The organism is Moorena bouillonii PNG, assembly GCF_001942495.1.
GTDB lineage: Bacteria > Cyanobacteriota > Cyanobacteriia > Cyanobacteriales > Coleofasciculaceae > Moorena > Moorena bouillonii.
The window spans coordinates 8,100,405-8,144,083 of record NZ_MKZS01000001.1; the positions used below are offsets into that span (position 1 = coordinate 8,100,405).

Here is a 43,679-nt window from a genome sequence, read left to right on the forward strand (position 1 = left end):
CGCCTTTGGCGACGCTTGGCCGTAGGCCACGCCAAAGGCGAACGCGAACAAACCACTCGCGCTTTGCATGGCTGACAGGTGTGGACCCTTGCTTGGGCACACAGAACCCAAACCATCAGCAACTGCATCCAGAGGCGCGCACCTTGAGGTGCGACCCTAGGGCGCGAGGGATTGCTCGCGCCCTAGAAGGCGCGCACTAAGAGCGAATTTAATTCGACGACTGTAAGCGCACCTAACAAAAGTGTTATGGGTAGGTTTTTTGCTAAGGATGGAAAGGATGCTTTTATTACAGGTAATGAAGCGGAGTAATGACGCGGTAATGATATAATTATGAATTATATAGCCACAATATAAACGCGCTTCAGCTAATTAATAACAGCTAAAAGTATCATAAATAACGATTAAGGACTAACGACTAAGGCATTACTTTCAATCCTCCACGACATATCAGTTGTCCAGTGGTCAGGGTAAGTTCTTGAAGCTCCACCTCTGGTCCTAAATTTATTAGAAACCCATCTAAACTAATAGGGGGGGCATCAGGGTCTATCTGAACTTGCAAGGGGTTCAGTTCCAGTTGGTTGGGGGTAGCTAGTTGGATACCAGCACGAATTACTATCAGCTTGGTAACAACATCAGGATTAGTATAAATGCCTCTTAATGTCAGCTGTCCTATATTGAGATTAATCTTTTGCCAGCGTATTTGTGGCGTTATTGGGTCGTTACCGGGTTTAATGATATCATCTGATTTAAGGAATGTATATAATAACTCCGTCAAAGCGTTAGATAACAAGGGTGCTTCAAGAGATGATTGCAGGTCTGGTTCTAGGAGTAATAGCTGACCCACTACGGGAACTGGTTCTAAAAGACGTACGGGTTTACGCTTAATTATCTGACCCAGGTTGAGTCTAATATTACTGCCTTCGAGCTGAATTTGGCTTAGATGCAGTCCTTGATAAACTGCTTGGTTGGCAGTAAGGGCAACCTGAGGAATGTAACCAGTCAGGATTTGGCGATCGCATCCCACAATGTTTAGTTGCAATGTAGCAACTTCCTCTACTTGCGATCGCAGCCACAGCCGTAGCGCTGGGGAAATAACTTTGCTGATAATCTGGCTTGGCTTTTGCTTCGAGCTTTTCGGAGTTTTAACCAAAAGAACACCTTCTTGTACTATTTGTACATAGTATTTTGAAGTCGTTGTCTAATGGAAATCAACTCCTGGGCACACTATAAGCATAAGGCAAACTAAATTCAGCATCACCATAGTCCAGAAGACAAAGCTCAAGCCAAATGTTGGGTCATGGAGGAAAGAGTACAAAAAATTCTTTCACAGTGGGGTATTGCGTCACGGCGTCGAGCCGAGAAGATGATAGCCGCAGGACAAGTGCGCCTAAATGGTACGACTGTACATTTGGGGCAGAAAGCTGATCCAGAAACAGATGTAATCGAAGTGGATGGCAAACCGATAAACCCCTATCACCGACCTCAATCTATCTACCTTTTACTGAACAAGCCTGCTGGAGTAGTTTCCACTTGCCGAGATTCCCAGAATCGTCCGACAGTAATTGACTTATTACCGGATAAACTAACCAAGGGTCAGGGGATTCATCCTGTAGGAAGGCTGGATGCGGATTCTACAGGTGCATTACTACTGACCAATGATGGTGAGCTAACATTTCGCCTGACCCATCCTAGTCATCACATACCTAAGACGTATCAGGTTTGGGTACGGGGTAATCCCCCAGAATCGGTACTGCAAACTTGGCGTGAAGGTGTTAATCTGCTGGGTAAAAAAACGTTACCCGCTCAAGTCCGTGTACTTAAGCGTAAGGGTCAATCCACACTTTTGGAGGTAGTCTTAACGGAAGGTAGAAACCGACAGATCCGTCGTGTTGCTCAACTGCTAAGCTATCCAGTGATTCATCTACATCGTACTGCTATTGGCCCGATTAAATTAAATCTACCAGGAGAGCCAATTCTTCCTTGTGGTGACTACCGTGCCTTGAATGATGTAGAGGTGAGTTTTCTTACCAGTAAATCCACCATTGTTCAGTAAAAATGCCAGCAGATGTCGAGGAGTACCGTGTATGAATGAAAACAAAGTCCCGTTGCAGCAACAACAACAGAAGAAGCTGGAAGAAATGGGTTCATACCTGTGTCAGTTACGCACTCAACAGTGTAAAACCATCCAGGAAATTGCCGCTTGCACCCGAATTAATGCACGATTTTTGAGGGCAATAGAGCAAGGCAAGCTAGACCAATTACCAGAACCTGTGTATGTTCAAGGGTTTATCAAGCACTTTGGGGATGCACTAGGCTTAAATGGAGACGAGTTTGCCAAGGCTTTTCCCACTGGGGTAACTGTAAAAAGGTCAAAACTTTCCTGGGGTAACAGTAGGGTTCCTCAACTGCGACCGTTTCATCTTTATTTGTTCTACATTTGCTTGGTTATTGGTTCAGTGAGTGGCTTATCTGTCCTAATCAACCCTTATAAGCCACAAATAACTGATAAGGAACCAAACTCGTCTCCAGCTCAATCGTTACCGACACCCGGTAATTTAGATCAAACTAACTCGCAAGCGCAGTTAGCCTTAACCAAGATACCGTCGGGTCCAAATAAGCCAGTTCAGGTGGATATCACTCTCAAAGGTAGATCTTGGCTTCTGATCGTGGCAGATGGCAAGAAAAAATATGAAGGCATCCTAGAAGAAGGAGCGCACCAGACTTGGGTTGCTAACGAAAAACTATTTGTTAAAGCTGGCGATGCTGGGAATGTAATCGTTGAGTTCAATAACCAACAGGCAAAGCAGATGGGGGCTCCTGGTGCAGTACAAGCATTAACTTTTGCTGCTAAACCTAGACCCTCTCTTCAGTAGTCAAGCTTTCTATGGGAAAAGCATTAAATTCATCAATCTTAAACATTAAAAAAGCAGATAATTGGGGGCAACAACCTATAAATGTTACTAAAAAAATAACAACTTACTTATAGCATTTAAAATTCAAAATAGATGCATGAAAACCAATGCTGATTTACCAGAAAACGCTCACAAGTGTAGGCTCTCTTTCCTAATGTCACCTGTTACCTTGGTTAATCAATTAAATTTGAAGATATCAAATTCAAATGCTATAGCAACGACTTAACTTATATAAAGTCCAGTTAATCCCTTGTATAGAATAGAATTGTTTAGGATTGTGAGTTTAGGATTGTTAACTAATAATTAACATTTTTGTCAAAATATAAACAACCAATAATGAACTTAATAGGATTAATTGTTAAAACTATTCCAATACAATATAACTAGGCTTGCTAGTCATAACTGGGAGCACGATCGTAAGTGTGAGTGAGGATTTTGAGGCGATTAGCTAATTCTTCACTCAACGCATTCGGTCGATAGCGCCATTGCCAGTTACCTTCCACGGTACTGGGAAAGTTCATTCGAGCATCTGTGTCCAGACCTAAAATATCTTGCACAGGAATAATCGCTTGGTTGGCAATACTACTGAGCGCTAATCGGATTAAATCCCAATGGATGCCTTCTTGGCTGACTGATCCGGAGTAATTCATTATAATCTGCTTATCTTCAGCAGAGAGTTTTTTAAACCAACCCACTGTTGTGTCATTATCATGGGTACCGGTGTAAACCACACAGTTGTGGACATAGTTAAAGGGTAAGTAAGGGTTACTTGATCCCCCACTAAAGGCAAACTGTAAAATTCTCATACCAGGAAACTGGAAGCGTGAGCGTAATGCTTCTACTTCTGGAGTGATGATCCCTAAATCTTCGGCAATAATTGGCAAATTGCCCAACTTGTCTTGGAGTACTTCAAAAAATTCTTTTCCTGGTGCCTTAACCCATTCTCCAGTGATGGCAGTTGTTTCTCCTTGCTTGACTTGCCAGTAGGCCTCAAATCCCCGGAAATGGTCAATCCGCACAATGTCTACATACTCCAAGATAGTTTGGAAGCGTTGTATCCACCATTGGAAGTTATCTGCCTGTAACTGTTCCCAGTTGTAAACTGGATTACCCCACAACTGACCTGTGGCACTGAAATAGTCCGGAGGCACCCCAGCCATGAGTGTGGGTTCGCCAGTTTCGTGATCAATGGCAAAGATTTCCCGATGAGCCCAGACATCAGCACTATCGTGAGCCACATAAATTGGAATATCACCAATAATCTGGATCTGGTGATGGTTGGCGTACTGTTTGAGAGCTGACCACTGGCAGAAAAACTCAAACTGTAGGTATTTGTAGAAATAAATTTCATGCTGCAATTTCTGCCGCCAATACTCAACTGCTTTGGGTTGAGCCATAGCAATGTCTCGTTCCCAAGTATGCCAGCTACTCTGGTCAAACGCATCATGAACAGCCATAAATAAAGCATAGTCTTCCAACCAGCTGGCTTTTGCTTGACAAAATTCTGTAAATTTCTGGTGCTGTTGGGGTGAGGCGTTGGCACGGAAGCGATCGCAAGCTTGGTACAACAGGGGCATCTTGGTTTGAATTACCTGATCATAATCCACTGAGTCGAGGGGAAACTCTGGCAGATTGGCAAAGTCTTCATCCTTGAGCAGTCCCTGCTTTTGCAATTGTTCTGGGCTAATGAGTAGGGGATTGCCTGCCATGGCTGAGTAAGAACCATAGGGAGAGTTCCCATACCCAATCGGACCAAGGGGCAAGATTTGCCAGTATTGTTGGGCGCTTTCTGCCAAAAAGTCAATGAATTGATAAGCCTGTAAACCTAAGTCACCAATACCAAAGGGACTGGGTAGGGATGTCGGATGGAGCAAAAGACCACTAGATCTCGGAAAAGGCATAAAAAAGCAATCAACAATAATAGTAAGTAAGCCTTACCAAAAAAATTTGGGTTTAAAGCCCCGTCCTTTTAGGACGGCTTTAAGCTATAATTTATGGTAGCGGTAAAGCGCATATATAAAAAGCGTAGTCGGTCTAGCGGACAGCTTCTGATCCGGAACCCTGGTAGCAAAAATCCTAAATCTTGTACAAATTTGGAAGCTGTAATAAGAGAATTTAAAAATCTCTGCCGGTGCGCTTTGTGTAGGCGAATTAAATTTCCCACGGGTCGCACCGGTTGAAACGCCGCCGGGCAGACTGTGTATGCTTTCTGAGGGCAAGTTCATTTTTGCCAAAAGGTTGACATTACTTACGCGCTAGAGTATTAGTAAAATATGGGTACAGGCTGAAAATCCGTTCGCGTAGCGTGGCCTTTGGCCTTGGCGCAACCGGGAGAGAGACCCGCCACTGCATGACCTGAAAGTAGTAATGCTCGGAGGGTAGGGAAAGTCCTCCTTAAAAACCCAATCGTTAATTAGCAGTTAACGTGTGAACCTAGCAGAACACGACTTGAGATAGAAAACGGTACGGCGGGGCACGCCGGAACCAGGTGAATAGGGAAGAAACGGACTATGCACATGCACTTTCCTGCAAGTAGCCAAACGCTATCGCGAGAATTGCCCGCTGGGTCTACTGTGAACTAAACTGAATTCTTGGTCTTGACGGGTCTTTGGTTTAGATATTGCCTACTTTTTGGCGGCGTCAAAGATTAGGACACAGTGGTTTAAGGCAGCTCGTTGATCTAGGAATCGCCGTTCTTTCAAGACGGTGAGTGTCAAGGAGAGCAAGGGATACCAGAATCTTGGCGTTCCAGACTAGTTAAACGGGAGCTGATTGAGTCCACAGCTGACCAAATATTTGCCCTGGCTCAACGCGCTTAAATTATATCAATTAAGTATATCAAGCAAGTCAGTTATATCAATAGTTATAGCGTTTCAAACACTTATAAAGTACATTCCATTTGCTTCCCCCCTCCCACCCTTCCGCCAGCAGTAGGGTGGATTCCGACTCCCGACTCCCGACTCCCGACTCCCGACTCCCTAAAATCTTCAAAGGCCAAAGTCCCTCACCCAGAAGCCAACGGACTTGATATTAAATAGAATAGACCTGACCATCAATTAATAATCGGGTAATTCCTTTAGCTTGCAAATAAGAAGAGGTCTTCTGAAGCATCTGAGCATCAGGAACCTTGATGACTCGCTCAGAACGATTAGAAAAACGCCGTGCTACCCTATGGTTTTCAAATACTGGCAAGGTTGTCTCTTGAACTTCTTCGTCAGGAATTTGTCCGAGGTCGCTAAACTCATTCAGAGGGCGAGCAATTAACTCCGCCGCTCGGCTGACTACCAAATAGCAGGTTTTAGGAAGAGAAGCTTCCGAGAGGGGCAAAATTTCAATGTAAGAACCGCTTTTAGCCACAGAGGTTCTGATGGATTCGTGAATCTCAGGATCTGGCAAGTCATCGTCCCAATCTTCATCTAGGTCATCTAGGTCATCTAGATCATCTAGGTCATCTAGATCATCCAAATCCTCCAAATCCTCTAAATCATCATCTTGATCCAAATCCCCTAAATCTTCGTCCAACAACTCGGTGAATCTCCTAGTTGCTAGTCCCTTATGCTCAGGTAATAATTGATCTTGGTGATCAACAGACTTATCTTCCTCTGAACCTGATGTGGTAATATCAAGTTGTAATTGGGTATGTTGCTCCTCTTCCTCCACTGGTGGTTGAGCAGCCACAGAGGAACGCTTACGCCGCCGACGTCCATCAGTAGAGGTTGAAGTGAATAAATCACTGACAGATTCTGCTAATGGTTCATTTTTGAGTACAACTAGTGATGATTTAGTGGCTGTTTCTACCACAGGCTTAGCGGTTTTGACAGTAGAAGAGGAGACATTTTCAGCAGTACGATTAGAGCGCTTTTGTTGAATTAGAGCCTCGTATTCTGCCTCCAACAAGTTGCTCTTAAGGATACGGCTAATGGTGGAGTTACTAACTCCATAACGGTCAGCCAGCGTTGAGGTTGTCTCTGCTGTCTGTCGATATAGTTCTAGGATGTCCTGTTTATCGACATCAGATAGTTTTCTTGGACTCATGCTACTTTTTCAGCTCGCCTGCGTGAACCACGACGGGAACGGCTCGATATTTGATATTCCAGGGCAGCCCCTATTGCAAACAATACACCACTGAATACAAAAAAGACTTCTGGTAAACCGCCACTTTGGTAGTTCGGTCTAGTCTCAGCATACTTAAACCACATATCTGCAATGTACAGGCAAAATGTTGCAGCGGCAATCATTTGCCAGGATTGGGAAAAACGTCCACCCCAAAACGCTAACAGTAGGGATGAGGCAATAATCAGCAGAATTACATCGCAACCAATGTAGAGGGTGGTCAATTGGTTTGAATAGGCACTCAGTGACTTGTCAAGTTCAATCGCCCACCTTGGAGAATTATGAACGGTACTCTGATTAGCCTCAGATTTGGTTATTTCATCAGATGGCTCTGCCGAGATGACCATAGCATTATTTTCCAAGACCCGCAGTGGTGTGGTCGAGTCAGAAATAGAATAGGCAATTGTCACATCACCAGATTCAGGAGTGCTTGATTCGAGGGAAGGGGCAAGTAAGAGCAAAGCAGCTAAGGCCATCCCCACTATGGCAATCGCTATAATCGTTAACCCTTGCCAAAGTTCTAAGTTTAAGCGCCTGGGAATAACTGCTAAAAACATACCTACCCCAAGACATACGTAAGAGGATAAGTAAAACACATCTGCTAGTGATACATCAGGGTTAAGGTGAAAATACAGCTCCCACACACCGAATATCAAGCCACCAATCAAATAGAACAGATTCCCCAAACCGAGTCCTAGCCAGACATTTCGTCCACTGGCAATCTGAGGGCTACGCCAATTTCTGAAACAGAGAATACTTGCTACTAGGAAGGGTATACATTCTAAAAAGTAGGTACTAATCACGTACCAAAATGGACTCTCTTGCCCAGGGGATGTAATACCAAACAGCAAGAAAAATAATAGGGAAATAATCGCCCAAGCAATACCACCATAGATGATGGTATTGCTGCTGAGGGGAGATAGATTACCTGATGACCGTTCTGCAGAGCTGCTCATAGGAATTTCACACTTATCACTGACTGGCACAATAAGACTATGGTTAGCCAGATAACATATTAATGATTCTAATCGCTTATTTTTAATTGTAGATTATTGCCATATGTAGATTATTGCCATAGTTGACCAAGATCAGAGTTGTTAAGCCAGTTGATAAACTGAGTTTGCTCCTGAGCTGGCATATCCTGCAAGATATCGCTAACCCCCTGAGCAAAGTTGGTATTGCCAAAATAGCCTTTACCTAAGCGATAGAGTTCTTGCAACAGGGTGATCATATGATGTTCTTCCCAGATTGGAAAATCAGAGTTGGTAAGGGGGTCGATTTTGAGCAATTGTTGTACAGCTTGGGTCGATTCAACCTGGGGAAAGTTTGAATTTATCAAGATCTTGGCGATATCCTTCTGGAACAACCCAGCTTGTCTAGCTCCTAAGAAGTCTTCCACATCCATATACACCGTCTGTAGTAGCAAAATACAGGCTTGAATGTAGGATACCCTAGTGCCCCTAGAGCTTGGTTCAGTGCCTAATTGCTCCAGACGGATTTTTCCCCAAACGCTGTAGCGCTCAGGTTCTTCCAACAATACACAAGCTTTTCCCCGATGATCGGTGAGGTCTCGCCAGAAAGCTATGGCTTCCTCTTCCTGAGTGGCACCAAATACACTGAGCAGGCGAAAGGTTTGCCCCTGGTAATTGAGAATCGGGATTTGCTGCTCCCTCTGTGGGTGCTGAATACTAGAGATTTCAACATCCTGCCTTTTCAAAATAAACATGATACTGGCACATGACTCCTGACCCTGTCAGGGGGTGCTGTTGACGAAGTATTCTAACCCCCTAGTACTCTGTCAATTTAGTTTTGAGGGTTAGGGCAAGGTGGCAAGGTGGCACGCTGGCAAGGTGGCACGGTGTTAAGTCATACCTAATGCTTAGTAAAAGCATCCGGGAAAGTATAGTTTACCCCTCAATTCAATTTTGACAGAGTACTAGTCACTATCTCCTGATCAGAATCCTTGTGACAGAGTCTGACTAAGTTCTGATCAGTGACACTGACTATGTACCTACCTTAACTCGGGTTCGAGCTAAGTGCCTTGAGTCTTACCGCTAATTGAGACAAGCAATCGATAATTGTGGTGGCTATCCACTTAAGCTGAAGCCTATGGTGAGATCGGTAACGGTAAACGGGGAACGGGCAACGATTAACAAGCAATGCTTTCTGTTACCGGAGCCATTGTTCCTTGATCCGAAGTTCTCTGTTGCTCCTTGACCTTGACTGTCCCGTTTTAAATTGGTATAATTAAATCTTATGCTTAATGGTTTTCCGAGACAGGAATGAATACCCACAAAGCGCCTTGATAGGACTAGGTATTAGGCACACAGAGACTACTACCCGATCACGAGCCAAGCAAAAACAGTTTTTTCTGATGTATGATATAGCTATGCCCTCGTAGCTCAGTGGATAGAGCTAGGGATTTCTAATCCCTCGGCCGTAGGTTCAAATCCTACCGAGGGCGCTTCTTGATAATTGGTGATTAGTCAAAAGTCAATACCATCTGGCTTAATCGGGCTCACAAAATACACAGGACTAAGGATTAATGACTAATGTCTAAATGTAAAGTCTAAATGTAGATGTAAATGTAAAGTGATGTTGCGCTCCTCTTAAAAATTATTGAGAAATCCCCCAAACCTGGATGAGACGCATATGCTTATAAAAATAAAGAAATGTGTCAATAGATGCCATGGATAACTTACAACGATATCGCATTGTATGCACCCTAAGCTTTGGTGACATTTATGGACAAATTATGGTTTGGTTAATCGTAATTTTCCTGAGTCTCGCCTCAGCCTTAGCTCTTTGGAGTGCTGACCGCCAAATTTACGCTCTGGCAACTGTCGGGCTGATTTTGGTACTATCTCTGCCCTTCCTGCTCTTTGCCTTCGTGACTACATTGTTAAATCATATTGAAATTGCTCAGATGGAAGAGGAGGAAACCACATCAACAGCGGTCGGCAGAGGGCCTAGACAGAAACCTATTGGGGCGACCGGTTGAAGAGAATCCGAACCATCCCCGGCTTTTTCCGCAACCCGGGGAAGGGGAGTTGAGAGCCTCCGTCCTTAAGGAGGGGCGCTTCATACTTTTTCCGCAATCCTAGAGGGTAAATGCCTAGAGGCTAGAACCTAGAGCCTAAAATAGGAATTGGGATTCCATAATACGACCGAGATGCTAGAACACGATGTCATTATTGTCGGTGGGGGATTAGCTGGATGTCGCGCTGCTTTAGAGATTAAACGCTCTGAGCCTAAGCTCGATGTCGCCCTTGTCGCTAAAACTCACCCAATTCGTTCTCATTCGGTGGCTGCCCAAGGGGGTATGGCAGCTACTCTGAAGAATGTTGATGCTGAGGATAGCTGGGAAGCCCATGCCTTCGACACGGTTAAAGGGTCTGACTACTTGGCAGACCAGGATGCAGTCGAAATCCTCACCAAAGAGGCTCCAAAGGTGGTCATTGAGCTGGAACACATGGGGGTGCTGTTTTCGCGCTTACCGGATGGTCGGATTGCTCAGAGGGCTTTTGGAGGGCATTCCCATCGCCGCACTTGCTACGCGGCAGATAAGACGGGTCACGCCATTTTGCATGAACTGGTTAACAATCTCCGCCATAACGGTGTCAAACTCTACGATGAGTGGTACGTTATGGAGCTGATTTTGGAAGAGGGTCAGGCAAAAGGGCTGGTGATGTTCCAGCTCCTAGACACGAAGGTGGAAGTAGTACGGGCAAAAGCGGTCATGTTTGCTACCGGGGGTTATGGACGGGTATTTAATACGACCTCCAATGACTTTGCCTCCACTGGGGATGGTCTGGGAATGTCAGCTCTGGCTGGGGTGCCTTTGGAAGATATGGAGTTTGTACAGTTTCATCCTACGGGCTTGTATCCGGTGGGAGTTTTGATTTCTGAGGCGGTACGAGGGGAAGGGGCTTATCTGATTAACTCAGAAGGCGATCGCTTTATGAGGGACTACGCCCCCAAACAAATGGAACTGGCACCCCGGGATATTACTTCAAGAGCGATTACCCTAGAACTCAGAGCTGGTCGTGGCATTCATCCTGATGGCAGTGCAGGTGGACCTTTTGTTTACCTTGACCTGCGCCACATGGGCAAAGAAAAGATTATGAGTCGGATTCCGTTCTGCTGGGAAGAAGCCCATCGATTGGTTGGTATTGACGCAGTACATCAACCAATGCCAGTACGACCAACTGCCCACTATTCCATGGGGGGAATCCCTGTCAACACCGATGGACAAGTTCATAGTGGTAAAGATGGGTTAATTGATGGGTTCTTTGCCGCTGGGGAATCAGCCTGTATCTCTGTTCATGGGGCAAATCGCCTCGGGAGTAATTCCCTGTTGGAATGTGTGGTTTATGGCAAAAGAACTGGTGCTGCGATCGCAAAATACGTCCAAGACCGGAAGTTACCAGACATTGACGAGCAATCCTACCTCAATGCAGCCCAGGCAAAAATCAAAGCCCTTGTGGAAAAATCTGGCACCTTACGGCTTAACCAGTTGCGTCAAGCTTTCCAAGACTGTATGACCCAATTCTGTGGCGTTTTCCGTAACCAAGCGTCCATGGAGGAAGGATTAAACCAACTGGAAGAATTCAAACAACAGTACCAGCAAATTTATTTGGATGACAAAGGCAACTGCTGGAACACTGAAATTATCGAAGCCTTGGAACTGCGCAATTTAATGATAGTCGGAGAAATTATTCTTACCTCTGCTCTGAACCGACGAGAAAGCCGGGGTGCCCATAGCCGGGAGGATTATCCCCAACGGGATGATCCCAATTTTCTCAAACACACCCTAGCGTTTTACTCATCTGCAGGTATTGACCTGCAATATAAACCGGTCAGCATTACCTTGTTTGAACCGAAAGAGCGGAAGTATTGATTACTAGTCCGAGACTGCCTCAGTGGTCGAGTCATGAGTAAGTGACGCTCCTACTCTGTGTTGGTTACTCATGACTAATCACGCTTTGGCCAATGACTAATTTTCTGGAGTTTCTGGAGTTTCTGGAGTTTCTGGAGTTTCGGCTGCCAACTGTTTGACTTGGTCTTTGTACTTGGCTGGTGCTAGGGATTCAGCCTGGTCAAACAGGGGTTTAGCCTTTTCAGTGTTACCCTGTTCTTTAAAAATCATGGCTTTAGCTAGCACTGGTCTCCAGTCATCTTGGCTGCCTTTGATCGCCTGGTCATATATAGCTGTGGCTTCGTCATAACGCTTCTGATTCGCGTAAACTTGACCTAACAACAACTGCACAGAAATGACATCAATGCTCCCAGGTTTAATCTCATTGACTTGCTGGGAACTTTTTAAGGTGTCTTGCAGCAAACCGATGGCTGCTTCTGGGCGGTTTTCCTGGGTTAGCAAACTAACTAACCCTTGCAGAGCATTCATATCCCCAGGCTTAGCGTTTAGTATGTCCCGATAGGCTTGAGCTGCTCCTTCGCGATCGCCAATTTGTTGTTTTACCTGAGCCAGCAAGACTCCATAATCTGTCTGGTCTGTATTGAGTTTGGCTAACTTTTCTAGGGGTTCAATGGTGCCTTTGATGTCTCTGAGCTGCAGCCGTATCTCCAGCAGACCTCTCAAAGCCGTTAAATTTTCTGGTTCTCGCTGCAAGACTAGTTCATAACCCTTGGCTTGAGCTTCTAGTTCTGCTTGCTGCTGGGCAGAAATATTTGGTGTAGCTGTAGGTGTTGCCCCAACAGAGGCGGGATTATCCTTGAAAATATTCCCTAGCAAAGGAATCATCGAAATACCGATAAACGCTAGCACAGCTAGTACTAGCACTATTTTGATCCACAGACTGCGCTTTTGAGACACAAAACTTTCTTTAACTCTATTCCCATTTTGATACTCCCCGGCCTGAAGGGACGAGGATTCTTTAGCGGAGGTACCCTTTTGGGGCATTGCTCGTAGCAACTACCAACATGGGGTTGATAGTCCACTTGGCGGTACCAATTGCCTCTACTCTCTCCGGCACATGGCCATTGAGTCTACTTTTTTTGAAGTAATTTGATTCGCTCTCGAAAAAGACTTGTGCGTGGCATTGGGCTGGAGTTGGAGTCTTTTGACCGAGTACCCATTTCGAGTATCTCCCATTTAACCAAAGCGTCCCACTGCTGGGAGTTTCACCCTTCCTTTCCGGGTCATCGCGTCTTCTATTATTCTAACACAAAGCCGTCGAACGAAGGACGGGGTTTGGGACCCATTTTCTTTGATGAAACGATTTGGGGAGTTTAAAGTCTCCTCCCATCAATCCCATCTATCTAAATAAGCTAGCATTAAAGCTCATTTAAATCGGCTATAAACCGCTCAGATTAAAGATTCCATAAACTTTGCGGATCTAAGCTTTATCTCACTGCATTCTGTACAGTGGGTAGACTAGTACCAAGTGCGCTCACCCTCCAGTTTTTTGGTGGCAACAGTCCAGAAGAATTTTTTCTGGAAAGGACACCGGAAAGCTGGAACATGTTGACAAGACAATGCTGCCAATGTCAGTCAAAACCACCCATGGGAATGTGTCTCCGCCGCTAGGAGGTTATATGAATTCGTCTGTGAATGGGCTTCCCGACTCAGCTGAGTCGTCTCGAATCCAACCACCGGAAGTATCCAGTGTGCAAAACCAGCCCCCAGAAACACCAACTGGTGGCTCTCAAGATACCACCAAATCAGATCCCTTAGCTGAATCTAATGGGACAGTAACTACTCAGGTCTCAAGTCAGGTCTCAAGTCAGGTCTCAAGACAGCACCCAATTCCTGCCCCCAGTGAACCTAGGCAATACCGCGCCATCGGTCTGGTCAATGGCAAATATATGCCTTCCGCAGAGCAGTTGACCAGGGGAACACTTGTAGCGGCAGATGGAACCTTGATTGATGCGGTGTTACTCGGTCGGGTCATGAGTTTGGTTAAGAATCACTTAGATCTCAATCAGCCCCACCTCTGGGTTGTCTATCCCCGCATCAGGCAAGCAGACGATAACTTACATGTCCAAATTGTTGGCGTCTGGGAACCAGAAACTCTCGAACCCACAGCTGAAGCTGAAACAACTGACTCCGGAGTTGCTCAGTCCGAAGCAGAAGTCGAGACATCAAATGACTGCTCAGAAGCTGAGGTGGAACCGATTCCTAAGGATGGCTATTTTTCCATTCGTGGCGAGGTGATCTACCATTCGCGGGAGAATGAACAAGTCGTTGTTAAAATTAGGCAATTACCTCGTAAAGAGTCAGATAAGCCTAAGTTTTTCAAGTTAAAGCTTAAGGGTTGCCTGGGAGAAAGGGTCGTTGGTCATTTTTGGGATTTACATGCACAGCTGCAAGCCAATACCCTGGTAATCCAGGAAGGAAATGATATTGGTTTTCTCAACAAAAAAGGACCAAAGAGGAAACCATTTAATAAAAATAAGAAACGTTTTGGTCCTAAAAAGAGTTACCCGAAGCCACGCCCTGCTCGTAAAAAGGATGGCGCGGCTACAGCCACAGCACCCAAACCCCAAACACCAAGACCGAAACCGATCAAGCGTATTGACAAGGGTAGTCAGGGTGATCCCTCTGGGAATTCTGCTTGATGGGAAGTGGAGAATTGCTCGAAGCGTGAGCTACCACGCTTTACTTTGAAGAATATGGGGGGATGGGGGAATGGGGACGGACATGGAATATCCCCTACTCCCCTACTCCAGTATCTATTCTCCTGGCAGACTCAGAGGGACTCGCAGGAGTTTATTCAATTTTAATTTAATTGATTTTTTGCTTGGCGAGATGGTAGGATTAACAGTCAACGGTCAACCGTTAACGGTCAACAGTCAACAATAATTGACAGTTTATTATTAAAGTTTTTTAAACAAAGGCTGTCTTAATTTAAAGTTTTAATTAAGGGCTCTACTTGACTAGATTATAAGGAATAATTAACTTCATAACTACGGATGAATTCGGGGAATAAAGACTAGTACATTATTGTTCCGAAGTTCCGAAGTTATGAAGTTATGAAGTTACCTTTAAATTAATTTGATGTCCTAAGGATTCTGATCAAATCTATAACTATAAATTATAGATTTGATGAAGGATACGCTAACTAATAGCGTTATTGAATCCTATGGCGAGATAAATTCCATGGATAGGTAAATTTATAAAAATGTTTGATTGATGTCCATGAGCTACCTAATTAAGGTAGTCTTTTTTGGTGAGATCCTACGCTATCTATGACTATTTTTCTTACCCTGAGCGTTGTTGTACTAGCTTTAATCAGTTTCATTAGGGAATGGATGCCAGTGGATATCACTGCGATCGCAGTGATGGTGTTACTGATGCTTCTAAAGCTAGTCACCCCAGAACAGGGAATCTCCGGTTTTGGCAACCCTGCCACGATCACTGTGATGGCTATGTTTATCCTCAGTGCTGGGATTGCCCGAACTGGGGCGCTTCAAATCGTGAATGACCTACTGCTGAAGTGGGGAGGCAAGGAGTCAACCCAGCAAATATTTACCATGGGAATGATTGCTGGTCCGATAACGGGCTTCATCAACAATACTGCTGTGGTAGCTGTACTACTTCCCATTGTAGAAGATTGGTGCCGCAAGCAAAGTATTTCCCCTTCTAGGCTTTTGATGCCCTTATCCTTTGTCACTATCTTAGGGGGCATGATCACTACCATTGGCACCTCCACTAATGTCTTGGCCAGTGGGTTGTCTAAACAGTTGGGCTATGGTGATTTCAGCTTGTTTGAATTCACCCGATTGGGGCTAATTACATTCACCATAGGATTGGCATATTTGGCTCTAGTGGCACCCCGACTTTTGCCCAACCGTAAAGTAGCCAGCAATGGTATTGTCACTCAAGACTATAATCTCAAAGAGTATGTCAGTGAAATTGTAATTACACCAGATTCCAGCCTAGTTGGGCAAACCCTACGTGCTAGTGAAATCCAGCGGAAGTTTGATTTGGACGTTTTGGAACTGATTCGCAATGGTAGCCGTTTTCCCCAACCGCTGGCAGATAAAGTATTACGACCAGGGGATATTTTGATTGTGAGGTCTGGTCGGGAGTGTCTGCTGAGAGTCAAAGATCAACGAGGGATAGAAATCTTAGCTGATGTCCAATTTGGACAGCAACCCTTGGAAACCGGTCTTACCTCTGGGGAGGAGGGGATTGCTGAGGTGTTGATCCTGGCTAACTCTAATTTAATAGGCTCAACCTTAAAGGATATGAGGTTTCGGCAACGCTATAACAGTACGGTTTTGGCAATTCGACGGGGACAGGAACTGGTCAGAGAAAGACTTGGAGGAGTTTACTTGCACTTTGGTGATGTGCTGTTGGTACAAGGTCCGAGGCAAAGTTTGTTGGGATTGCAAACTAGTCGAGATTTGTTGGTGATTGGACAGCGAGATTTAGAAACCCTACGGCGAGAGAAAGCAGGGATTGCGATCGCAATTAGTGTCGGGGTAGTCTTAGCAGCTGCCTTTAATGTGCTACCGATTATGGTGAGTGCCTTGTTGGGAGTAGTCTTGATGGTGATCACTGGTTGTCTCAAGCCTGGGGAACTATACGGAACAGTACGCTGGGATATTATTTTCCTGCTGGCTGGGTTAATTCCTTTGGGGATAGCGATGAAGCAGTCAGGCACAACTGAATGGTTAGCCGAAAATCTAGTGGCACTAGGGGGTAATCTGCCTGGTTATTGGTTGTTAACACTGTTCTATGTGGTTACTGTCCTGATCACAGAGGTGCTGTCTAATAATGCTTCGGTAGTGTTGCTATTGCCGATTGCTGTGGAGGTAGCTAAGAGTTTGAGTCTGAATCCTTTAGCGTTTATGTTTACGGTGATGTTTGCCGCATCCAATAGTTTCATGACTCCGATTGGGTATCAGACCAATACTATGGTTTATGGGCCAGGGGGTTACAGGTTTTTGGATTTTGCTAGGGTGGGTGCCCCATTAAGTTTGTTGATGGCGTTGATTATTCCGCCACTGGTGATTGCCCTGTATGGGTTGTCTTGAGTTTTACCGCTATAAATAGGGTGCTCTTTATTCCCTCCTCACTCGCACTTTGCATCAAGACACGGTTATTTTTTTAACTGAATAATATCCAATTTAAAGGTGCAACAGCTTAGAGCTTTTTTCTGAACCAATGAATTTAATTACTTTGCTAAACTATCCCGATTTAATAGATAATTTGTGAATAACTGAACAGATAATTATTCTCAGGGATAACTCTAGATTTAACCTAGATTCAACTTTTAAATATAACCTGTATTTCTGCTCCCTGCTCCCTGCTCCCTGCTCCCTGCTCCCTGCTCCCTGCTCCCTGAAACCCGAAAATTTGTACCTCACCCAATTGATAACTGCTAGAAAAGTGAGGAGATAGTTTTGAAACGGACTAAAGGATCAGATCAGAGATTACCCAGGGTGGTTTATACTCCTGAGAGTCAGATGAGGCATCCGCTTCAATTATTTCAAAAGATGGGGCGAGACTTGCTGGCTTCTAGGGAACTAGCTTGGCGACTTCTGGTGCGGGATATCAGTGCCCAATACCGGCAGTCATTTCTGGGAATTGTCTGGGCTTTTATACCACCAATTGTAACAGCTGTTGGCTTTACTATGGCTAAGAGTAACGGGGTGATTAATGTTGGTAGCACAGATTTACCCTATCCAGCTTATGTGATGTTTAGCATGACCCTGTGGCAGACTTTTGTGGAAACACTGAATGGTCCTGTCCAAGCCGTGACCCAGGCCAAGGCAATGTTGGCTAAAATTAATTTCCCCCGTGAAGCGATTATTCTTAGCAAACTCGGTCAAGTATTTTTTAACTTTGGTATCAAGCTGATTCTGATTTTTGGTTTGTTTATCTGGTTCAAGATGCCAGTAAGTTGGAGCGTGATTATAGCACCAGTTGCTTTGATTAATCTTGTATTTTTTGGAACATTTATTGGCTTGTTATTAGCCCCGATGGGAGCCTTGTATAAAGATTTTTATATGGGTCTTACTTTGGCAACTGGATTTTGGTTATTTCTGACTCCAGTTGTCTATCCAGTTCCTAGTGAGGGGGTATTTGGCGCTATTGTGAAATTCAATCCAGTCACTCCTTTGCTGGTGACAACACGAGAGTTGGCAACCACAGGTGTGATCTCCGATCCCCTGGGATTTTGGGTGGCGAGTGGAATTGCTGTGGTGGGATTGCTACTAGCTTGGATTTTCTATCGTCTCTCCATGCCTTTTGTAGTTGAGAGGATGAGTTCTTAATGATGATTAGTACCACTGAGCAAGACCTTGAGGACAAATCCCAGGATAGTGAAATCATTCTCTCGGTTAATGGGGTTTCTAAAAAGTTTTGTCGGGACTTGAAGCGGTCTTTATTATATGGGGTTCATGATATTGGCACTGAGTTATTAGGATTGCGGCAGAAGGATGATAAGCTGCGGAAAAAGGAGTTTTGGGCACTTAAAGATGTCAGTATTCAATTGCGACGAGGAGAAGCAATTGGCTTAGTGGGGAAAAATGGTAGTGGTAAATCGACATTATTACGAATTATTAGTGGTTTGATTAAGCCGGATGTTGGCTCTGTGGAAGTTAAAGGTCGGTTGGCACCATTGATTGCTTTGGGAGCAGGGTTTAATCCGATTTTGACAGGGCGGGAAAATATTTATGCTAATATGTCGATTTTGGGGTTGTCGAAAAAAGAAATTGATCAGCGGTTTGATCAAGTTCTAGAGTTTGCAGAAATTGGGGATGCCATTGATTCGCCAGTACAAACCTATAGTTCTGGAATGGCAGCAAGGTTAGGTTTCGCTAGTGCAATTCATACAGAACCAGATATTCTTCTGATTGATGAGGTGCTAGCAGTCGGCGATCTTCTGTTTAGGATGAAATGCTATAGAAAGCTGTCTGAATTACGGGATAAAGGTACAACGTTTGTTCTAGTAGCTCACAATCCTAATTCTATTCTATCTATTTGTGATTCAGCCATTTATCTTGAACGAGGAAAATTACTAGCAGTTGGTAAGGCGGCTGTGGTAATGCAACAATATGATCAAGATTTGTTTCTAGATAATAAACAGGAATCCAAAGGAGCTGTTTTCTTTAAAGAGAAACCAGCAGAACAAAGCACTGGTTTAGATATTATTGGCGTTTACTTTAGAGATGGACAAGGAAATAGGATTGACTATCCTCTCAGTGGTCAACCTGTATCCTTATGTGTTAAGTGCAAAGCTCACACAGAAATTTATAATGGAAGCTTTTGTATTATTTTTAGACAAAATTGTGGGGAAGGAGAACCATTATTAAATTTAGATAGTTATCTAGATAACACAATATTTAAAATTTCTAATGGAGTAGTTGAACTTCAGCTAGAAATGCCTTATCTTGGATTACAGCCAGGTTATTATTCTACTAAATTATGGGTTCAAAAACGACCTAAATATATCTACGACCACGTTTTATTTAAATTTCAAGTGAAAAGTAATAGTTTAATGTCAGAATGTCAATTTTATCAACCTAGAAAATGGAAAGTTTTATACCATTAATATATTGACCCGGTGGGTGGAATGGGCATCAGGCGTGGAACGGGCATCTTGCCCGTTTCATTTCCGGACGGACTGTCCCAACACTGGCTACCGAGAAAATGAGGGCTAGCCCAAAGGTGGTGCGTTACGGGGCGGGCTGTCCCAACACTGGCGCTCGAGGTTGAACATGAGGGCTAGCCCGCCCCTAACGCACCCTACGCAACTCTGCTCCCTACTCCCTATTCCCTATTCCCTATTCCCTGTTCCCTTTGCTATATGTATGAATTCTTTAAGTTAATCAATAAATTATGGAATAATCATAAACAGAAAATCAGACACAACTATTATCGTAACCAACTTGGAAATATTGGGGAAGACTGTTATATAGGTAAAAGCGTAATCAAAAATAATTTAAGTAAATTATTTCTGGGCAATCGCGTCATTGTAGAAAATAATGTAACGCTTAAATGTAATTTAGAAGACTCTGCTATTCATATTGGCGATCGCTCCATTATCCGAAGTTCAGCAATGCTCATCTCTGCAGAGGGTAAGATAAAAATTGGTAGTGACTGTAGTGTTAACCCTTTTTGTTTTCTTTATGGTGCAGGTGACTTAGTTATAGGAAACTGGGTCAGAATCGCTACCCATACTGTAATTGTTACTTCAAACTATACTTTTGACGATCTTGATACGCCTATCGACCTTCAACCGTCTACTAAAAAAGGTGTCATTATAGAAGATGATGTTTGGATAGGGGCGGGAGTAAGAATCCTTGATGGTTGCAGAATAGGTAAAGGTTCTGTAATCGGTGCTGGGACAGTTTTAACTAAGAGTGTTGAGCCTTACTCTGTAGTTGTAGGAGTACCGGGCAAGGTTATTCGTAAACGTGGTGAATATAAAGATAGTAAACAGGAGTAAATAGGATAATTGTTTTTCACAAAACTAGTCACAAATAAATAGATTTATCTCATCTATTTATTACTAATAAATAATCACGACTATCCTAGACTGATGATAGTAAATGAGTAGTTTAACTGAGCTTAACTCCTTAAATTATAAGGGAGTCAATACAATTAAATTTAAAAAACATTGTTTTTTGTTATCGCTACAAGCCTCTTTGAGTAAGCTTTGTAGCGATAATTTTATACTAATTTAGTTTAGCCACATCCTAGATAGCCATAATCCCTAGCACTATTAGGACAATTAGCTATGAAAAATCAAGAGCGTGTGCGAGTATTTATCGGCTCTGGTGAAGCAAGTCTAGTGGAGAGGAAAGTCTCAATTTACTCTCTTCGTAAGCATAGCCGTAGGGAACTGGATATTTATGTTTTTAATGGCACCCACAATGCTATTGAACATAATGATGATCAGCCTTATCTCGCTCCCATGTCTTTACGAGTTAAATATCGCAATACAACTGAGTTTAGTCTCTACCGATATTTGATTCCACAGTTGTGTAACTATCAAGGTAAAGCTATTTATATTGACTCAGATACTATCTGTTTAACTGATATTGGTGAACTCTTCGAGACACCTTTGAATGGCTGTGATTTCCTGGCAAAAAGAGCTTATAGCACTGAAGGTAAAGACCTTTGGGGCTTGAGTGTAATGCTGATCGATTGTCAAAAATCTAACTTTGATTTAGAAACCTACTACGACGAAATTGAGCAAGGTTTATATTCTTATCCTGATCTTGCCCGTATGAGTCCGGCTTTTCTGGCTCATCACCATTACCAAATCGGAGAACTAGACCCCCTTTGGAATGTCTTTGATTACTATGACAACAATACGAAGTTAATCCACTATACTAACCTCTACACTCAACCCTGGAAGTCTTCTAATCATCCCTATGGAGATTTATGGTTTCAGTACTTTAATGAAGCTAGGGAGTGCGGTTATATCAGCCAAAATGATATTGATTTAAGCCTTGCTCGTTCCTACGTCAGGCGTGATTTACTAAAGGAAAATTTATCACGGAGTATTTTTAAAAAAGTGAGATACTCTCCAGTTATTTCTCGTCTTTACGAGAGTTTAAAAAAGCTACTGAGCAATTTTATAAACGTGATTATATCACCAGTTAGGTAACTTAGTTTATGAATATTATTGCCGTTATTCCTGCTCGCTATGATTCAATTCGTTTTCCTGGTAAACCTTTGGCAATGATTGGCGATCGCCCAATGGTACAGAGGGTTTATGAGGCAGCTAAAGGTTGTCCTAATTTCACTAAGGTGGTAGTTGCCACTGACTCTGAATTAGTTGCCGATTGTGTGGGGCAGTTTGGGGGAGAGGTGGAAATGACTCGCTCAGACCATGCTACTGGTACTGACCGGGTTGCAGAAGTAGCTCAACGTTATCCGGAAATGAGGGTAATCGTTAATGTCCAAGGAGACCAACCTTTTGTTACTGGTCAGATGCTGACCGAGCTGGTAAGTCCTTATATCAAAGGGGAGTTCCCTGCGATGACGACTCTTGCTTGTCCTCTGGATATGGCAACAAGCTATCAAGACCCTAACTCAGTCAAGGTTTTATGCGATCGCAAAAATCACGCCCTCTACTTTTCCCGTGCTCCCATTCCTTACTTCCGGAATTCTGGAGATGCACCTGTATTCCACCATCTCGGACTCTATGCTTTTGAGCGAGATTTCCTGAGCAAATATGCTCAACTGTCACCCACACTCCTAGAGAGGTGTGAAGGCTTAGAGCAGTTGCGAGTACTTGAACATGGATTTGCCATTCGGGTGTGTATTACTGAAAAGGCAGTTTTGGAGATTAATACCCCTGAGGATTTAGTTAAAGCTCAAGCCTTAATTTATCATTAAACCTGGAGATGCTATCCAAATTATTGAGAATATATCCCAGTTTTCCCTAAGTAGCTAAAAATTCTGTTAATATGTAAGTCTATCAATAGATAAATGATTATCTACATTGCCTCATATCCACGCTCTGGAAACTCATTGACCCAGCAAACAATTCAAACTTTCTTTGAGCGACCAATGACTGTAGTCTACGGAGGTAGTAGGAAACCTGAGACCTATGCTAGTGGAGCCGTAAATTTTATCAAAAACTGGCGTTGGCCAAAGGACAAGATAATTTCAAAATCTTTGTGGGGTAAGTTGCATGCTCAAATTAATACAAACAATCTAGAAAAGTGGATTGCTCTGTATGACCTGAATGTGCCCCCTTATACGAAAGATTGCCGCTACTTACTTCCTGGCTGTTTGAGCGTGCTAACGCCGAAAAATCGCCAAAAATTGGCAGCTGAGGAATCTCCCTTCTTTATCAAAACCCACGAACTACCCTACCAAGAATATTTTGAAGGGGAATACGTCATCTTAGCTGTTCGTCATCCCGGTTCTGTTCTTTGGTCTTATTTCAATTTCATCAAGGATTTCTGGCAAGACGTTAAAACTCTCGATGAAGTAATTAGAGGAGAAGTTACATTTGGCTCGTGGAGTGAATGGTATCAAAGTTGGAATCAAGCCATACCTTCTCTAAATGACAGACTTTTAAGACTCCGCTTTGAAGATGTGCTGGCGGATAGGCGCAGGGCATGTCAGCAGATAAAAGCCTTGATTAGTCTAGATTATAATCCCTCCAAGCAAGAACTTTCATTTGAGGAGCTGCATAAAAAAGACCCGCAACATATCCGCTCTGGAAAAGCTAATGGCTGGCAAAAGTACTATACCGACAACCAGCTCAGCCTTCTTTGGGAGTTACACAGTGCAACCATGCAGCAATTCGGTTATGAGATGCCTAAATAGGCATAGTCTACGTTGGCTTCTGACGTTAATCAGCCTGCCTTGCTAAGGCAGAAGGCAGAAGGCAGAAGGTAAAAGAGTTTCAGGGTTTTTTTTCTGATTTAATACCAGGGAGTTTAAATGGGTGACAGCTTACATATTAGTACAACCCATTGTATAGTTAACAATAATTGACACTCCCCGTCCTGTAAGAACGGGGATTCTTACTTCAACGAGCCGACTTGCTCAGCCAGGTCGGAACCAGAAAGAGTAGAGGCCGATTCGACCTAAGCGTTTTGATCATAGATAATGGTTTCGGTGTGCCCCACCGTACCTTTACTTTTTTTTTTAGAGATAGATACTTTTTTAGATCTAAATTTTTCATAGACGTTAAAGTCGTTAGACTAAATTACGCAATATGTATCTCAGACATATTTTTTACGTTGCCTACTTATGGTTAGATAGTATCTATCTCTTTTAAAAGTCTATTGTTTATAATCTTATACTAGCACACCTAGTACAAACTGTCAAGAAAAAGTTTTAAAAAAAAGCCGTCGAACGAAGGACGGGGCTTTAAACCCAATTTTTTTGGTAACTAATTTATGACTCGCGCTCAAATCACAGATACCCTCTCGATTGGCGATCGCTACCCACTCACCCTGATTGGTGGTCCGTGTGTGATTGAATCGGAAGACTTTACCTTAAAAATGGCAGAGGAGATCCATAAAGTATGCGATCGCTTAAATATTCCTTTCATCTTCAAGTCTTCCTTTGACAAAGCCAATCGAACTTCCATCAACTCCTTTCGGGGACAAACCCTAGACACAGGTCTAGACATTCTCCAGAAGGTCAAACAGAAGGTGGGTGTGCCAGTGCTTACCGATATCCACGAAAGTCACCAAGCTGCAACGGTTGCTGAAGTAGTTGATGTCCTGCAAATCCCAGCGTTTCTGTGTCGCCAAACTGACTTGCTAATCGCTGCGGCTGCTACAGGTAGGGCAATTAATGTCAAAAAAGGTCAGTTTCTTGCCCCTTGGGATATGAAGCATGTGGTCACCAAACTGGAAGCTGGGGGAGCCAAGAATATTTTACTGACAGAGCGGGGTACTAGTTTTGGTTACAATACCCTAGTGGTAGACTTTCGCTCCCTCCCTCAGATGCGCGAGTTAGGTTATCCTGTAGTTTTTGATGCCACTCATAGCGTCCAGATGCCAGGAGGAAAGGGAGATAAATCTGGTGGACAGCGGCACTTTGTTCCCTATTTGGCCAGAGCTGCCGCTGCCGTTGGCATTGATGCTCTGTTCATGGAAATCCATGAAAATCCTGACATCGCCCTTAGTGATGGTCCGAATATGGTACCATTGGCAGAACTGGAAAATGTCCTCAAGGGAATTCTGAATGTTCGTGCAGCTTTGGACGCTACAACTGGGGAAAATTTGCGGGAAAATTTGCTATGAACAACATCCCTGAGACTGAATTACAAGCACGTTTATCCCAGGTCAAACTGCTAGCCCTAGATGTAGATGGAGTCATGACCGATGGCGGACTTTACTACACAGAAAGCGGTGAAGAACTCAGAAAGTTTAATGTCAAAGATGGCATGGGTATAAGGCTACTCCAACAGACTGAAATTGAGGTAGCTGTTATAACTAATAGCAATTCTAGGGCAACCCGACATCGAGTCCAAAAGCTAGGAATCAAGTACAGTTTTTTTGCCATTGAAGATAAGTTAGCTGTGCTCAAAGAACTCTGTGAACAGTTGAGTTTATCTCTTGCCCAAGTCGCCTATGTTGGTGATGATATAATTGATTTACCAGTTCTGAAAGCTGTAGGATGTCCCTTAACTGTTGCTGATGGGATACCAGAAAACCAAGACACTGCTGTGTATGTTACCAAATTAGCAGGTGGGCAAGGAGCGGTTCGAGAAATATGTGACCTGTTGCTCAAAGCACAGGTTTAAGGTAAGTATTCAGTATTCAGCTATCAGCTATCAGCTATCAGCTATCAGCTATCAGCTATCAGCCCCCGCAGCCTAGAACTTAAACGCTACAGCTGAACCAAAAGCTCACTTGATGCCCGTAGGAAGTATAGAAGACTATCCCGATTCAAAACATAACGTCTGAAAGGGTTAGTAGGCAATGTTTTTCAAGTAGTAAGCCTATGGGCTACGCCCACGCTACGGGAACAGCTGGCTTTTGAATTAAACAGGTAAGCATTGGTTTAATCTCAGTTACCTCAACTGACCGCTGACCGCTGACCGCTGATAGCTGACCGCTTAGCTCTTAACCAGGAGCAATGCTGAATCTTCTATAAAAAAAATGACAAATCCTAAGCTTGTTAAACGCATCATTACCTGTCAAGGCACCATTCAACTAGTGACTGCCTTATCAGTGCTTAGTTACCGGGAAAAACAGCAAAAAGACCTTACTATTAAATACCAAGATTACCTTGTTATTTATCATCTCTATTCTCCCCCTGGGCAAATTGATGAATTTGCCGCCTTTATCAAAAGGATAGCAGAGTTAGTGGGGGAGTGGCAGAAAATTGTGTACATCACCCCTGAGCAACTCAGTGATATTGAGAGTCGATTAGACTATTCCAGCCCATCAAAAATTTTCCGGATAGTCCATGAAATGGTTGGCACTAATAGGGCTGATGAAATTTACCTGTGCCGGAATTGGATGTTTGGAAATAAGCTACTGATTAATACTTACAAATCTGCCCTGAAACTTGGTTACGGTGATAGTATTGGCTTTTACTTTTCGGTAAAATCAAAAGCATTATTTGCAGATAAGCCAGAACCTAAATTTAATTTAAGTAGCTATATACAAAAAAAACAAAAAGCATTAGTTCGTAAAATAAAAACTAGTTTACGACTAATCACTTATCTAAAAATTAGACCAAAATTTGATATCGGTTATTTTGTATTACCTGAAGCGTTTGGGGAATCACCTCCCATGAAAACTGTCACATTAAATAAAGTGTGGCTTCTCGACACGTTTCAAAAGCTCAGGGGTTTGGTAAACCCAGAATACGTTGTCCAGTTTCGCAATAAAATTGCTGAATCTCCCGTTTCAATCCTACTCACTTCAAATTTCTCTGAGGCTCGTAGAATGTCTCTGGATAATGAAATCGCTGCTTACCGTGAATTCCTGATCGGTGAAGGTATAGAGCCAAACACAGTACTGGTCATAAAACCCCATCCTAGAGATGACAATGTCAAACTCCAGAAGTTGGAGGATGCCCTATCTGAATTGTTTGATAAAATAATAATATTATCAGAACCAGACCTCTTTTTTCTGCCCTTTGAAGTCTTTTTTGCAGAAGCTTTCCTACCCCTAGATTCAAGGGTCAATAATCAACCCAGGGTGTTTGCTGTCAGTACAGCTTGTGTCTCCCTAAAGCTACTGTTTAATGTTCCCAGTATTGTTGGCTTTGGAGACCAGATTACTTCCAAGCTTTTCTATGAAAATTATGCAGCTGGTAGGTTGGAACACGAACAGGAGTTAAGAGCAGCAATCAACAACGTTGAAGTACCTGGAATCATTAGCGAGCACCATGAAAGTCCTACATATCAATCAATCTGATCTTTCTGGGGGAGCCGCGATCGCAGGCTACCGACTCCATCAAGGTTTGCTCGGTCAAGGCGCAGACTCACGCTTGTTAGTCTGGAGACCCAAAACGATTAGTGATCGTGTAGATTATGCTGCCCGTTTAGCCATTCTAGATAAACTAACTGCCCCGATTACCCAACAACTAGGACTTTACTATATTAATAAACTGGGCACCTTTACGATTCCTAAGCACAGCTTTTATAAAAACGCCGATGTACTCAATTTTCATGTGCTTCATGGTGGCAGTCGTGGATACTTTAATTATTTAGCAATCCCTTCATTAACTAAACGTAAACCTGCTGTGTTTACCTTCCATGATATGTGGAGCTTTACTGGACATTGTGCCTATAGCTATGACTGCGATCGCTGGAAACGTGGTTGTGGAAAATGTCCTGATCTAAATATTTACCCAGCTATTCCAAAAGATAATACTCATATAGAGTGGAAGCTAAAAAACTGGGCTTATAGTCACTCAAACTTAACAATTGTTACTCCCAGTCGCTGGCTTTGTGAGCAAGCTAAGCAAAGTATGCTCAACCGCTTTGGGATTCACCATATTCCAAATGGTATTAATACCGAAGTCTATCAGCCCCTCGAATCTCAACAGTGCAAATCTGTACTCAACATTCCCACGGGCAAAACAGTTCTGATGTTTGCTGCAACAAACTTAGCCGAGAAGCGCAAGGGCGGCGATTTGCTGTTGAAAGCGTTGCAAAGTCTACCCCAGTCTATCAAGGCGGAAACTATAGTGCTAACCTTTGGTAGTGGTGGCGAAACGATTGCTGAGACTGTTGGCATCCCAGCATTGAATCTTGGTTATGCCAGCAATGATCACTTTAAAGCCATTGCCTATTCTGCTGCTGATTTGTTTCTTTTCCCCACCCGTGCGGACAATCTTCCCGTGGTCCTGCAAGAGAGTATGGCTTGTGGTACCCCCATGGTGTCTTTCAACATCGGCGGCGTTCCCGATTTGGTACGTCCTGGTATTACTGGTTACTTAGCTCGGCCAGAGGATATTCAAGATTTCTGTAATGGTATTGTGCAGTTACTGGAAGACAAACCGCTACGGGAAACCATGGCACAACAGTGTCGTGCTATTGCTTTGGAAGACTATTCACTTGAACTGCAAGCCCAGCGATATATCGACCTATATCATCAGGTGTTACAAAACTAGAATGCGATCGCATCCGTCAACAGCACTATTAGATGACTCTAGAAACTTATATAGCGTTTCTCATAGCTATTACGTAAACATTATTTTTTCCCACTCCCGACTCCCGACTCCCGACTCCCGACTCCCGACTCCCTGTTCCCTACTCCCTACTCCCTACTCCCTGTTCTCTTTACTATATAAATTCCATATGATGGCTGATTAAAGGTCACCAATATTTATTGAAATTAGTATTAGAGAGAGTATATTAAGAACTCTGTAAAAGTAAAATTATGATCCCTGATATCTATTTAGTTAGTATGTATTGATAGCTAGTAGCCAGATATAATTATTTTAAGAGGTGATTACCTTGAAAACCATTGCTATCATTGAGGAAAATTGGAAGGGACATCGTCCAACATACCTCAAGGTTTTCACCAAAATGTTGCTTGAGCTTGGTCATCAAGTAATAGCCTTCTGCCCAAAGCCATTAGAATTAACTGAATGGGTTGCCTTTAACTGCCCTAACTATCAAGAGCAATTCCAGGTTTTTGAATGTCAAACACCAGAGCCTAGCTCATTTAGGATCAATGGAATTCGCACAGCCCTGAATGCAGTAAAACGTTGGTATTACGCCAAAGCTAGCATTCAGTATGCTTCATCAAAAATTGGTAAAGTACCCGATCTAGTATTTTTTCCCTGGCTTGATAGTTGTTTAGCGCCCTACCTGCTACACCATATAGTAGACAATATTTTCCCTTACCCTTGGTCTGGTCTCTATGTTCAACCTCGTCATTTGAGGCTTAAACAAAAGTTTTGGTCTATCAATAGAGGTCCTCTAAAACCTCATGCTGCGTTAAAATCCTCTAATTGCCCAGCTGTTGCTGTTCTTGACGAAGGGATTGCTAACCAATTACAAAGCAAAATCAACGGCAAAACTGTCATTACGTTTCCCGATTTTACCGACGAGTCAGCTCCAGACTTGAATTGGTCAATCGTGAAACAAATTCAAGCCAAAGCGAAAAGAAAAAAAATCATTGGATTACTAGGAATACAATCCCAGCGCAAAGGAGTTCTGACACTTTTAGAAGTTGCTCAGCAGATGGTGAAACAAGACTATGTTTTTGTCTTCGCCGGTCAGTTATCCAAGCACAGCTACACTTACCAAGAGCAAGCAAGACTCCAGACTCTTATTGACCGAAAGTTACCTAACTGCTTTTTTTATTTTGAGCGTATTCCTGATGAAGCAAAATTCAACGCTTTAGTTAGTACTTGTCATATCTTATTTGCTGCCTATCATGACTTCCCCCACAGTAGCAATATCCTAACTAAAGCAGCAGTTTGTGAAAAACCTGTGATTGTGAGCAGCAAATTTTGTATGGCAGAGAGAGTACGTAAATTTAAATTGGGTTTGACTATTAATGAAGGGGATGTGCTGCAATGTATTTATACTATAGGTCGCCTTTGTAGTCAACTGGATAACTATAACCAACAAGTGCAACCTGATTTTGATGGTTATAGACGTCTTCACTCTACTGATCAGCTCCCAGAAAAACTTCAGAGTATTTTAACTAGTATTTAGCAAGTCGCTACTGAAAAATACTAGTTTTTATATTAATTATGTAGATAAAGATGAAAACTCCAGTTGCCTTCATAATCTTCAAACGACCAGATACTACTGAGAGAGTATTTGAAGTAATTCGCGAAGCCAAACCTCCCAAACTGTTAGTCATTGCTGATGGACCCCGTGGCGATCGACCAGGTGAAGCAGAAAAGTGTGCTGCAGCTCGTGCAATTATTGAGCGCGTCGATTGGGATTGTGAAGTTTTGGAAAACTACTCTGATGTAAATCTGGGTTGCTGTCAGCGAGTGTCAAGTGGAATAGACTGGGTTTTTAACACCGTTGAAGAAGCAATTATTCTTGAAGATGATTGTCTCCCCCATCCCGATTTTTTCCCATTTTGTGAAAATCTGTTAGAGCGATATCGAGACGATGAGCGAGTCATGATGGTTAGTGGGACTAACTTTCTAGGTAAATGGAAGTCTGATCGTCAGAGTTATCATTTCTCCTATTATGGTGGAATTTGGGGTTGGGCTTCTTGGCGAAGGGCATGGAATTATTATGATATTACTATGAGTCTTTGGTCAAATCCTGATATTAAAAATCGGATCAGGGATGTGTTGGCAAATAACGAGCATTACCAAGCCCGTAAAAAATCCTTTGATTCTACACTAAACGGTAAATATGATGCTTGGGATTACCGATGGAGTTTTGCCAGACTTGCACAGTCTGGATTATCAATTGTTCCTGCTGTTAACCTGATTTCAAATATTGGTTTTGGGGAAGGGGCAACCCATACCGTATCAGCAACTACCCAACTAGCAGAACTTAAAACCATAAGTCTTAATTTTCCGATTAATTATAACCAATTTACAGCTGTCGATAGAGATTATGACCACAATTATTTTCAAAATTTTATTAAACGCTCTAAATTAACTAAATTATTAAGCATTTTAAGATTTGCTTAAAAAACTATGAAAGTCATTTCCCTTCTAGATCCATCGATTTGCAGCTCTAACCTAGGCGATCAGATTATTATTGACTCTGTCGATAACATTATAGATACAACCTTTGATGAACCACTGTTAATTCGGATTCAAACTCAAGATAAAATTTCCAGTAATTCCTATAAATACATGAGGATGAGTGACATCAAAATTATTGGGGGCACAAATCTTTTATCATCGAAGATGAATTCCTATAAGCAATGGAAAGTTAATCTGTGGGATTCCCTATTTATTAATGACATCATTTTGTTGGGTGTGGGCTGGTGGAAATATCAAAAAAAGCCTAATTTTTATACAAGAGTTTTGTATAAAGTGCTGCTCAGTAATACCTATCTCCACTCGGTTAGAGATAGCTATACCGAGCAAAAATTAAAATCCATCGGCATCCCTAACGTAGTTAATACATCTTGCCCGACATTATGGACTCTGACAGAGGAACACTGTTCCAATATACCACGAAAAAAGTCAGACTCTGTTTTAGTTACCTTCACTGAGTATCATCAAAATGAAAAGTTGGATTTCAACCTAGTCAAGGTATTGTCACAAAACTATCAAAAAATTTATTTCTGGACTCAGCAGCCCAAGGATTATCACTATATGCAATCCTTTTGTGGCAAGAGTGCTATATATCTCAAACCTAGCCTAAAAGCATTAGATCAGTGTTTATCTAGCTGTGATGTAGATTATATAGGTACGCGATTACATGCTGGCATTCGAGCATTACAACACAGCAGAAGAGCACTGATTCTTGCTATTGATAACAGAGCTACTGAAATTGCTAAAGATACTAACCTTCCAGTTATTAAACGAGATGATATAGACTCGATTAAACATTGGATAGATTCCTCCTATGAAACAAAAATAAACTTACCAATAGAAAATATCAATAGATGGAAAAATCAATTTTAATCAACGTAAGCTGTTTTGCATTTAAATTGCACAACAGCAAGGCAGAAGGCAGAAGGCAGAAGGCAGAAGGCAGAAGCGATCCAGCGCGGTCTTCGACATCCCTACTCCCTACTCCCTACTCCCTACTCCCTACTCCCTACTCCCTTTGCCATATCGTTAGTGATGTTAGTTTTATGGTAGGTTGATGTTAAAACTAATAAATATAGGTTGCGGCTCTACATATTCTAATCATCCGGCGTGGACTAACGTTGATTTAGCACCACAATCATCCCATATTGATAATCATGATATCAGGAAAACGTTGCCCTACCCTGATGCTTATTTTGATGCTTGTTATAGTTCTCATGTAATAGAACACCTCAAGCAGCATGACGCTGAGCAACTTATAGCTGAGTGTTGGCGCATTCTTAAGCCACAGGGAATAATTAGGGCAGTTGTCCCTGATCTAGAATCAATAGCTAGACATTATATCTCTACTCTAGAACAGGTTGAGTCTGGTGTTACGGAAGCAGAGGCTAATTATGACTGGATAATGTTAGAACTTTATGACCAGACAGTGCGCCACGTTAAAGGTGGTGAAATGGCTAGTTATTTAGCTGACCCTAATCTTACGAATAAAGAATTTATCAGATCTCGTATCGGTAGCAATGCTGATCTATTTTTGGATAAAAACTCTGAAAAAAAATCCTGGATAGAGCGACTAGCATCTAAAGATAGATATTGGTTTTACAAAACCTTGAGGAAGTTTAATCTCAGAACTAGTATTGCCAAATATCTAGTGACTCTGATCGCAGGGAATGAAGCACGAGAAGCATTTGAAGTCGGGTTGTTTCGGAATTCAGGTGAAATTCATTATTGGATGTATGACCGGTTTTCTTTACGACGACTGCTGGAGCGCTCAGGATTTGTAGAGGTGCGCGTTTGTGGTGCTGATTCAAGCCGTATTCAAGATTTTAATAGCTACGGTCTAGATATGCTTGAGGGCAAAGTGCGTAAACCCGATTCACTGTTCATGGAAGGTATTAAACCATGAAGACTCTAATTGTTAGTAGTTTCGATATCTCTGGTGGAGCTGCTCGTGCTGCCTATCGATTACATCAAGGTTTCCACAGCATTAATTTAGATTCCCAAATTTTAGTGCAGGAAAAATTTAGTCATGATCAAACTGTCATTGGACCAACAAAAAAGTTGACACAGGGCCTAGCCAGGAGCAGATGGACTTTTGGCGCTTTACCTCAAAAGCTTTACCCCCAACGGGAAGATAAGACTTTTTCTAGCCAGTGGTTTCCCGATGCAGTTGTTCCCAAAGTTGCCCGACTTAAGCCCGATATTATTAATCTCCATTGGATTTGTGCTGGCTATGTCCAAATTGAAAGCATTGGGAAACTAAAGCGACCAATTGTTTGGACTCTTCATGATATGTGGCCATTCACAGGAGGATGTCACTACAATCACGATTGCGATCGCTATACAGTCTCCTGTGGTAATTGTCCTCAACTTAACAGCAGCAAAGACTGGGATTTATCCCGTTGGGTATGGCAGCGCAAAGCCAAAGCTTGGCGAAATCTTGACCTGACAGTTGTCACCCTCAGCTCATGGTTAGCCAAATGTGCCAGTGCCAGTTCCCTTTTCCAGGATCTGCGAATTGAGCTCATTCCCAATGGCATTGATACTCAACAGTACAGACCCATCCATCAGCAGGTAGCGCGAGAATTACTTAACTTACCCCAGGATAAGCAACTTATTTTATTTGGAGGAGTAAATGCCACTAGTCAAAAACGCAAAGGGTTTCAATTGTTACAACCAGCGCTCCAAGAGCTGAGCCAATCCGGATGGCGAGATCAACTAGAGTTAGTTATTTTTGGTGACTCTCGGCCAGACAATCCACCTGAGTTTGGTTTTAACGCTCACTACTTAGGGACATTCAGCGATGATCTCTCCCTAGCGCTAGTTTATGGAGCAGCAGATGTATTTGTTTGCCCTTCCCTTCAAGATAACTTGCCCAACACAGTCATGGAAGCGATCGCATGTGGAACTCCTTGCGTCGCCTTCAACATTGGCGGGATGCCCGATCTGATTGAGCACCAGAAAAACGGCTATTTAGCCCAACCTTACCAAATTGAAGCTCTAGCTCAAGGAATTGCTTGGGTGCTAGAGAACACAGAACGACATCAGAAATTATCCTACCGCGCCCGCGAAAAAGTAGAAAAAGAATTTACCTTAGAAATTCAAGCAAGACGCTACTTATCCCTTTTTACTGAAATTTTATCCGGAGTATAACTATCATTACTAGAAAATATAGTATCACTGATATAACTAGGGTTATATAACTCTCAATACTAGATAATTCATGATAAATTTAAAAAGGTTATCTACTAATCAGTTAATAACTTTTTTTTTGCTCCGATTAGAACCATTTTTGATTGGAATATGCTTATTTTCCGGCATGTTTCTTGATTTTCCAGGTCCTCTACTTAAGCTTTTAAAAGTTGGTAGCTATCTAATCTTGTTTTTTTTAATTCTTTGGCGATGGAAAAGATTTGCCTATGTTTTTACAAGGGATATACCGTTACTATGCTTAGTAGGGACTGCTGTGTGGTCGGTTGGATGGTCTGCGGTTCCCGGTATTCCAGAATTACTTAGAGCCGTCTTACGTGCAACTGCCCTCGGAGCATACTTAGCAGTTCGCTATAACCCTAAGGAGCAAATGCGTCTGGTGGCATGGGTGCTAGGTATAGTGGCGATTTTAAGCTTATTGGTCACTTTAGCTCATGGCTTAGGGGACGCTCCCGCTCAGGGTATCTTTAGGCATAAAAATCATTTAGCTCGTCTGATGACCCTAAATGCCATAATTTCGTTATTGAGCATCCTCAACCATCGGAAATATCGCTGGGTAGGGTGGGTGGGATTTAGCTTATCTGTTTTGATGCTACTACTTTCTCAGGGAAAATCAGCATTGCTAATCTTTTTAGTTATGATTACCCTGCTGCCCCTTCACAACTTTGTAAAACAGCACTATAAGTTACAAACTGTTCTTTACATGGTCTCAGCCCTCCTGGCTTTTGTGGCATCGATAGTAATTTTATGGAACCTGGAATTCATACTAGTTGATATTCTAGGCAAAGATCTACAATTGAATGGGCGTTTACCGATTTGGACTTTAGTATTTGATAAAATTTTAGAACGACCTTGGCTAGGTTACGGTTTTGAAGGATTCTGGTCTTCCGACGCTGGCTACTCTGTCATCAACTCTACATGGCTTGCCCATGGAGGATATGGTAATGCTCATAGTGGTTATCTTGAGTTAGCTCTGCAACTTGGATTTTTAGGTATTTTCCTTTTTGTGCTTAGTTTATGTATAGCCTTATTTAAGACAATTCAAGTCCTAAGTGTCACCAAAAAACTAGAATTTTTCTGGATGTTTCTCTACCTAGTATTTTTCAGTATTGTTAACCTGAGCCTAGACCCATCAATTCTTGCCGAAGACATCGTGTGGACTCTGTACGTATCAACCGCTCTTTCGGCAGCTGTTTACCAGAGTCGAATTGTCAAGAATCCCCACTTACTAGGTGTTAGGAAACAGGGAGTAGGGAGTAGGGAGCACAGAAGTCAGAACAGGAAAGAGGTAAGAGGGAAAAAATCCTGTGTACCTGATTGCTATGAAAAACCCTGTAAATTATTTCAGTAAAATAAACGGGATAGTAAGCCATGAAAAACTCAGAGCAAAGTACCATTGATGAACAAGAAGACCCTCCCTTAGCCGAACTTCCGAGCATTTCGATAGTTGTTCCTAATTATAATAGCGGAGCAACTATCTGTGCCACCTTACAAAGCTTAATTGAGCAGAACTATCCCAAGCTAGAAATCATTGTAGTTGATGGCGGATCCACTGACAACAGTGTCGAAGTAATTAAGCAGTTTGAACCATACATTACCTGGTGGGTTAGTGAAAAAGACAGTGGTCAATCCAATGCCATTAATAAAGGTTTTGCGAAGTGTAATGGTGATATCGTTAATTGGCTGTGTAGTGACGACCTCCTAGCACCAGATGCCTTACACACAGTGGGAAAATACTTTGCCGAGTCGCCTGATATTGACGTCTTAGTTGGTCGCAGCAAAATTGAATATAGGACTGACAATTTAGGTCAACCACTCAAAGGAGCTAATTTTTGGATGACCCTGTTTGGGCGAGTCTTGCCCTTAGGATTAGGGTCACGACCGATGATATTGGATGCAAAAAACCAGATCTACATTAAAGCTCCTACACTCAAACAAATTGACTTAATTTCTGTTGCTTCTCCCATTCACCAACCTAGCTGCTTTTATCGGCGCAAGCTGCTTGATCGACCTCAACCATTAGATGAAAGCTATGAGTACACCATGGATATTGAGCTATTTAATTATTTCTACTCCCGTGGTGTGCGCTGGCGCGTGATCGAAGAGGTGCTAAGCATTGCTCCAGTAAGTGGTGACAATAAAACCAGCATAGCTGGTGTAAAAGCCACCTATGAATTAGAGCAAATCTACAAAACTTACACCAAAGAATTAATCCCTCTAACCTATTGGCATAGACGACTACGTTATCCCTTGGAGCGTTTTATCAAACATCATCGTAGCCGTCTTTGGTTATACATAGTCGGACCAGTATGGGTTGCCATCACACTACTATTAAGCCCATTTTATGGTGTTGAAAAAGTTTGGGCACTTAGGTGGACAAAGTGGATTTGATTACTTTTAGGGAACAGGGAACAGGGAACAGGGAGCAGGGAGCAGGGAATAGGGAATAGGGAATAGGGAATAGGGAATAGGGAATAGGGAATAGGGAGCAGGGAGCAGGTTACCGAAGTCCTGAATGTCTTAAAATTATGGAAAATTATGGTTCACTATCCGTCTTCACACACAAGTAAAGACACAAGTAAAGACACAAGTAAAGATACAAGTAAATACCAAAAATTAGACCTTAAAACACAAAATACTTTTCCTGTCGTGGGATGTCAGGTAGTAATGTTAGGTGACAACCTTCAGATCAAGGCTGGTATCCCATCAGTGCAGAAGGTTATTCTTCGTAATGCACCCTCTCAGGTTAAAATTCAGCATATTCCTACTACCTGTACTGATGGCAAAAACGGATCAATTACTCGTAAGCTCTTAGTTTTTGGGAAAGCTCTGGGGAAGTTGCTGTGGAGGTTATCCACAAAAAAGACTGATCTGATTCACGTGCATTTTTCTCAAAGGGGTAGCACGCTCCGGAAAATGATTTTGATGCTCCTTGCACTAGCATTCCATGTCCCTGTGGTTTTGCACGCCCATGGTAGCGAGTATAAGTTGTTTTACACTGGGCTACCTGAATTGGCAAAAGGAATAATTAGCTTGGTGTTTCGACAATCTGCCTACTTTATTGTTCTATCACAAAGCTGGAAAAACTTTTACCAGTCCAGTTTCCGACTAAAAGCAGAACAGGTTGTAATTCTTCCTAACCCAGTAGAGTTGCCCTCAAAAATTCCAGAGCGCACAAGCTGCAAACAGATAATGTTAGTTTTTGTGGGAGAAATCGGTAAACGGAAAGGAGTATTTGATCTGATCCAGGCCTTTGCATCTCTGTCTCCTGAACAAAAAACTTGCTCAGAATTACTATTAGCAGGGGATGGAGAAGTAGAGCAAGCCTGTCAATTAGTTGAAAGCCTAGATTTAGGAGACCATATCAAAGTCCTTGGCGGGATAGACTCAGCTCAACGGGATGCTCTTTTAGCAAAAGCGAACATATTTATCTTGCCGTCTTATAACGAAGGTCTGCCCATGGCATTGCTTGAAGCCATGGGTTGGGGCTTACCTGTGATCACCACACCAGTAGGGGGGATACCAGAGTTGGTAATACATGGTGACAATGGTTTGCTAGTTAAGCCTGGACAGATACCAGACCTATCTATGGCTATGCAGACTCTAATTAATGATCAAGGGTTACGGCTCTCCTTAGGATCTAGCGCCAGAGCAAGCGTTGCCGATCTCAATGTCAAAAACTACCTCAGTTCTCTGCTTAATATTTATGGCTCAGTGCTCAAATCTCAAGCAACAGCTCCATGAACACACTATTGAGTTTCTCAAGATCTCTGTTATACAAATGTCGGCTTATGTCTGGGATACAGGAGGTTGACCCATGAAAGTATTACTTTCAGCCTATCAGTGCCAACCTCATACCGGTTCAGAAAACGGAATCGGCTGGGCTTGGGCAACACAACTGGCTCTAATGGGACATGAAGTCTGGGTGATTACCTGGAGTCATAATCGGATTCCGGTAGAGCAGGAACTTCAGGTAAATCCAATATCTAACATACATTTTTTCTTTTGCGACCATCCTACCTGGTTATCTCGGTTGTTCAAAATTCTGATTACCAGACACCTAATATTGCTCTCAGTTCCCTTGTGGCAATTGATGAGTATCTGGTGGCAATGGGATGCTTATCGAATCGCCAAATCATTAACCCAGGAGGTGGTATTTGATCGGGTTCATCACGTAACTAATACAACAATTCGACGCCCCAGTTTCATGGGTCTTTTAGGAATCCCTTTCATTTTCGGACCGGTAGCTGGTGGAGTAAAAGCACCTTGGTGTCTCAGGAAAAGCTACCCAGTCAGGGGCTGGTTATTTGATTTTATCCGCGATATTTCTAATACTATTGTTAAATTTGACCCGCTGATGAACTTAACGTTTATCACCGCATCAAAAATCTATTGTCGCTCAAAGCCTACCCAGGCACTTATCCCAAAATTTTACAAGTATAAGTCTGACGTTGTTTTTGATATTCCTATATATGATATCATAAAAATACCTAAAATTATTGAAGAATACTTCATCAATAAAGATACTTTTAATGTTCTTTTTGTAGGGCGTTTTTTACATTGGAAAGGGATACATCTGGCGCTGAAAGCCTTTTCTCTGTTGCACCAAAAGATTCCCAATACCCATTTTACAGTCATTGGTCGTGGTAGTGAGCAAACTTGGCTGCAGAGACTGAGTGAGAAATTGGGTATCAAGGATGCTGTAGACTGGATACCTTGGATGGAGCAGAAAGAATTAAGTTCACCTTATCTAGAACATGATGTTTTTCTATTCCCCAGTCTCCATGATTCCGGCGGGCTAGTAATTCTAGAAGCTTTGTCCCATGGCTTACCAGTAGTTTGTCTAGATTTAGGAGGACCAGGGGTGATGGTGGATGAAACCTGTGGACGGGTGATAAAAACCGATGGGTTGACGGAAGAAGGGGTGATTCAGAGACTTAGTGATGCCTTAGTAGAACTGGCAGAAAACTCAGAATTGCGACAGCAGTTGAGTGCAAGGGCCTTGGCGCAACCAACTAAATTTGAATTTAAGAATGTTGTGGAAAAAATATATATAAATTAATTGGTTGAGGTAAAAAGTTCTGGGTTTTAGGGAGCAGGGAGTAGGGAGTAGGGAGTAGGGAGTAGGGATTAGGGAGTAGGGATTAGGTAGTAGGGAGTAGGGAGTAGGTAAAAAAAACCTGTGTAAATCATTACTATTACAAGCGATATAATTTTTTTAAAAATTTTAATTTATTAAAACTAAAACTATAGTTTAAAATACGGCGGTTTGCATAACTATCAGGTATACAGTATTTTTTCCTCTTCCCTCTCCCCTCTTTGATGCTCCCTGCTCCCTGGGGAGCAGGTCAAATTTGCTGAAACATTAGTACTATTTTCCAGTAGAGCAAGCAATTACCCATGAGGGGGCTATAGATAATGTACAAATATTCATCCAGGACTAGGGTGTGTCTTCAAACTCGGAGATCCCCCTAAATCCCCCTTAAAAAAGGGGGACTTTGACTATGGCTCCCCCCTTTTTTAAGGGGGGCTGGGGGGGATCTAAATCTTGCGGAAAACTTTGAAAACACGCCCTAGCTCCCCTGATGACCTATTACCTATTACCTATTACCCATTACCTATTACCTATTACCTTAGTACTAATGTTGCTGCATAAGTGACATGCTCCCTGCTCCCTGCTCCCTAAAACCTAATAATTTGTATCTGATCAATTGCAAACCGCTGTACTTATGCATCTATCCTTAAGGTCACATTTAGTGATAAATTTTACGAATTTTATTAAGGATATAAATTTTAATGGTTTCATTTTCAAAAGTATTAATAATTGTCGAGAATTTACCTTTACCCTTTGACCGACGGGTATGGATGGAAGCCACTAGCTTACAGAAAGCTGGCTATCAAGTTACTACAATTTGTCCCAAAGGGAATGGGTTTGATAAGGATTATGAAGTCATGGAAGGGATTCATATTTATCGCCATCCCCTACCACCAGAAGAAAGCTCGGTTACTGGCTATCTTCGAGAATACAGCTGGGCTGTGAATTGGCAATTTCGCTTAGCTCGTCAAGTATGGCGAGAGCAAGGTTTTGACATCATTCACATTTGTAATCCGCCAGATTTAATGGTTCTAGTGGCGGGATGGTTTAAATTGTTCCGGGGCGTAAAAGTAATCTTCGACCACCACGATCTGGCTCCAGAGATGTACATCGCCAAGTATGGACGAAAAGATATTTTTTATCATGGTTTACGCTGGGCTGAGCGCTTGACTTATGCTACGGCAGACATGGTGATTTCAACTAATGAATCCCATCGCAAGGTCGCTCTTACCCGAGGGGGGAAGAAACCAGAGCAAGTAGTTGTAGTGCGCAGTGCTCCTGATCTGGAACGGTTTCGGATCATGCCCTCAAACCCAAGTTACCGCAGAGGTCGTGACTATCTGGTCGGTTATATGGGGGTTATGGGGGAACCGGAGGGCATTGACTATCTTCTGAGGGCAATACGTTACATTGTGCAGGAAAAGAAGCGCCAAGATATTCACTTCATGCTAATTGGCAGTGGCCCTGCTGCTGAAACCCTCAAGGCTTTATCTAAACAGCTTGACCTGACTGATTTTGTAGAATTCACAGGATTTCAGACCGGGGAAGCACTTTTAGAGCGGCTTTCCAGTTGCGATGTATGTGTGGAACCCTCTCCCACATCGGCTTATAACGAAAACTGCACTATGAATAAAATCTTGGAGTACATGGCTCTAGGTAAACCCATTGTTCAGTTTGACCTCCGAGAGGGAAGACACTCTGCAGGCAATGCATCTGTTTATGCTACGCCTAATGACGAGCTGGAGTTTGCTGAGAAAATTCTCGAACTTCTCAAGTCTCCTCAACTCAGAGAAAAAATGGGAGCAGAAGGTAGACGCAGGATGGACGAAATGCTGGAATGGCGTCATCAAGCGCCTAAACTTTTAGATGCTTATGGAAAAGTTTCGTGAGTTTTTTTAGGAGCAAAGGGAGCAAGGAGTAGGGAGTAGGGAGTAGGGAGTAGGGAGTAGGGAAAACATCCTGTCTAGTTCAGGTGCGACCCGTGGCGAATTTAATTCGCCAACGGAAAGCGCACCTAATAGTTATGAGAAACGCTATCTATTGCTTTAGCAAAAGTAACTATATCAGTTATAACCTAGAAAATAGATGGTCTTATAGTATCGATTTTATAAAACTATTTTTATGATATTGAATGAAAATTATTTAGTTAAAAAAATCAAACGTATACCGGGAAAACTTAAGAGAGAGTCTTTGCGAATACCGATGCTAGATCACCTGTATTATGGTGACTATATAAAAAGACTAGAAAATCATGCTAACTCCCTACCTGCCCTAGAGCCAGTAGATTTACCATTGTTGAATTCTCTCTTCAAACAAGGAACGGTTGTTACTTCTTTAGAAGAGTTAGAAATTTCCTATAAGGAACTGATAGATAGTGCTGAGGATATCTTACCAAAATTACGGGCATTGCCTATACCGAAACTTGAGTCTTGTATAACCTATCGCGAAGAGCTAATTAGTTACCCACAACTTTTTAAGTGGGGACTTAACGAACGATTGCTTGATATTGTAGAAAATTACCTTGGTGTTCCAGCATTATTAGCTGCTGTAACCCTTCAAAGGACTATTGCGGATGGAAAACCAGTACATGTCAGGCAATGGCACGTAGATCCAGAAGACTATCGCATGGTTAAAATCATTATCTACTTGAATGATGTGGGGTTAGATGGTGGCCCTTTTGAATATATTCCCAGACATTTAACCTCATCATTAGCTGAAGCCCTGAACTACAATTATTACAGTTCTGGTTTTGTCTCGGATCAAGACATGACAAGGGTTGCCCCTAAAGCTACCTGGAACCCTTGCCCAGGACCCTATGGCACAGTAATTTTTACTGACACACGCAGCATTTTCCATCGTCTGAAACCACCTACTGGATCAGAGCGATACTCAATTACTTTCGCCTACACCTCTAGACGACCGATCACAACCTTTGAGAGAAATTTCTCTAAACACCAGTTGCAAGCTATTGCCAGCGGGTTAAGCCAACGACAACAAGATTGTCTCTTTTTCGATTAAAGCTGTGATCATTACAGTGGAGTTGCACCATGGTTAACCCAGTGGAACAGGCATCAGGCGTGGAACAGGCATCTTGCCTGTTTCAATTCCCAGGCGGGCTGTCCCAACAAGGCGCGAAGAGGCGGAAAATGAGGGCTCTCCCTTGGGTGGTGCGTTACGGGGCGGAGTATACCAACCCTGGCTACAAAGCGAAACATCAGAAGCTTTCCGCCCCTAACGCACCCTACGCAACTGTGATCCGGTCATGCCTTGATCATCTCGTAAATTGCCAAAAATCAATCCTACCCTGAGCGATCGCATACCTTTGATGTTAGGATTTGACTCGTAACCGTAAATTATACGGATATGAACAAAGATACAGGGAATTGTATCTTTGTGAGGAGTGTTCGAAAAAAAGGAATAAGAGGCTTGTGGTAGATTCTAAACGATTGTCTGGGCAGTTGTTCAACTTAACGGGAACTAAACTCCTATATATTCTATCAATCGGCTTAACTCTGGGTGCATTAATTTTGGATGGGACAGCAGCTCGGTCCCTGATCGCAGGTAACTCCATCACTATACCCCTGTTGATCTGTGCTCTGATCACTACTGGGATTGGATATCGAGCAGTCCCCTTTCTACAAGCACTCAAAATGGGTCAGATTATCCGTCAAGAGGGTCCCCAATCCCATTTACAAAAAGCGGGTACCCCCACCATGGGTGGCATATTTTTTGTGCCGGTAGCGGTGGTGATTGCCCTGGTGTGGTCAGGATTATTCCTCCAACAGCAGGATTTTATCCCAGTCCTAGCGGTATCCCTAGCCACCCTTGGCTATCTGTTAATCGGCTGGGTGGACGATTGGCAAGTGGTCCAACGCCGCTCTAATAAAGGGATGTCCCCGAGAATGAAACTGGCCTTACAAATTGTGGTCAGTTTACTGTTTTGTCTATGGTTATCACAAACCCAGCCAGCCAGTATAACTAATATCACCTTACCCTTGGGGATCGTCTTACCCTTGGGATTCTTGTTTTGGCCGGTGGGTATGTTTGTGCTATTAGCAGAAAGTAATGCTACTAATCTTACCGATGGAGTGGATGGACTAGCAGCAGGAACCTGTGCGATCGCATTTTTAGGACTAGCTGCCCTGATTGCTCCGACCTCCCCTGGTTTAATGGTCTTCTGTGCTTGTATGAGTGGCAGTTGCCTCGGTTTTATTGCCCACAACCGCAATCCCGCCAAAGTCTTCATGGGGGATACCGGTTCTCTAGCCCTAGGAGGAGCACTAGCAGCGGTAGGACTTTTGACTGGGAACCTCTGGGGTTTATTTATAATTAGTGGTATTTTCTTCCTAGAAGCCGTATCAGTGATAGCTCAAGTTAGTTACTATAAAGCCACCAAAGATGCCAATGGGGTGGGTAAACGTTTATTAAAAATGTCACCGTTCCACAATCATCTGGAACTTTCTGGCTGGTCAGAGACCCAGATAGTGGCGGTATTTTATGTAGTTAATGGGCTTCTGGTCTTGTTGTGTTTGAGGTGAATTGTGATTGGTTTTTTCTCCTTTGCCCAAGGCCTATAGTTGATCAAGGCAAGAGGCATGCATGCAAGACTAACCCACGCCTACCCCCTCACAGGGGTAGGTTTTTTTACATTAGGGTAGGGAGTCGGGAGTCGGGAGTCGGGAGTCGGGAGTCGGGAGTCGGGAGTCGGGAGTCGGGAGTCGGGAGTCGGGAGTCGGAA

39 protein-coding genes and 1 tRNA gene are annotated in these 43,679 nt (G+C 42.9%); 34 read left to right on the forward strand and 6 right to left on the reverse strand.

Annotation, left to right across the window (positions count from 1 at the left end; translation table 11 throughout):
• Positions 1–200: hypothetical protein (locus tag BJP37_RS42060; protein WP_214607791.1), on the forward strand; the 200-nt coding region annotated here is incomplete at its 5' end.
• A 215-nt stretch (positions 201–415) separates the two neighbouring features.
• Here BJP37_RS42060 and BJP37_RS33110 read toward each other — a convergent pair.
• On the reverse strand, positions 416–1,150 hold the full coding sequence (locus BJP37_RS33110) for an LmeA family phospholipid-binding protein (protein WP_075905396.1): 735 nt from the start codon (positions 1,148–1,150) through the stop codon (positions 416–418).
• A 147-nt stretch (positions 1,151–1,297) separates the two neighbouring features.
• On the opposite strand from BJP37_RS33110, the gene BJP37_RS33115 reads away from it, so the two are divergent.
• Complete coding sequence (locus BJP37_RS33115; RefSeq protein WP_071106061.1) at positions 1,298–2,053, forward strand: pseudouridine synthase; 756 nt, start codon at positions 1,298–1,300, stop codon at positions 2,051–2,053.
• 31 nt (positions 2,054–2,084) lie between these two features.
• Positions 2,085–2,873 carry a helix-turn-helix domain-containing protein gene (locus BJP37_RS33120; RefSeq protein ID WP_075905398.1) on the forward strand — a complete coding sequence of 263 codons (789 nt, stop codon included), beginning with the start codon at positions 2,085–2,087 and terminating at the stop codon, positions 2,871–2,873.
• A gap of 431 nt (positions 2,874–3,304) precedes the next feature.
• On the opposite strand, the gene malQ is transcribed toward BJP37_RS33120, so the two are convergent.
• A complete protein-coding gene (malQ, locus tag BJP37_RS33125; protein WP_075905400.1) occupies positions 3,305–4,813 on the reverse strand; it encodes a 4-alpha-glucanotransferase in 1,509 nt (502 codons plus the stop codon).
• Positions 4,814–5,811: 998 nt separating this feature from the next.
• On the opposite strand from malQ, the gene BJP37_RS44155 reads away from it, so the two are divergent.
• Positions 5,812–5,940: a hypothetical protein gene (locus BJP37_RS44155; protein WP_269087105.1), complete on the forward strand. Its 129-nt coding sequence runs from the start codon at positions 5,812–5,814 to the stop codon at positions 5,938–5,940.
• 2 nt (positions 5,941–5,942) lie between these two features.
• Here the strand turns inward: BJP37_RS44155 and BJP37_RS33130 are convergent, their stop codons facing one another.
• From BJP37_RS33130 to BJP37_RS33140, 3 genes are all read right to left on the reverse strand, one after another.
• Entirely contained in the window at positions 5,943–6,947 is a 1,005-nt protein-coding gene (locus tag BJP37_RS33130; protein ID WP_075905402.1) for a helix-turn-helix domain-containing protein, read from the reverse strand.
• Positions 6,944–7,981, reverse strand: a complete 1,038-nt coding sequence (locus BJP37_RS33135; protein WP_075905404.1) for a hypothetical protein — start codon at positions 7,979–7,981, stop codon at positions 6,944–6,946. The genes BJP37_RS33130 and BJP37_RS33135 overlap by 4 nt, the downstream gene beginning before the upstream one ends.
• Positions 7,982–8,091: 110 nt before the next feature.
• A complete protein-coding gene (locus BJP37_RS33140; RefSeq protein ID WP_075905406.1) occupies positions 8,092–8,751 on the reverse strand; it encodes an Npun_F0813 family protein in 660 nt (219 codons plus the stop codon).
• Between the two features lie 665 nt (positions 8,752–9,416).
• Between BJP37_RS33140 and BJP37_RS33145 the strand changes: the two genes are divergently transcribed.
• The 3 genes from BJP37_RS33145 to BJP37_RS33155 all read left to right on the forward strand — a co-directional run bounded on the left by BJP37_RS33145 (position 9,417) and on the right by BJP37_RS33155 (position 11,925).
• Positions 9,417–9,489, forward strand: a tRNA-Arg gene (locus BJP37_RS33145).
• A gap of 225 nt (positions 9,490–9,714) precedes the next feature.
• Positions 9,715–10,026 (forward strand): hypothetical protein, encoded by a 312-nt coding sequence (locus BJP37_RS33150; RefSeq protein WP_075905408.1) that lies wholly within the window; start codon positions 9,715–9,717, stop codon positions 10,024–10,026.
• 171 nt (positions 10,027–10,197) lie between these two features.
• Positions 10,198–11,925 carry a succinate dehydrogenase/fumarate reductase flavoprotein subunit gene (locus tag BJP37_RS33155; protein ID WP_075905410.1) on the forward strand — a complete coding sequence of 576 codons (1,728 nt, stop codon included), beginning with the start codon at positions 10,198–10,200 and terminating at the stop codon, positions 11,923–11,925.
• Positions 11,926–12,021: 96 nt separating this feature from the next.
• Here the strand turns inward: BJP37_RS33155 and BJP37_RS33160 are convergent, their stop codons facing one another.
• On the reverse strand, positions 12,022–12,861 hold the full coding sequence (locus BJP37_RS33160; RefSeq protein ID WP_075906694.1) for a tetratricopeptide repeat protein: 840 nt from the start codon (positions 12,859–12,861) through the stop codon (positions 12,022–12,024).
• A gap of 722 nt (positions 12,862–13,583) precedes the next feature.
• Here BJP37_RS33160 and patR point away from each other — a divergent pair.
• From patR to mraY, 27 genes are all read left to right on the forward strand, one after another.
• Positions 13,584–14,606 carry a heterocyst master regulator PatR gene (patR, locus tag BJP37_RS33165; RefSeq protein ID WP_075905412.1) on the forward strand — a complete coding sequence of 341 codons (1,023 nt, stop codon included), beginning with the start codon at positions 13,584–13,586 and terminating at the stop codon, positions 14,604–14,606.
• 70 nt (positions 14,607–14,676) lie between these two features.
• Positions 14,677–14,850 (forward strand): hypothetical protein, encoded by a 174-nt coding sequence (locus tag BJP37_RS40495; RefSeq protein ID WP_158069870.1) that lies wholly within the window; start codon positions 14,677–14,679, stop codon positions 14,848–14,850.
• 386 nt (positions 14,851–15,236) lie between these two features.
• Positions 15,237–17,030, forward strand: a complete 1,794-nt coding sequence (locus BJP37_RS33170) for an SLC13 family permease (RefSeq protein WP_075905414.1) — start codon at positions 15,237–15,239, stop codon at positions 17,028–17,030.
• A gap of 432 nt (positions 17,031–17,462) precedes the next feature.
• On the forward strand, positions 17,463–18,272 hold the full coding sequence (locus BJP37_RS33175) for an ABC transporter permease (RefSeq protein ID WP_075906696.1): 810 nt from the start codon (positions 17,463–17,465) through the stop codon (positions 18,270–18,272).
• 2 nt (positions 18,273–18,274) lie between these two features.
• A complete protein-coding gene (locus BJP37_RS33180; protein ID WP_075906698.1) occupies positions 18,275–19,552 on the forward strand; it encodes an ABC transporter ATP-binding protein in 1,278 nt (425 codons plus the stop codon).
• Between the two features lie 255 nt (positions 19,553–19,807).
• A complete protein-coding gene (locus BJP37_RS33185; RefSeq protein ID WP_081431418.1) occupies positions 19,808–20,449 on the forward strand; it encodes an acyltransferase in 642 nt (213 codons plus the stop codon).
• 291 nt (positions 20,450–20,740) lie between these two features.
• Positions 20,741–21,616: a glycosyltransferase gene (locus tag BJP37_RS33190; protein WP_075905416.1), complete on the forward strand. Its 876-nt coding sequence runs from the start codon at positions 20,741–20,743 to the stop codon at positions 21,614–21,616.
• An 8-nt stretch (positions 21,617–21,624) separates the two neighbouring features.
• Positions 21,625–22,350 (forward strand): 3-deoxy-manno-octulosonate cytidylyltransferase, encoded by a 726-nt coding sequence (gene kdsB / locus BJP37_RS33195; RefSeq protein WP_075905418.1) that lies wholly within the window; start codon positions 21,625–21,627, stop codon positions 22,348–22,350.
• 93 nt (positions 22,351–22,443) lie between these two features.
• On the forward strand, positions 22,444–23,292 hold the full coding sequence (locus tag BJP37_RS33200) for a sulfotransferase domain-containing protein (RefSeq protein ID WP_075905420.1): 849 nt from the start codon (positions 22,444–22,446) through the stop codon (positions 23,290–23,292).
• Between the two features lie 578 nt (positions 23,293–23,870).
• Complete coding sequence (kdsA, locus tag BJP37_RS33205; RefSeq protein ID WP_075905422.1) at positions 23,871–24,725, forward strand: 3-deoxy-8-phosphooctulonate synthase; 855 nt, start codon at positions 23,871–23,873, stop codon at positions 24,723–24,725.
• Positions 24,722–25,228, forward strand: coding sequence for a KdsC family phosphatase (locus tag BJP37_RS33210; RefSeq protein WP_075905424.1), 507 nt, complete (start codon positions 24,722–24,724; stop codon positions 25,226–25,228). Before kdsA ends, BJP37_RS33210 begins: the two co-directional genes overlap by 4 nt.
• Before the next feature lie 358 nt (positions 25,229–25,586).
• Positions 25,587–26,855 (forward strand): polysialyltransferase family glycosyltransferase, encoded by a 1,269-nt coding sequence (locus tag BJP37_RS33215; protein ID WP_075905426.1) that lies wholly within the window; start codon positions 25,587–25,589, stop codon positions 26,853–26,855.
• Complete coding sequence (locus BJP37_RS33220) at positions 26,827–28,056, forward strand: glycosyltransferase family 4 protein (protein WP_075905428.1); 1,230 nt, start codon at positions 26,827–26,829, stop codon at positions 28,054–28,056. The genes BJP37_RS33215 and BJP37_RS33220 overlap by 29 nt, the downstream gene beginning before the upstream one ends.
• Position 28,057: 1 nt before the next feature.
• On the forward strand, positions 28,058–28,258 hold the full coding sequence (locus BJP37_RS40500) for a hypothetical protein (RefSeq protein WP_158069871.1): 201 nt from the start codon (positions 28,058–28,060) through the stop codon (positions 28,256–28,258).
• A gap of 135 nt (positions 28,259–28,393) precedes the next feature.
• The gene (locus tag BJP37_RS33225; protein ID WP_229415535.1) at positions 28,394–29,614 is read left to right on the forward strand and encodes a glycosyltransferase; all 1,221 of its coding nucleotides are present in this window, start codon (positions 28,394–28,396) and stop codon (positions 29,612–29,614) included.
• A 50-nt stretch (positions 29,615–29,664) separates the two neighbouring features.
• Complete coding sequence (locus BJP37_RS33230) at positions 29,665–30,561, forward strand: hemolytic protein HlpA-like protein (protein WP_075905432.1); 897 nt, start codon at positions 29,665–29,667, stop codon at positions 30,559–30,561.
• Between the two features lie 6 nt (positions 30,562–30,567).
• Positions 30,568–31,509 carry a polysaccharide pyruvyl transferase family protein gene (locus BJP37_RS33235; RefSeq protein ID WP_075905434.1) on the forward strand — a complete coding sequence of 314 codons (942 nt, stop codon included), beginning with the start codon at positions 30,568–30,570 and terminating at the stop codon, positions 31,507–31,509.
• On the forward strand, positions 31,491–31,694 hold the full coding sequence (locus BJP37_RS38015) for a hypothetical protein (protein ID WP_143727921.1): 204 nt from the start codon (positions 31,491–31,493) through the stop codon (positions 31,692–31,694). Before BJP37_RS33235 ends, BJP37_RS38015 begins: the two co-directional genes overlap by 19 nt.
• Positions 31,694–32,542, forward strand: coding sequence for a class I SAM-dependent methyltransferase (locus BJP37_RS33240; protein WP_075905436.1), 849 nt, complete (start codon positions 31,694–31,696; stop codon positions 32,540–32,542). Before BJP37_RS38015 ends, BJP37_RS33240 begins: the two co-directional genes overlap by 1 nt.
• Positions 32,539–33,789 carry a glycosyltransferase family 4 protein gene (locus tag BJP37_RS33245; RefSeq protein ID WP_075905438.1) on the forward strand — a complete coding sequence of 417 codons (1,251 nt, stop codon included), beginning with the start codon at positions 32,539–32,541 and terminating at the stop codon, positions 33,787–33,789. Before BJP37_RS33240 ends, BJP37_RS33245 begins: the two co-directional genes overlap by 4 nt.
• A 313-nt stretch (positions 33,790–34,102) precedes the next feature.
• Positions 34,103–35,197: an O-antigen ligase family protein gene (locus BJP37_RS33250; RefSeq protein ID WP_143727922.1), complete on the forward strand. Its 1,095-nt coding sequence runs from the start codon at positions 34,103–34,105 to the stop codon at positions 35,195–35,197.
• 20 nt (positions 35,198–35,217) lie between these two features.
• A complete protein-coding gene (locus BJP37_RS33255; protein WP_075905442.1) occupies positions 35,218–36,237 on the forward strand; it encodes a glycosyltransferase family 2 protein in 1,020 nt (339 codons plus the stop codon).
• A 147-nt stretch (positions 36,238–36,384) separates the two neighbouring features.
• Positions 36,385–37,590, forward strand: coding sequence for a glycosyltransferase family 4 protein (locus tag BJP37_RS33260; RefSeq protein ID WP_081431419.1), 1,206 nt, complete (start codon positions 36,385–36,387; stop codon positions 37,588–37,590).
• 73 nt (positions 37,591–37,663) lie between these two features.
• The gene (locus tag BJP37_RS33265) at positions 37,664–38,908 is read left to right on the forward strand and encodes a glycosyltransferase family 4 protein (RefSeq protein WP_075905446.1); all 1,245 of its coding nucleotides are present in this window, start codon (positions 37,664–37,666) and stop codon (positions 38,906–38,908) included.
• 803 nt (positions 38,909–39,711) lie between these two features.
• Positions 39,712–40,830, forward strand: a complete 1,119-nt coding sequence (locus tag BJP37_RS33270; protein ID WP_198954356.1) for a glycosyltransferase family 4 protein — start codon at positions 39,712–39,714, stop codon at positions 40,828–40,830.
• A 313-nt stretch (positions 40,831–41,143) separates the two neighbouring features.
• Positions 41,144–41,959 carry a phytanoyl-CoA dioxygenase family protein gene (locus BJP37_RS33275; protein ID WP_229415537.1) on the forward strand — a complete coding sequence of 272 codons (816 nt, stop codon included), beginning with the start codon at positions 41,144–41,146 and terminating at the stop codon, positions 41,957–41,959.
• Between the two features lie 410 nt (positions 41,960–42,369).
• Positions 42,370–43,479: a phospho-N-acetylmuramoyl-pentapeptide-transferase gene (gene mraY, locus BJP37_RS33285; RefSeq protein WP_075905453.1), complete on the forward strand. Its 1,110-nt coding sequence runs from the start codon at positions 42,370–42,372 to the stop codon at positions 43,477–43,479.
• Positions 43,480–43,679 lie beyond the last annotated feature (200 nt).

Excerpts from the sequence above, each read along its gene's own strand:
- BJP37_RS33115 (WP_071106061.1), top strand. The coding sequence starts at position 1,298 with ATGGAGGAAAGAGTACAAAAAATTCTTTCACAGTGGGGTATTGCGTCA.
- BJP37_RS33120 (WP_075905398.1), top strand. The coding sequence starts at position 2,085 with ATGAATGAAAACAAAGTCCCGTTGCAGCAACAACAACAGAAGAAGCTG.
- malQ (WP_075905400.1), bottom strand. The coding sequence starts at position 4,813 with ATGCCTTTTCCGAGATCTAGTGGTCTTTTGCTCCATCCGACATCCCTA.
- BJP37_RS33130 (WP_075905402.1), bottom strand. The coding sequence starts at position 6,947 with ATGAGTCCAAGAAAACTATCTGATGTCGATAAACAGGACATCCTAGAA.
- BJP37_RS33135 (WP_075905404.1), bottom strand. The coding sequence starts at position 7,981 with ATGAGCAGCTCTGCAGAACGGTCATCAGGTAATCTATCTCCCCTCAGC.
- BJP37_RS33140 (WP_075905406.1), bottom strand. The coding sequence starts at position 8,751 with ATGTTTATTTTGAAAAGGCAGGATGTTGAAATCTCTAGTATTCAGCAC.
- BJP37_RS33150 (WP_075905408.1), top strand. The coding sequence starts at position 9,715 with ATGGATAACTTACAACGATATCGCATTGTATGCACCCTAAGCTTTGGT.
- BJP37_RS33155 (WP_075905410.1), top strand. The coding sequence starts at position 10,198 with ATGCTAGAACACGATGTCATTATTGTCGGTGGGGGATTAGCTGGATGT.
- patR (WP_075905412.1), top strand. The coding sequence starts at position 13,584 with ATGAATTCGTCTGTGAATGGGCTTCCCGACTCAGCTGAGTCGTCTCGA.
- BJP37_RS40495 (WP_158069870.1), top strand. The coding sequence starts at position 14,677 with ATGGGGACGGACATGGAATATCCCCTACTCCCCTACTCCAGTATCTAT.
- BJP37_RS33170 (WP_075905414.1), top strand. The coding sequence starts at position 15,237 with ATGACTATTTTTCTTACCCTGAGCGTTGTTGTACTAGCTTTAATCAGT.
- BJP37_RS33175 (WP_075906696.1), top strand. The coding sequence starts at position 17,463 with ATGAGGCATCCGCTTCAATTATTTCAAAAGATGGGGCGAGACTTGCTG.
- BJP37_RS33180 (WP_075906698.1), top strand. The coding sequence starts at position 18,275 with ATGATTAGTACCACTGAGCAAGACCTTGAGGACAAATCCCAGGATAGT.
- BJP37_RS33185 (WP_081431418.1), top strand. The coding sequence starts at position 19,808 with ATGTATGAATTCTTTAAGTTAATCAATAAATTATGGAATAATCATAAA.
- BJP37_RS33190 (WP_075905416.1), top strand. The coding sequence starts at position 20,741 with ATGAAAAATCAAGAGCGTGTGCGAGTATTTATCGGCTCTGGTGAAGCA.
- kdsB (WP_075905418.1), top strand. The coding sequence starts at position 21,625 with ATGAATATTATTGCCGTTATTCCTGCTCGCTATGATTCAATTCGTTTT.
- BJP37_RS33200 (WP_075905420.1), top strand. The coding sequence starts at position 22,444 with ATGATTATCTACATTGCCTCATATCCACGCTCTGGAAACTCATTGACC.
- kdsA (WP_075905422.1), top strand. The coding sequence starts at position 23,871 with ATGACTCGCGCTCAAATCACAGATACCCTCTCGATTGGCGATCGCTAC.
- BJP37_RS33210 (WP_075905424.1), top strand. The coding sequence starts at position 24,722 with ATGAACAACATCCCTGAGACTGAATTACAAGCACGTTTATCCCAGGTC.
- BJP37_RS33215 (WP_075905426.1), top strand. The coding sequence starts at position 25,587 with ATGACAAATCCTAAGCTTGTTAAACGCATCATTACCTGTCAAGGCACC.
- BJP37_RS33220 (WP_075905428.1), top strand. The coding sequence starts at position 26,827 with ATGAAAGTCCTACATATCAATCAATCTGATCTTTCTGGGGGAGCCGCG.
- BJP37_RS40500 (WP_158069871.1), top strand. The coding sequence starts at position 28,058 with ATGCGATCGCATCCGTCAACAGCACTATTAGATGACTCTAGAAACTTA.
- BJP37_RS33230 (WP_075905432.1), top strand. The coding sequence starts at position 29,665 with ATGAAAACTCCAGTTGCCTTCATAATCTTCAAACGACCAGATACTACT.
- BJP37_RS33235 (WP_075905434.1), top strand. The coding sequence starts at position 30,568 with ATGAAAGTCATTTCCCTTCTAGATCCATCGATTTGCAGCTCTAACCTA.
- BJP37_RS38015 (WP_143727921.1), top strand. The coding sequence starts at position 31,491 with ATGGAAAAATCAATTTTAATCAACGTAAGCTGTTTTGCATTTAAATTG.
- BJP37_RS33240 (WP_075905436.1), top strand. The coding sequence starts at position 31,694 with ATGTTAAAACTAATAAATATAGGTTGCGGCTCTACATATTCTAATCAT.
- BJP37_RS33245 (WP_075905438.1), top strand. The coding sequence starts at position 32,539 with ATGAAGACTCTAATTGTTAGTAGTTTCGATATCTCTGGTGGAGCTGCT.
- BJP37_RS33255 (WP_075905442.1), top strand. The coding sequence starts at position 35,218 with ATGAAAAACTCAGAGCAAAGTACCATTGATGAACAAGAAGACCCTCCC.
- BJP37_RS33260 (WP_081431419.1), top strand. The coding sequence starts at position 36,385 with ATGGTTCACTATCCGTCTTCACACACAAGTAAAGACACAAGTAAAGAC.
- BJP37_RS33265 (WP_075905446.1), top strand. The coding sequence starts at position 37,664 with ATGAAAGTATTACTTTCAGCCTATCAGTGCCAACCTCATACCGGTTCA.
- BJP37_RS33270 (WP_198954356.1), top strand. The coding sequence starts at position 39,712 with ATGGAAGCCACTAGCTTACAGAAAGCTGGCTATCAAGTTACTACAATT.
- BJP37_RS33275 (WP_229415537.1), top strand. The coding sequence starts at position 41,144 with ATGCTAGATCACCTGTATTATGGTGACTATATAAAAAGACTAGAAAAT.